58 protein-coding genes, 1 tRNA gene and 1 other RNA gene (2 of these 60 cut by a window edge) are annotated in these 55592 nt (G+C 72.3%); 34 read left to right on the top strand and 26 right to left on the bottom strand.

All coding sequences use genetic code 11. The annotated features are described in order from the left end of the window. A protein-coding gene (locus ACPXCB_RS08535) for an aldo/keto reductase (protein WP_425873755.1) crosses the window boundary here: on the bottom strand, positions 1 to 545 show its 5' portion. It extends 424 nt beyond the left edge of the window; only the first 545 of its 969 coding nucleotides appear in the window; its start codon is at positions 543 to 545; its stop codon lies off the left edge, out of view. 77 nt (positions 546 to 622) lie between these two features. Between ACPXCB_RS08535 and mgrA the strand changes: the two genes are divergently transcribed. Continuing rightward, on the top strand, positions 623 to 1618 hold the full coding sequence (gene mgrA / locus ACPXCB_RS08540; RefSeq protein ID WP_425873756.1) for an L-glyceraldehyde 3-phosphate reductase: 996 nt from the start codon (positions 623 to 625) through the stop codon (positions 1616 to 1618). Between the two features lie 13 nt (positions 1619 to 1631). On the opposite strand, the gene ACPXCB_RS08545 is transcribed toward mgrA, so the two are convergent. Beyond that, a complete protein-coding gene (locus ACPXCB_RS08545; RefSeq protein ID WP_425873758.1) occupies positions 1632 to 2573 on the bottom strand; it encodes a phytanoyl-CoA dioxygenase family protein in 942 nt (313 codons plus the stop codon). A gap of 191 nt (positions 2574 to 2764) precedes the next feature. On the opposite strand from ACPXCB_RS08545, the gene ACPXCB_RS08550 reads away from it, so the two are divergent. Next, a complete protein-coding gene (locus tag ACPXCB_RS08550; protein WP_425873760.1) occupies positions 2765 to 3805 on the top strand; it encodes a DUF4034 domain-containing protein in 1041 nt (346 codons plus the stop codon). Positions 3806 to 4163: 358 nt separating this feature from the next. Here the strand turns inward: ACPXCB_RS08550 and ACPXCB_RS08555 are convergent, their stop codons facing one another. Continuing rightward, the gene (locus tag ACPXCB_RS08555; RefSeq protein WP_425873762.1) at positions 4164 to 4667 is read right to left on the bottom strand and encodes a DUF892 family protein; all 504 of its coding nucleotides are present in this window, start codon (positions 4665 to 4667) and stop codon (positions 4164 to 4166) included. A gap of 488 nt (positions 4668 to 5155) precedes the next feature. Here ACPXCB_RS08555 and ACPXCB_RS08560 point away from each other — a divergent pair, with 488 nt between their 5' ends. Further along, complete coding sequence (locus ACPXCB_RS08560) at positions 5156 to 5680, top strand: hypothetical protein (RefSeq protein WP_425873764.1); 525 nt, start codon at positions 5156 to 5158, stop codon at positions 5678 to 5680. On the opposite strand, the gene ACPXCB_RS08565 is transcribed toward ACPXCB_RS08560, so the two are convergent. Together ACPXCB_RS08565 and ACPXCB_RS08570 are read right to left on the bottom strand one after the other, a co-directional pair. Further along, on the bottom strand, positions 5669 to 6208 hold the full coding sequence (locus ACPXCB_RS08565) for a kinase (RefSeq protein WP_425873766.1): 540 nt from the start codon (positions 6206 to 6208) through the stop codon (positions 5669 to 5671). The genes ACPXCB_RS08560 and ACPXCB_RS08565 overlap by 12 nt on opposite strands. Then, entirely contained in the window at positions 6205 to 7083 is an 879-nt protein-coding gene (locus ACPXCB_RS08570; RefSeq protein WP_425873768.1) for a GntR family transcriptional regulator, read from the bottom strand. The genes ACPXCB_RS08565 and ACPXCB_RS08570 overlap by 4 nt, the downstream gene beginning before the upstream one ends. Positions 7084 to 7440: 357 nt before the next feature. On the opposite strand from ACPXCB_RS08570, the gene ACPXCB_RS08575 reads away from it, so the two are divergent. From ACPXCB_RS08575 to ACPXCB_RS08645, 15 genes are all read left to right on the top strand, one after another. Continuing rightward, entirely contained in the window at positions 7441 to 7692 is a 252-nt protein-coding gene (locus ACPXCB_RS08575) for a DUF6284 family protein (RefSeq protein ID WP_425873770.1), read from the top strand. Further along, on the top strand, positions 7692 to 8066 hold the full coding sequence (locus ACPXCB_RS08580; protein WP_425873772.1) for an RRQRL motif-containing zinc-binding protein: 375 nt from the start codon (positions 7692 to 7694) through the stop codon (positions 8064 to 8066). Before ACPXCB_RS08575 ends, ACPXCB_RS08580 begins: the two co-directional genes overlap by 1 nt. Then, a complete protein-coding gene (locus tag ACPXCB_RS08585) occupies positions 8063 to 8737 on the top strand; it encodes an NUDIX domain-containing protein (RefSeq protein WP_425873773.1) in 675 nt (224 codons plus the stop codon). Before ACPXCB_RS08580 ends, ACPXCB_RS08585 begins: the two co-directional genes overlap by 4 nt. A gap of 251 nt (positions 8738 to 8988) precedes the next feature. After that, complete coding sequence (locus ACPXCB_RS08590; protein WP_425873985.1) at positions 8989 to 9861, top strand: ABC transporter permease; 873 nt, start codon at positions 8989 to 8991, stop codon at positions 9859 to 9861. An 89-nt stretch (positions 9862 to 9950) separates the two neighbouring features. Beyond that, positions 9951 to 10418 (top strand): DUF3307 domain-containing protein, encoded by a 468-nt coding sequence (locus ACPXCB_RS08595; protein WP_425873775.1) that lies wholly within the window; start codon positions 9951 to 9953, stop codon positions 10416 to 10418. 27 nt (positions 10419 to 10445) lie between these two features. Further along, positions 10446 to 10616 (top strand): hypothetical protein, encoded by a 171-nt coding sequence (locus ACPXCB_RS08600; RefSeq protein ID WP_425873777.1) that lies wholly within the window; start codon positions 10446 to 10448, stop codon positions 10614 to 10616. A gap of 87 nt (positions 10617 to 10703) precedes the next feature. Continuing rightward, the gene (locus ACPXCB_RS08605) at positions 10704 to 10910 is read left to right on the top strand and encodes a hypothetical protein (protein WP_425873778.1); all 207 of its coding nucleotides are present in this window, start codon (positions 10704 to 10706) and stop codon (positions 10908 to 10910) included. 91 nt (positions 10911 to 11001) lie between these two features. Then, positions 11002 to 11331, top strand: a complete 330-nt coding sequence (locus ACPXCB_RS08610; RefSeq protein WP_425873780.1) for a hypothetical protein — start codon at positions 11002 to 11004, stop codon at positions 11329 to 11331. Continuing rightward, the gene (locus ACPXCB_RS08615) at positions 11328 to 13517 is read left to right on the top strand and encodes a cell division protein FtsK (protein ID WP_425873782.1); all 2190 of its coding nucleotides are present in this window, start codon (positions 11328 to 11330) and stop codon (positions 13515 to 13517) included. The genes ACPXCB_RS08610 and ACPXCB_RS08615 overlap by 4 nt, the downstream gene beginning before the upstream one ends. 147 nt (positions 13518 to 13664) lie before the next feature. Continuing rightward, positions 13665 to 13904, top strand: coding sequence for a hypothetical protein (locus ACPXCB_RS08620; RefSeq protein WP_425873784.1), 240 nt, complete (start codon positions 13665 to 13667; stop codon positions 13902 to 13904). Then, complete coding sequence (locus ACPXCB_RS08625) at positions 13901 to 14203, top strand: hypothetical protein (protein ID WP_425873786.1); 303 nt, start codon at positions 13901 to 13903, stop codon at positions 14201 to 14203. Before ACPXCB_RS08620 ends, ACPXCB_RS08625 begins: the two co-directional genes overlap by 4 nt. A 179-nt stretch (positions 14204 to 14382) precedes the next feature. Then, entirely contained in the window at positions 14383 to 15342 is a 960-nt protein-coding gene (locus ACPXCB_RS08630; protein ID WP_425873788.1) for a bifunctional DNA primase/polymerase, read from the top strand. Beyond that, entirely contained in the window at positions 15339 to 16898 is a 1560-nt protein-coding gene (locus ACPXCB_RS08635) for a hypothetical protein (RefSeq protein WP_425873790.1), read from the top strand. The genes ACPXCB_RS08630 and ACPXCB_RS08635 overlap by 4 nt, the downstream gene beginning before the upstream one ends. A 508-nt stretch (positions 16899 to 17406) precedes the next feature. Then, a complete protein-coding gene (locus tag ACPXCB_RS08640; protein WP_357715285.1) occupies positions 17407 to 17616 on the top strand; it encodes an excisionase family DNA-binding protein in 210 nt (69 codons plus the stop codon). Next, on the top strand, positions 17616 to 18752 hold the full coding sequence (locus ACPXCB_RS08645; RefSeq protein WP_425873792.1) for a tyrosine-type recombinase/integrase: 1137 nt from the start codon (positions 17616 to 17618) through the stop codon (positions 18750 to 18752). Before ACPXCB_RS08640 ends, ACPXCB_RS08645 begins: the two co-directional genes overlap by 1 nt. Before the next feature lie 96 nt (positions 18753 to 18848). Here ACPXCB_RS08645 and ACPXCB_RS08650 read toward each other — a convergent pair. Beyond that, positions 18849 to 18921: transfer RNA gene (locus tag ACPXCB_RS08650), tRNA-Ala, on the bottom strand. Between the two features lie 88 nt (positions 18922 to 19009). Next, a complete protein-coding gene (locus tag ACPXCB_RS08655; protein ID WP_089001872.1) occupies positions 19010 to 19600 on the bottom strand; it encodes a YqgE/AlgH family protein in 591 nt (196 codons plus the stop codon). A 150-nt stretch (positions 19601 to 19750) separates the two neighbouring features. On the opposite strand from ACPXCB_RS08655, the gene ACPXCB_RS08660 reads away from it, so the two are divergent. After that, the gene (locus tag ACPXCB_RS08660; RefSeq protein ID WP_425873794.1) at positions 19751 to 20554 is read left to right on the top strand and encodes an S-methyl-5'-thioadenosine phosphorylase; all 804 of its coding nucleotides are present in this window, start codon (positions 19751 to 19753) and stop codon (positions 20552 to 20554) included. A gap of 56 nt (positions 20555 to 20610) precedes the next feature. Beyond that, positions 20611 to 22206, top strand: coding sequence for a benzoylformate decarboxylase (mdlC, locus tag ACPXCB_RS08665; protein WP_425873796.1), 1596 nt, complete (start codon positions 20611 to 20613; stop codon positions 22204 to 22206). 21 nt (positions 22207 to 22227) lie between these two features. Here mdlC and ACPXCB_RS08670 read toward each other — a convergent pair whose 3' ends face one another. The 10 genes from ACPXCB_RS08670 to pruA form a co-directional block, all read right to left on the bottom strand. Then, on the bottom strand, positions 22228 to 23190 hold the full coding sequence (locus ACPXCB_RS08670; RefSeq protein ID WP_425873798.1) for a hypothetical protein: 963 nt from the start codon (positions 23188 to 23190) through the stop codon (positions 22228 to 22230). Between the two features lie 40 nt (positions 23191 to 23230). Further along, a complete protein-coding gene (locus tag ACPXCB_RS08675; protein ID WP_425873800.1) occupies positions 23231 to 23701 on the bottom strand; it encodes a hypothetical protein in 471 nt (156 codons plus the stop codon). Positions 23702 to 23891: 190 nt separating this feature from the next. Beyond that, positions 23892 to 24267, bottom strand: a transfer-messenger RNA (tmRNA) gene (gene ssrA / locus ACPXCB_RS08680). 104 nt (positions 24268 to 24371) lie between these two features. Then, entirely contained in the window at positions 24372 to 24851 is a 480-nt protein-coding gene (gene smpB / locus ACPXCB_RS08685) for an SsrA-binding protein SmpB (RefSeq protein ID WP_088964850.1), read from the bottom strand. A gap of 135 nt (positions 24852 to 24986) precedes the next feature. Continuing rightward, entirely contained in the window at positions 24987 to 25862 is an 876-nt protein-coding gene (gene ftsX / locus ACPXCB_RS08690; protein ID WP_425873802.1) for a permease-like cell division protein FtsX, read from the bottom strand. A 65-nt stretch (positions 25863 to 25927) separates the two neighbouring features. Continuing rightward, on the bottom strand, positions 25928 to 26608 hold the full coding sequence (gene ftsE / locus ACPXCB_RS08695; RefSeq protein ID WP_091622236.1) for a cell division ATP-binding protein FtsE: 681 nt from the start codon (positions 26606 to 26608) through the stop codon (positions 25928 to 25930). Between the two features lie 118 nt (positions 26609 to 26726). Further along, positions 26727 to 27848, bottom strand: a complete 1122-nt coding sequence (prfB, locus tag ACPXCB_RS08700) for a peptide chain release factor 2 (RefSeq protein ID WP_425873804.1) — start codon at positions 27846 to 27848, stop codon at positions 26727 to 26729. Positions 27849 to 28039: 191 nt separating this feature from the next. Next, complete coding sequence (locus tag ACPXCB_RS08705) at positions 28040 to 28555, bottom strand: PadR family transcriptional regulator (protein ID WP_425873807.1); 516 nt, start codon at positions 28553 to 28555, stop codon at positions 28040 to 28042. Between the two features lie 117 nt (positions 28556 to 28672). Continuing rightward, positions 28673 to 29476, bottom strand: a complete 804-nt coding sequence (locus ACPXCB_RS08710) for a tryptophan 2,3-dioxygenase (RefSeq protein WP_425873810.1) — start codon at positions 29474 to 29476, stop codon at positions 28673 to 28675. A gap of 96 nt (positions 29477 to 29572) precedes the next feature. Then, positions 29573 to 31201, bottom strand: coding sequence for an L-glutamate gamma-semialdehyde dehydrogenase (pruA, locus tag ACPXCB_RS08715; RefSeq protein ID WP_425873812.1), 1629 nt, complete (start codon positions 31199 to 31201; stop codon positions 29573 to 29575). 250 nt (positions 31202 to 31451) lie between these two features. Between pruA and ACPXCB_RS08720 the strand changes: the two genes are divergently transcribed. Then, a complete protein-coding gene (locus ACPXCB_RS08720; RefSeq protein ID WP_425873815.1) occupies positions 31452 to 32636 on the top strand; it encodes a hypothetical protein in 1185 nt (394 codons plus the stop codon). Between the two features lie 55 nt (positions 32637 to 32691). On the opposite strand, the gene ACPXCB_RS08725 is transcribed toward ACPXCB_RS08720, so the two are convergent. Then, a complete protein-coding gene (locus tag ACPXCB_RS08725; RefSeq protein ID WP_425873817.1) occupies positions 32692 to 33201 on the bottom strand; it encodes a DUF6912 family protein in 510 nt (169 codons plus the stop codon). A 163-nt stretch (positions 33202 to 33364) separates the two neighbouring features. Between ACPXCB_RS08725 and ACPXCB_RS08730 the strand changes: the two genes are divergently transcribed. Together ACPXCB_RS08730 and ACPXCB_RS08735 are read left to right on the top strand one after the other, a co-directional pair. Continuing rightward, on the top strand, positions 33365 to 33646 hold the full coding sequence (locus ACPXCB_RS08730) for a helix-turn-helix domain-containing protein (RefSeq protein ID WP_425873819.1): 282 nt from the start codon (positions 33365 to 33367) through the stop codon (positions 33644 to 33646). A gap of 104 nt (positions 33647 to 33750) precedes the next feature. Continuing rightward, positions 33751 to 34344 carry an Rv3235 family protein gene (locus tag ACPXCB_RS08735; protein ID WP_425873821.1) on the top strand — a complete coding sequence of 198 codons (594 nt, stop codon included), beginning with the start codon at positions 33751 to 33753 and terminating at the stop codon, positions 34342 to 34344. A gap of 209 nt (positions 34345 to 34553) precedes the next feature. Here ACPXCB_RS08735 and secA read toward each other — a convergent pair whose 3' ends face one another. After that, entirely contained in the window at positions 34554 to 37475 is a 2922-nt protein-coding gene (secA, locus tag ACPXCB_RS08740; protein WP_425873823.1) for a preprotein translocase subunit SecA, read from the bottom strand. A 161-nt stretch (positions 37476 to 37636) separates the two neighbouring features. Here secA and ACPXCB_RS08745 point away from each other — a divergent pair, with 161 nt between their 5' ends. Both ACPXCB_RS08745 and ACPXCB_RS08750 read left to right on the top strand, forming a co-directional pair. Beyond that, positions 37637 to 38800 carry a GNAT family N-acetyltransferase gene (locus ACPXCB_RS08745; RefSeq protein ID WP_425873825.1) on the top strand — a complete coding sequence of 388 codons (1164 nt, stop codon included), beginning with the start codon at positions 37637 to 37639 and terminating at the stop codon, positions 38798 to 38800. Further along, a complete protein-coding gene (locus ACPXCB_RS08750) occupies positions 38797 to 39906 on the top strand; it encodes a GNAT family N-acetyltransferase (protein ID WP_425873827.1) in 1110 nt (369 codons plus the stop codon). The genes ACPXCB_RS08745 and ACPXCB_RS08750 overlap by 4 nt, the downstream gene beginning before the upstream one ends. A gap of 56 nt (positions 39907 to 39962) precedes the next feature. On the opposite strand, the gene hpf is transcribed toward ACPXCB_RS08750, so the two are convergent. From hpf to mtrA, 5 genes are all read right to left on the bottom strand, one after another. Further along, the gene (hpf, locus tag ACPXCB_RS08755) at positions 39963 to 40595 is read right to left on the bottom strand and encodes a ribosome hibernation-promoting factor, HPF/YfiA family (RefSeq protein WP_132233588.1); all 633 of its coding nucleotides are present in this window, start codon (positions 40593 to 40595) and stop codon (positions 39963 to 39965) included. Positions 40596 to 40844: 249 nt separating this feature from the next. Then, complete coding sequence (locus ACPXCB_RS08760; RefSeq protein WP_425873829.1) at positions 40845 to 41549, bottom strand: ComF family protein; 705 nt, start codon at positions 41547 to 41549, stop codon at positions 40845 to 40847. A 5-nt stretch (positions 41550 to 41554) separates the two neighbouring features. After that, a complete protein-coding gene (locus ACPXCB_RS08765; RefSeq protein ID WP_425873831.1) occupies positions 41555 to 43351 on the bottom strand; it encodes an LpqB family beta-propeller domain-containing protein in 1797 nt (598 codons plus the stop codon). Further along, positions 43348 to 45135, bottom strand: a complete 1788-nt coding sequence (gene mtrB, locus ACPXCB_RS08770; RefSeq protein ID WP_425873833.1) for an MtrAB system histidine kinase MtrB — start codon at positions 45133 to 45135, stop codon at positions 43348 to 43350. Before mtrB ends, ACPXCB_RS08765 begins: the two co-directional genes overlap by 4 nt. A 12-nt stretch (positions 45136 to 45147) precedes the next feature. Then, positions 45148 to 45837, bottom strand: coding sequence for an MtrAB system response regulator MtrA (gene mtrA / locus ACPXCB_RS08775; protein WP_120733217.1), 690 nt, complete (start codon positions 45835 to 45837; stop codon positions 45148 to 45150). Positions 45838 to 46035: 198 nt separating this feature from the next. Here mtrA and ACPXCB_RS08780 point away from each other — a divergent pair, with 198 nt between their 5' ends. Genes ACPXCB_RS08780 through ACPXCB_RS08800 form a run of 5 tightly spaced genes read left to right on the top strand, consistent with a single transcriptional unit; the run spans position 46036 to position 51263 of the window. Beyond that, entirely contained in the window at positions 46036 to 46878 is an 843-nt protein-coding gene (locus ACPXCB_RS08780) for a hypothetical protein (RefSeq protein WP_425873836.1), read from the top strand. Then, on the top strand, positions 46875 to 47441 hold the full coding sequence (locus ACPXCB_RS08785; RefSeq protein ID WP_425873838.1) for a DUF4129 domain-containing protein: 567 nt from the start codon (positions 46875 to 46877) through the stop codon (positions 47439 to 47441). Before ACPXCB_RS08780 ends, ACPXCB_RS08785 begins: the two co-directional genes overlap by 4 nt. Continuing rightward, positions 47438 to 48967 carry a DUF4350 domain-containing protein gene (locus ACPXCB_RS08790; RefSeq protein ID WP_425873840.1) on the top strand — a complete coding sequence of 510 codons (1530 nt, stop codon included), beginning with the start codon at positions 47438 to 47440 and terminating at the stop codon, positions 48965 to 48967. Before ACPXCB_RS08785 ends, ACPXCB_RS08790 begins: the two co-directional genes overlap by 4 nt. Further along, positions 48964 to 49956, top strand: coding sequence for an AAA family ATPase (locus ACPXCB_RS08795; RefSeq protein ID WP_425873842.1), 993 nt, complete (start codon positions 48964 to 48966; stop codon positions 49954 to 49956). Before ACPXCB_RS08790 ends, ACPXCB_RS08795 begins: the two co-directional genes overlap by 4 nt. Beyond that, a complete protein-coding gene (locus ACPXCB_RS08800; protein WP_425873844.1) occupies positions 49953 to 51263 on the top strand; it encodes a DUF58 domain-containing protein in 1311 nt (436 codons plus the stop codon). Before ACPXCB_RS08795 ends, ACPXCB_RS08800 begins: the two co-directional genes overlap by 4 nt. Positions 51264 to 51308: 45 nt before the next feature. Here the strand turns inward: ACPXCB_RS08800 and ACPXCB_RS08805 are convergent, their stop codons facing one another. After that, positions 51309 to 52307: a stage II sporulation protein M gene (locus tag ACPXCB_RS08805; RefSeq protein WP_425873846.1), complete on the bottom strand. Its 999-nt coding sequence runs from the start codon at positions 52305 to 52307 to the stop codon at positions 51309 to 51311. Between the two features lie 33 nt (positions 52308 to 52340). Here ACPXCB_RS08805 and ACPXCB_RS08810 point away from each other — a divergent pair, with 33 nt between their 5' ends. The 4 genes from ACPXCB_RS08810 to ACPXCB_RS08825 all read left to right on the top strand — a co-directional run bounded on the left by ACPXCB_RS08810 (position 52341) and on the right by ACPXCB_RS08825 (position 55090). Next, entirely contained in the window at positions 52341 to 53501 is a 1161-nt protein-coding gene (locus ACPXCB_RS08810; protein WP_425873848.1) for an RDD family protein, read from the top strand. A gap of 118 nt (positions 53502 to 53619) precedes the next feature. Beyond that, a complete protein-coding gene (locus tag ACPXCB_RS08815; RefSeq protein ID WP_425873850.1) occupies positions 53620 to 54066 on the top strand; it encodes a hypothetical protein in 447 nt (148 codons plus the stop codon). Next, positions 54063 to 54935, top strand: a complete 873-nt coding sequence (locus ACPXCB_RS08820) for a tetratricopeptide repeat protein (protein WP_425873852.1) — start codon at positions 54063 to 54065, stop codon at positions 54933 to 54935. Before ACPXCB_RS08815 ends, ACPXCB_RS08820 begins: the two co-directional genes overlap by 4 nt. Next, the gene (locus ACPXCB_RS08825; RefSeq protein ID WP_425873854.1) at positions 54923 to 55090 is read left to right on the top strand and encodes a hypothetical protein; all 168 of its coding nucleotides are present in this window, start codon (positions 54923 to 54925) and stop codon (positions 55088 to 55090) included. Before ACPXCB_RS08820 ends, ACPXCB_RS08825 begins: the two co-directional genes overlap by 13 nt. A 130-nt stretch (positions 55091 to 55220) precedes the next feature. Here ACPXCB_RS08825 and ahcY read toward each other — a convergent pair whose 3' ends face one another. Beyond that, a protein-coding gene (gene ahcY, locus ACPXCB_RS08830; protein WP_425873856.1) for an adenosylhomocysteinase crosses the window boundary here: on the bottom strand, positions 55221 to 55592 show its 3' end. The gene runs 1128 nt beyond the window's last position; only the last 372 of its 1500 coding nucleotides appear in the window; its start codon lies off the right edge, out of view; its stop codon occupies positions 55221 to 55223.

Genomic DNA, 55592 nt, shown 5'->3' on the forward strand with positions numbered 1-55592 from the left:
AGGTCGTGCTCGGGCCCGCGGTCGATCATGCTGTAGCGGACCTGGTTGCTCAGCACCCGCCGGCCGAGCGCCGCCTCGGCGACCTGCCAGCGGCGCAGGCCGTAGTTGCTGACGCCGACCTCGCCGACCAGCCCGACGTCCTGCAACGCGCGCATGCCGCGCATGGTGGTGTGGTCGGCGACCAGCGGGTTGGCCTGGTGCACCTGGTAGAGGTCGAGGTGGGTGACGCCGAGCCGCGCGGCCGAGGCGACCGCCCGCTGCTGCACCACCGGGGCGACCGGCAGGATCGGGAAGATCTTGGTGGCGAGTACGACCTTCGGCCGGTCGTCGCCGAGCGCCTCGCCGAGGATCCGCTCGCTGCGGCCGAAGCCGTACAGCTCGGCGGTGTCGAAGACGGTGATGCCGAGGTCGACGGCGCGCCGGACGATGTCGGCGGCCCGGCGCTCGTACTCGGGGCCGTAGCCCCACTCCCGGGACCCGAACTGCCAGGTGCCGAGGCCGATCTTGGACAGGGGCTTGGGGGTGTCGAGCGGAACGAAACGCATGGTCCCGAAACTACCCCGGAGTCCGTTGTCGCAGGCCCGTTCGCCGCGCACGCCCGCCACCGGCGGGGATAGGGTCGGTGACCGTGACCTACCTCGCCGCGGATGAGCGCTACGACCAGATGACCTACCGGCGCAGCGGACGCAGCGGACTGCGGCTGCCCGCCATCTCGCTCGGGCTGTGGCACAACTTCGGCCCGGACCGGCCGTACGAGCGGCAGCGCGACGTCGTCCGCCGCGCCTTTGACCTGGGCGTGACCCACTTCGACCTGGCCAACAACTACGGGCCGCCGCCGGGCAGTGCCGAGGAGAACTTCGGCCGGATACTCGCCACCGACCTGAGGCCGTACCGGGACGAACTCGTCGTCTCCACCAAGGCCGGCTATCTGATGTGGCCCGGCCCGTACGGCGAGTGGGGCTCCCGCAAGTACCTGGTCTCCTCGCTGGACCAGTCGCTGCGCCGCCTCGGGCTCGACCACGTCGACATCTTCTACTCGCACCGCTTCGACCCGGACACCCCGCTCGAGGAGACGATGGGCGCCCTCGACGCCGTCGTCCGGGCCGGCAAGGCGCTCTACGTCGGCGTCTCCAACTACGACTCCGCGCAGACCGAGCGGGCCGCCGCGATCCTGCGCGACCTGGGTACGCCGCTGCTGATCAACCAGCCGTCGTACTCGATGCTCAACCGCTGGACGGAGGACGACGGCCTGCTGGACACGCTGGAGCGCGTCGGCGCGGGCTGCATCGCCTACAGCCCGCTCGCCCAGGGCCTGCTCACCGACCGCTACCTGGGCGGCATCCCGGCGGACTCCCGGGTGCGCACCAGCGTCTTCCTCAGCGAGAGCGACCTCGGCGAGGAGAAGATGGCCACCATCCGGGCGCTCGGCGCGATCGCCGAGCGGCGCGGCCAGTCACTGGCCCAGCTCGCGCTCGCCTGGGCGCTGCGCGACCCGCGGATGACCAGCCTGATCATCGGGGCGAGCAGCGTGCCGCAGTTGGAGGCGAACGTCGCCGCCCTGGACGACCCGGACCTCAGCGCCGAGGAGCTGGCCGAGATCGAGCGCCACCTCGGCTGAGCCGCGGCGTCCCTCAGTAGATGTCGGCGTACGGCGACGCCCGGGAGAACGCCCTCAGCACGTCGAGGTCGTAGCCCTCCTCGAAGTTCGTCAGCTCCGTCAGCAGGTCCTCCGGCTCGTACCGGTACCGGCCGGCCCAGGTCTCGAACGACTCGACCTGTGCCGGGTCGGCGGCGCTGAAGCAGCGGTAGCCGCGCGGCGAGTTCCCGATCACCTCGTCGACGGCCGGGGCGAACCGGATGTCGATGTTCCACCGGATGCGGTCCGACACGTTGGGCGTCGAGCGGTGCAGCGTGGTGTCCGTGAAGATCACCACGTCGCCGGGCTCCATCCGGGCGGTGCTGACCGGGCCGTCCCCGACGGCCTCGTCCGACGTGCCGTACTCGCCGTTGGGCAGGCGGTCGCGGGAGATCCAGCCCCGGGTGTGCGAGCCGGTGACGAACTGGAGGCAGGCGGTGTCCTCGTCGACGGGCACCAGCGGGATCCACACCGACAGCAGCGGCCCGACCGAGGCGTCCCAGCCCTTGTAGTAGTAGGCGTCCTGGTGCCAGGCGACCTGCTGGGTGCGGCCGTGGGGGTCGCGCGGCCGGGCGTTCCACACGCCGTGCGCGTAGACCTCGTCGCCGAGCAGGCTGCGCACCGGGCCGAGCAACTCGGGGGTGCGCCACAGGTCGTACACCGGCCGTCCCACCAGGATCCGCCGCCAGGCGGCCGGTACGCGGACCTGGCTGGACTCGATCAGGCGCAGGTAGCGCTGGTCGTACGGCAGGTCGGCGAAGGTCTCGGTGATCATCCCGCGCTGCTGCCACTGCCGGGCGAGGTGGTCGACGACGCGGCTGAACGAGCCGTGCAGCGCGTCCAGCGTCCCGGTCGGGAGCACGCCCCGCAGGATCAGGTGCCCGTCGCGCCGGAACTGGTCCAGTTGCTCGGCTGTCAACGCGTGGGGGTGGTCCACCATCGGCTCCTTCGCTGGCCGCACGGGATCGAGCCCAACCACCCGGCGGGGGAAAGGCTTCCAGTGCGGCGATCGTGACAGAAGGCCCGGCGGGCGACAACGCCTCACTTGTGCGACAGGACCCCTATTCCCCGGAGGGGGCCAGGTCCAGGCCGGAGAAGGGCGCCAGCCGACGCCTACCATCCTTGGTTGTGATCTCGACCGTATGGCGGCTGCTCACCCGCCAGATCGATACGAACCTGGCGCAGGACGACGCCGTGCTGCGCGAGGCGTGCACGCAGGCGCGGTACGGCTCCGACGCCGAATCCGCCCGGAAGGCTCTGGCTGCCACCCGAGGTGACCACGACCGTCGGGCGCGGTACGTCCGCGTCATGGCCGAGTCGACCGCCGGTGGGCTGGGATCCCGGGTCGACCCTACGACCGGCCGGGTCGACACCACGGCCGCCTGGACCGACCGCTGGGCGGCGCGCACGCCCACCAGTCCCGATGCGCAACTCGTACGTGCCCGGTCCCTGATGGCGCGAGCCTGGGAGGTGCGCGGCGGGGACTGGGCCGCCAGCGTCCGTCCGGAGCAGTGGACCGAGTTCAACCGCCTGCTGCAGTTGGCCCGGCAGGTGAACGATCTGGCGATGCGGCTCGCACCCGATGACCCCACGCCGTACGTGAGCCTGTTGGACCTGATGATCGGCCAGAGCACGCCACGGGAGGACGTCGAGGAGACGTGGCGTGAGCTGACCCGGCGCGACCCCTGGCATCGGGAGGGGCACCTGCTCAAGCTGACCTACCACTGCCGGAAGTGGAGCGGCTCGCACGAGGCGATGTTCGGCTTCGCCCGGTCGGTCGCCGCCGCGGCGCCTGCGGGCTCGCCGCTGCACGTGCTGCCGGTGCAGGCCGCCGCCGAGTGGGCGCTGTGGGAGCAGGAGCGCGCATCCCAGGCCGGCAGCGCCGATGAGGTCAGCCAGCGGTGGCGGCAGGACCCGGTCATGCAGTCGGATCTCGACAACGCGCTGTCCCGGTGGTTCCACCAGCCGGCCACCCGGCACGCCGACTGGCTGAACGACGCGAACATCCTGGCGTACGGGCTGGCGCGCACCGGCCGCGACGCCGACGCCGCGCCGGTCTTCGCCTCGATCGGCCGGTACGTGACCAGCGTTCCGTGGGCCTGGTGGCACGGCCTACGCGGAGACGCAGCCTTCATCCAAGCCCGCCGCCGCGCCCGCCGCGCCGCCTGACCGGCCGGAGAACGAATCAGCGGCCTGGTCGAATCGCTCTCGACCAGGCCGCTGACCTGTAAAACAAGGGTGGAGCCGAGGGGACTCGAACCCCTGACCCCCACACTGCCAGGGGGGCCCTCTCGAAGCGCCCTGGCCTGCGGTAGTCGTGACCTGCGGCCAGGCGGTCACTCTTCCCGCCAGGCCCCGTGAATCACCCGCCGTGGCCTACTGACCTGGCATGGATCTGGCACGCACCCTCGTGAGCGTGAGCGGCATGTGCGCAGGATGAGCACAGGCAAGAGTTAGAGGATGACCTCCTCATCGGACGGCTGCAGACGCGGAGGCTGATAGCCCCTGTGGCGCGCCCGACGTAGGCTCACGCGGGTCGAGCGACGGGGGCTAGGAGTCGAACGCCCAAATCGTGGCCGTATCGTTCAATTTCGGCCACAGTCTCCTGCTTCTGGACGAGGTTGGCGTGTAGACACTGCACACACTGGCTTTCACCCATAAGAACCGCCCAGTCAAAAAGGGTCTTGTGCGCCGCAATGGTGAGATATAGGAACCGAATCAGGGTATCGACTGCGAATTGATCAATCATGTCCGATGAGGGGTTTGTGCGTACGAAGGTTGCAAACCTTTCGTATATGCCCTCAACAGTGTCGGACCGGTTTGTTGTCAGCGAGGTGCCGATTGCCTTCGCACAGGAGATGATGTTGTCGTTCCATTGCGCGGATTCCTGCTGCTTGCTCCGTACGACTTGCCTGAGATCGCCACTAACCCGATGGGCCAAGAAGTCGAATATGCGCCGCCCGGATGTCTCCATTTCACCTAGTATGCCCAGCTCATAGATGAATAGGTCACGCGTCGTATTAATCGGCATGCACTCCTCCTGATCTCGCTGGCGAGCCGCTACGACCTACCCGTTTAGATGCCACCAAAACTCCCCGGGCCATCCATTCGGGCGGCTGTTCCTCAGCGCTCGGGGTGGCATCCCGCGTCGGCGCAACTTCAACCGCGTGTGACGCAAGACGCTGGCCGCCGCAGGCATCCCACTGGCTCAACCCGCCGTTGTTCCCGCCTTCGCCTCGGTCCACTGGCCGCCATCGACACGGATCAGCCGTTGAACCATCCGGCAAGCCTCCTCCTCGGTCGCAAACTCCCATCGGAGCACGCGCCCAGCCTCGGAGTCGCCCACCCTTGCCACGACATGCCACCGCACCTCACGGGACAAGCAGACGTCACGACGGGTCAGCCGCCCCCCACGACCCGTTCCACCACCGCGCCACCCACTCTCGCACGCCCTGATCGTACAATCGTACGAACAATCCGTCCCGTGGCGGCTCAAGATCCGGTCGCTAATCTCAGCCCATGATCGCGCCACCCCTCACCACGCAATCATGGCGACTTCCCGCCGCTGTAGCCGCCGCAGCCATCCTCGCGGCCTGCCTTGCTGCGCCCGTCGGATGGGCCGCCGTCAAGACCGTCGCAGCGGACCGGGGAGAGGCAACACCGGTTGCCGCCGCACACGCCTACCTCCTGGCCGTATTCAACGGCTCTGGCGAAGAGCTGGGCATCCGACGCTGCCTGTGCGACAGCCGCCAGTCCGAACTTCTCACGGAGGCACGCGCTTTACGCGCCGAATTTGCCAGAGTGAACACGGACGCCAAAGTTGAATCTGCCGATTGGAAGTCGCTCGACTCAGACGGAAATGTGTCTGCGCTCATTTCCTTCCGATTCACGTTGATTGACCCGACAACAGGTAGCGTGACTTTCATGAAGGGCAGCCAGCACGAATGGCGCTTTCAGGCAACGAAAGAGCGGGGCATCGATGGCGGCTGGAAAGTCTGCCGCCTCAATGCCCCGCCCCTCTGCGGAACGCATCTACGCTGCTAACAGTCGACGGTTGATTTCGGCAGCGATAAGCAATGCCGATTTCTGCGGATCGAAATAATCCGTGTCTATTGCAATGTCCGCACTGTGGAGTTCTTTCGTCTCGTCCCATGCCCGAATACGGGCTTCGTCGTCGCCTGTTCCGCGTTCTCGGATTCTCTGGATTGCAGTTTGCCGTGAACAGGAGAGAGATACGACCAGCCAACGCGCTTGCGCGAGCGCGGACTTCACCGCCATTATCGCTGCCAACTGCCCGAGGTGAACGACGGGCACTCCGCTTTCAAGCGCTTGAAGTAGCCCCGGCCGATCAACAACATACAGGGAGCCGTACCTAGCGTTCTCCCATACGATTTCGTCACGAACGCGAAGACCTGCAATGTGTTCGGCGTCGATTACTCGGTATCCGGCAGTCCGCCCACTTCCAGCTTTCAGCCGACGGAAGAGGGCAAACCGAGGGTCAAGGCCAGTGAGCGCGGACGTCACGGTGTCCTTTCCCGCTGCTGGCGGCCCGTAGAGGATAACCCCGATCACCTGCGCTCCTTTCCCTCCAAAATCTCATCCAATAGGCCCCTAGCCTGTTCTTGCAACGGGCGACCAGAGGCGCAGTTGTCCACTAGATGATGCGGCCGCGGCGGCCGGAAGTCGACATCGATTCCCGAGATGTACTGCGGCCAGTTGGCTAGCTTTGCAGCGTCTCGTGCGGCTCCGCGCCGCCGAACATACGTATGCATAACCTCCTTGTCGCAGTACAGCCAAACCAACACTGTCTTCGCGCCCATATCTTGATAGACGGCCTCAGTTCGACTGATCCAAGCCTCGTCGCCGAACTCACGTATGAAAGGGGCCGTTGCGATGACGCTATTGCCACACAACAAGTTTTCGTGGATGGCTGCTGCCAGCGCTTCATACTCGCGCGGCCTAACTTGATTAAGGTACTCGTCTGACTCCCGATCGTTGGGTGAATGACCTATAAATTCTAGGGCAGCTTCTACGACCGGCCGAGTAAGAGTGTCCTTATCCAGCATTGGCCAGCCGGTTTCCCTTGCCAGGATTCGCCCTAACTCAGTCTTACCGCTTCCCGGGTATCCCCCAACAAGAACTACGTTTGGCCTTTTTAGTCTCACCTCATCGGCGACTCGCTGACTTGCCGACCGAACGGTTCTTTTCGATCTCGACTTGCTTTCGATAAGACCCTCACTTGCAAGAATCTTCATTGCCTCCGAAATCGTGAACACGCTAACGCCCCACTGCTCCGCCAATTCTCGCGTAGATGGCAGAACTGCCCCGTCACGCAGGGCACCCGATTCAATGTCGTTTCGGATATTACGGGCAACTTGCACGTGTAGTGAGTCGGATCGGTTCAGGGGGACTGGGTTGACCATCGATCCCTCTCTCTGGCCGGTCATGCGGCGAACTGGGCCAGCCTATCAGCCACCTAACAAGTGATAGAGGCATCACTCCTGGTCAGGACCCGTTTCGGCGCGGCTTCCTACCTAACAGTTGACTGGATCACATACCAGTTGTTAGGTTCCCTCTACCCCCAGCCGGTAGCCACCGGGGAAGGCAGCGATCTATCGCTGCACGCCTACGAGCTGCCGTGTCTGGTCGTTCCCTGACAACTGAATCGGGCTGCACCTCCCTCCGAAAAGGTCGCCACGCACGGCTGAGGTCCGTGCAGCTCATCCCCCTGATTCGCGCGGTGGTGCGGGCTTCGGTTCGCACCACCGCGCTCCCCCCGTCACATCGACTAACGGAGGTTTCCCGTGAGGAAACGTCTCGCCCTCGTCACCGCCGAGCCGACCGCCGCCGACCTGGCCGCGATCGACACGGAGTGGCCGCTGATCGCGGCCGAACTGGACGTACTCGACGCCGAAATCACCCTGATCTACGCCGAGGACCACGGCGGCCCCACGCCGCTGGACTGGCGGCGGCTGCGCCGGGCCGAGGCCCGCGTCACCCGCGCCGCCGCCGAGCTGGCCGCCGGCACCCTCGCCGGCCCGCACCGCGCGGCCTGATGTCGCGCATCCGCGCCGCCTACCACGACCCGGACGGGTCGCGGTACGGCATCCCCACCTACTGGTGGCGCGGCGCACCGCCCGGCTACGCCACCCGCCGCCAACTGACCGCCGCCGGCCTACGCCCCGGCGGTCAACCGATCGCCGCCCAGGTGCTCTGGCAAGGGGTCGGCGGCACCCGCGCCGCCTACCTCTACCGGGTCGACCTGGCCCGCCCCAAGCGCACCGCCACCCCCGCCCAGCTCCGGGCGGTCCGCGCCGCGCTGACCGCCCGCCGCACCTGCCGCATCTGCCGCCAGGTCCGCAGCTACTACATCTCGCGCTCGCTCGGCGAGTGCCTTGAATGCGCCCACCCAATGGAGGCCACCGCATGATTCCCCGCACCTGCACCCACCCGAGCGTTCTGGACGGCATCGCCGCCGGAGCCGCGTGGGCCGACCCGACCATGGACCCCACCGACATCGACTGGACCGCCCGCCGGGCCGCCGCCGCGATCCCCTTCCCGCTGGTCGACGGACGGCCGGTCAACCCGTACGCCCCGACCGGCATCCGCTACGGCCGCAACCAGCTCGGCCACTGGGGCGAGGCCCTGGCCGCCGACGCCCTGGTGTCCCTCTGGGACGAGAACCGGCACCGCTGGATCCTGATGGTGGAGCGCGGCGACGGCCACGGCTGGGCGCTGCCCGGCGGCCACGTCGACCCCGGCGAGACGCCGGCCGACGCCGCCGTGCGGGAGCTGGCCGAGGAAACCGGCCTGATCCTTCCCGATGCCCGGTGGGAGCTGTCGGCCCCGCGCTACGTGCCCGACCCCCGCGCCAGCGATGAGGCATGGATGGTCACCGTCCTGGCCCGCACCTGGATTGGCCACTACCGCCGCGACGACTTCCCGCCGGTGACCGGTGCCGACGATGCCCGGCGGGCGTTGTGGCTGCCCGCCGACGACTACGACGTGCTCGCCGACCACCTGGCCGACGCCTACGACGGCCAGGTGTTCCCCGCCCACCGTGACCTGCTCGCCGACAACCTGGACGAGGTGACCCGATGACCGCCCCCACCATCAACGGCACCCGCTACCCGCAGCCCATCGACGAGTTGGTGCCCCGCGCGCTGGCATGGGCCGAGCAGGAGCGCAAGATTCCGTCGCGTAACGCCCTGATGCGGCAGTACCGCATCGGTGCGCCGAAGGCCGACGCGGTGCGGGCCGAGGTGGTCCGGCTGCTCGCCGGCACCGACCTGGCCGAGAAGCCGGACGCCACCCCCGCACCGCCGAACCTGACCGGCCTCAGCGACGCCGACATGCTCCGCACGGCCGTCGACATCGCCGACGAACGCGGCGAGGTTCCCACCGCCGCCGAATACGCGGCCGTGTTCGGACTCGCGATGGACCGGGCGAGCGCGCTGGCCGAACTGGTGTCCATGACTCCCAGGTTCCGCGCGAACACCCCGCCGGTCGACACCGACGAGCCGACCCGAAACCCGTGGGACTACGCCGAGCCGATCGGCCCGGACCCGGCACCGGAGCCGGCCGAGACGACAGAGCGGGCCGAGACGCTGCGCGCGGCGATGATCGCCCGGGGCGCGCTGCTGCCGCCCGCCGGCACGTCGTGGACGGACCCGGTCGCACCCGAGTACGCCCCGCCGGCTGACCCGATTCCGGCGGCCCCGGTGGAGATCACGCCGCCCGCACCGGATGGGCAGGTCACGGCGGTCGGTCACCCGGACACGCCCACCCCGCGCAAGCCGGCCAAGTCGGCGGTGGTATGGCCGGTGGTGCTGCTGGCCCTGCCGGCGTTCGTGGCGATCTGGTCCGGGTGGGTCGGGCTCGGCGGACTCACCGGGTTCGGGGTGGTGCACCCGCTGCCGGGCATCTGGGACAGCTTCTCCATCAACTCCGCGATCACCCTGCCGATCGGCGTGGAGACGTACGGCGCGTACGCCCTCTACGTGTGGCTGTCCGGCAGGGTGCCCGCCCCGGCCCGCCGATTCGCCAAGTGGTCCGCCCTCGGCTCCCTCGCCGTCGGCGCGCTCGGCCAGATCGCCTACCACCTCCTGGAGGCAGCCGGGGTCACCTCGGCCCCGTGGTGGATCACCACCGCCGTCGCGTGTCTCCCGGTCGCGGTGCTCGGCATGGGCGCCGCCCTCGCGCACCTCGTCCGCACCCACGACTAGCTATGCCCGGCGGCACGGCCCCTCGGCCTGGAAACCGTGCCGTGCCGCCGGCCCTCACCCCTCAGCCAACGACCTCAGGAGAGGTACCCATGTTCGCAGACCCCACAGGCCGCCACGCCGCCGCGTTCGCGGCCGTGTACGTCGCCCTCTACGTCGCCCACCAAGTCGGCGACCACTGGATCCAGACCCAGCACCAGGCCGACTGCAAGGGCCAGCCCGGCTGGCCCGGCCGCATCGCCTGCGCCGCGCACGTCGCCACCTACACCCTGACCGCCCTGGTCGCGCTGCTGCTTCTGGTCGCCGGTACCGGCCTGCGGCTGGACCCGTGGGGCGTAGCGGTCGGGCTGACGATCTCGGCGGTCAGCCACTACGTCGCCGACCGGCGCACCCCACTCAAGCGCATCGCCGCCGCCCTCGGATCGGCCCGCTTCTACGCCCTCGGCACCCCTCGCCCCGGCCGCGACGACAACCCGTCGCTTGGCACCGGGGCCTACGCCCTCGACCAGTCGTGGCACATCGGCTGGCTGTTCATCGCCGCCCTGTTCTGCGCCGCCTAACCCACCCCACACGAAGGAGAACCCCTGATGGCAAGCATCTCGATCGGCTCCGCTGGCGGGCGCATAACCACCGGCACCTCGCAGTTGTGGTGCCCGGCCTGCGGCAACGAAAGCAACTGGCGCGACATCACCGCCGACAGCCAGCGCACGCACGCCACCTGCGGCGACTGCGGCAACCGCGTCTCCGTCAAGAGCTGACCGCTCCCGTCGTCACCGGCTCATCACCCGGTGACGTGCGGAAGCCGCCAGACCCGCTGACGGCCCAACCGAAGGAGCACCACCGCTATGGGTAAGCGCAACGTCGCCTCCGGCACCGACCGCGTCGATGTCCAGGTCGGTCACGTCACCGGCCGCCGCGACACCGGCAAGACCCCGAAGGACACCAGCACCGCCGGCACCACGGCGGGCCGGACCGAGAACGTCCGCACCGGCAACGCCCGCGTTGGCCGGCAGGTCGACGAGATCACCGGCTCCCTGCACATCCGGTTCTGAGCCGGCCCGGCGGCACGGCCTCTGGCCTCGACAACCCGTGCCGTGCCGCCGGCCCCCCCCATCCGGCTTCAACCGTCAGGAGAGACCTCTGATGTTGTCACCCTTGCGAGCACTGCGCCGCGCAGTGATCCGTTCGCGGCCCCGCCGCCGGCTTTGGCTCGGGACGCCGCTGCGAGCCACGATCGCCGCCGCCGCGTGCGGCGGCTACATCCTGCTCCTCCACTACACGCAGGGCGTCGAGCGAGTTGACCTGCCGCTCCGCATGGAGGAATACGACCGGCCCGATGAGCGCGAGTTCACCGCCGTCGCCGCCGCCCTCGCGTCGCGTGGCCTGACCCGCACCACGTCGTGGCAGATCGACGCCTACGGCCGCCTCTGCGCCCCCATCGCTGTCATCCGCCCTGGGAAGGAGTCCCGATGAGCGAGCCGAACACCGACCCCGGCGACCGTTTCGACTGGCGGGCCGCAGAGGCCGACATCACCGCCGGCCCGGATGCGGAGGTGGTCGACCTGGACGCCGCCCGCGCCGCCCGCACCACCGACCCCGACTCCGACGGCGACGACGGCGGGCCGGTGCTGGTCGACTCGCCCGCCGCGCAGAAGTCACCGCGGTTCACCCTGTCGGGTGCGCGTGCCGGGCAGCGTCGGCCGATCCTGCCTGCCTGGTTGCGGTCGCTCGATGAGTTGCGTGAGGTAATGCGGTGGACGGTGGGGCACCTGCTGCACAGCACCGCCTACCACGCCACCCGCCTGCCGAAGTACGGCGGCAAGCTGCTGCTGCGCGCCCCCGCCGGAGCCGCCCGGATCGCCACTGGCGCTACCCGGTGGCTGTTCGACTGGGAAGGCGAGCAGTTGCGGCAGTCGACCTCCCAAACCAAGGACGGGGAGCTGTACCTGAAGCTGTCGCGGCAGCGTGACCGGCGGGTGCGGTGGCGCGGCATCGTCGCCACCTTCGCCCTGGCCGTGACTCTGGCCGGTGGCGTGGCGATGGCGTTCGCGCCGCCGTGGTCGCGGTGGGCAGTGCTCGCGATGCTGGTGACGTTGTGCGGGATGTTCGGTCAGCCGGCCGACAAGCCGCTGCTCGACACCGCCGTGGTCATCCCCCGCGTCGCCCGGCTCACCTCGGATGTCGTGGTGCGCGCCCTGGCCGTGCTCGGCATCTCCGGCATCACCCAAGCCATCGCCAAACAGGGACAGCGCGCTATCGCCTTCACCGCCCCTATCGTCCGCGACGGCCCCGGCTGGCGGGCCGACATCGACCTGCCGCCCGGCGTGACGGCCGGGGACGTGATCGAGCGCCGGGACCGGCTCGCCGCCGGCCTTACCCGCCCCCTCGGGTGTGTGTGGCCGGAGGGGCAGCCGGAGGTGCACCCGGGCCGGCTGCTGCTGTGGGTGGGCGATCAGGACATGGCCGCCACGGCGCCGAAGCCGTGGCCGCTACTCAAGAGCACGGGCGGGTTCGACCTGGGGCGTCCGGTGCCGTTCGGCACCGACCCGCGCGGACGGGTCATCTCCATCGAACTGCCCTATACGAACGTGCTCATCGGGTCGATTCCCGGCTACGGCAAGACGGCCGCCACGCAGGTGCCGATGCTGGCCGCCGCGCTCGACCCGTACGCGGAGTTGTGGTGCTTCGACTTCAAGGGCACCGGCGGCCTCGACCCCCTGGAGAAGGTGTCTGCCCGGTACGCGTCGGGGCAGGATGACGACACCGCCGAAGAGGGCCTGTTGGCGTTGCGGGAGTTGCGCAAGGAGTGCCAGCGCCGCGCCGCCGTCATCAAGGGCCTGCCCAAGGCGGTGTGCCCGGACAACAAGGTCACCCCGGAACTGGCCCGCCGCAAGAAGTTGGGCCTGCACTGGCTCGTCGTGGCCCTCGACGAGGTGCAGGAACTGTTCTCGCACCCGGAGTTCGGCAAGGAAGCCGGCGAGCTGGCCGAGAAGGTCATCAAGCTTGGTCGCGCCCTGGGCGTCATCCTCGTCGTGGCGACGCAGCGGCCGGATGCCAAGAGCCTGCCGACGGGCGTGAGCGCGAACGCCGGTACCCGGTTCTGCCTGCGGGTCATGGGTCAGATCGAGAACGACATGATCCTCGGCACCTCGGCCTACAAGAACGGCATCCGGGCGACCATGTTCGCCAAGAAGGACAAGGGCGTCGGCTACCTCGTCGGCGCGGCCGACGACGCGCAGATCGTGCGGACCTTCTACGTGGACGGCCCCACCGCCGAGAAGATCACCGACCGGGCACGGGCACTGCGCGAGGCTGCCGGCACCCTCACCGGGCACGCCATCGGGCAGGCCCCAACCACCCCGGCGGCCCGCCGAGACACCCTGCTCGACGACATCCTCACCGTCGTCCCCGCCACCGAGGCGAAGGTGTGGGCGGAGACGCTCACCGAGCGGCTCGCCGACCTGAACGCCGACGCGTACGGGGACCTGACCCGCGATCAGCTCACGGCCGCGCTCAAGCCGTACGGGGTCACCACGGGGCAGGTGTGGGGCACCGACCCCACGACCGGCAAGGGCGCCAACCGGCGCGGCATCGAACGGCAGCACATCGCCGATGCGGTCGCGGAGCGTAACAAGCGGCGCGGCGACAAAGCCGCCTAAGCCGGACAGCCGTGGGTTGCTAGGTCTAGCGGCACCCCCCGCTAGACCTAGCACCCCCGCTAGCAACCCATCCCAACCCTGGCCAGCGCCCTAGTTCCTAGCGGCGTCAGCCTTCCGCACCCTCAAACCGGCTCGTGGAGGCGTTTCGTGACCACCATTGCCCTGCTCGCTAGCCTCGCAGCCCTCGGTTACGCACTGTGCTACCTGGCCGTGTGCTTCACCTCGCCCTGGGGACGCTGCCGCCGCTGCCACGGCCGCCGCTCCCACCGCACTGCCATCGGCACCCGCCGCGACTGCCGCCGCTGCGACGGCACCGGCATCCGCGTCCGCTACGGCCGCCGCCTCATCGACTACATCCGCACCGAGTACCGGGCGGGCCACCAATGACCGCCCGCCGCGCCGGCCGCGCCGGTCACACCGACTGGTGCGGCCGAGACCACCGATGCAGCCTCGGCGAGCACCGCTCCGACGAAATCGTGGTCGACGCCGGCCACGCCCGCGCCGTGCTCGTCAGGGTGCGTACCGCCGCCGGCCGCGAACACGCCGAGGTGCGCGTCAGGGTCGCCCTCGCCCCCGGCGAGATCGCGGCCCGCCGTCAGTTGGTGGGGCTGCTCGGCGACGTGCGCCAGGCCGTGACCCGCGCTGCCATCGCGGCCCGGCCTCGACCCGGGCGGGCCGGGCGGTGACCGGCGGGCGGTGCGGCCATTGGATCGGCACCGCCGCCCGCTACTGCCACACCCCGGACAACCTCCGGCCCTACCTGCAAGGGCTGCGCTGCCCCGCTCACACGCCTTCAGCGCTCGCGGGGCGGCCGGAGCCGCCCTCTACCCCCATCTGTCCGCCATCGACCGAAGGAAGGGATCTCATGCCCGACCCTGGCCTGTTGGCCGCTGCCCTTGCCCACGCCGCGCGCGAATGGCACGTCTTCCCGCTGCGCCCCGACGACAAGCGGCCCGCGTTCCCCGACCACACCGCCGAGAACTGCACCCAGGCCGACCCGCGTTGCCGCGCCGCCGGCCGCCATCTCGGCTGGGAGCCCCGCGCCACCTGCGACCCGGATCGCATCCGGCGCGCGTGGTCGACGCGCCCCTACGGCGTCGGCATCGCCTGCGGCCCGTCCGGGCTGGCGGTGGTCGACCTCGACGTGCCCAAGACCGTCGACGACACTCCGCCCGCCGATTGGGCGGGTGCGCGTGACGGCTTGGACGTGCTCAGCGCCCTTGCCGCCCGCCACGGCGGCAGCATCGACACCACGTACACCGTGACCACCGGCCGGGGCGGAAGCCACCTGTACTACCGCCACCCCGCCGCCGGACCGCAGTTGCGCAACACGACCGGCGAGCGGAGCGGTCTCGGGTGGAAGGTCGACACCCGCGCGCACGGCGGCTACGTCGTCGCCGCCGGCAGCACCGTCGCCGGCCGCCCCTACGCCGTGGCGCTCGACTGCGACCCGGCGCCGCTGCCTACATGGCTGGCGGGGCTGCTCACCCCCGCCCCGCGACCGGCCTGCCGGCCCGCTGCGGTGGCGCTGCCGGCTGACCGGCGCGGCCCGTACGTGGCGGCGGCGATCCGCCGGCAGGTCGCCCACCTCACGGCCGCCCCGGACGGGCAGCGCAACCACGCCCTGTTCACCTCAGCGGTTGCCCTCGGCCAGCTCGCCGCCGGGGGTGCGCTCACCGACGACGACGTGACGGCCGTTCTAGAACCGGCCGCGCTGTCGATCGGCCTGCGGCCCGGAGAGGTCGCCCGCACGATCGCGTCCGGCCTGCGCACCGGGGCGAACAACCCGCGTCACCTCACCAACCTGGGAAGGACGGCGGCATGACCACCCGCCTACAGATCGGCTCCGGTCCGGAAACCATCCGCGTGCTCAAGGCCGCGCTCAGCGACGGGCTCCTGCCCGACACCTACGTGTCGGCCGGCTCCCTCGTGCACATGGAAGCCGTCTCCGGCGGCCTCACCGACGCCGTTGACGAAGACTCGCCGCTGCCGGTGTCGGCCAGCACCATCAACCCTGCCGGCCTCGCCGGGCTGCTCGCCCAACACGCCTACGTCTACCGGATCAAGACCCGCAAGGACGACAAGGGCAACCCGGACACCTACGAAGACGAGGTGACCCCACCCCGCGACGCCCTGTCGTCGGTGCTGGCCGGTAAGACGTGGCCGGGAGTGGCACCGCTGCGCGGGATCATCGGCGCGCCCGTGCTGCGCCGAGACGGCACCCTGCTCCAGGCCCCCGGCTACGACCCGGCCACCGGCTTCTACCTCGCGTCGAAGGTGGCGCTGCCGCCGGTGCCGGACGCGCCCACCCGAGAGCAGGTCGCCGAAGCGCGCCGCTTCCTGCTCGGCGCGTTCCTGCGCGACTTCCCGTGGTCGTCGCCAGCGGACCGGGCCAACTACATAGCGCTGTTGGCAACGCCGGTACTGCGGCACTACACCCGCAGCCTGACGCCGTTCGGGCTGATCGACGCGACCATGCCCGCGTCCGGTAAGAGCATCCTCACCGCCGGCCCCGGGATGCTCTACGGGCAGCGCATGATGCCCTGGGTCGACAGCGACGAAGAACTCCGCAAGAGCATCACCGCGGTTCTCGCCGATCAGGTCGGCGTGGTCATCTGGGACAACGTCCCCGAAGGTGGCGTCATCGACTCCGCGATCCTCGCCCAGCTCGTCACCAACACCGTGTGGTCCGACCGGCAGCTAGGCGCGTCGCGCAACATCGCCACCATTAACGACCGGCTATGGATGGCCACCGGCAACAACCTCCAGGTTGGCGGCGACATGGCCTCCCGCACGGTGCGGGTGCACCTCGACCCGAACATGCCGCACCCCGAACTACGCGACCAAGAGGCGTTCGGCATTCCCTACCTCGACCAGTGGATCACCGAACCCGCCAACCAAATGACCGTCCTGTGGCACGTCCTGATTCTCGTGCTCGACTGGACCCGCAACGGCGCACCCCGCGCCCCCGGCCTGACCATGCGGCAGTTCACCCCATGGGCGCAGGCCCTCGGCGGGTTCCTCGCCTGGCACGAAATCCACGGGTTCCTCACCAACGCCGCCGAGGTACGCGGGATCGATGAAGACGAAACGCGCTGGCGCGCGTTCCTCACCACCTGGCATGAGCGCCACGGCGGTAAAGCCATGACGGCCGCTGACCTGCGCAGAGACGCAGAGCCCATGCACCTCGGCAGCGACGTCAACGATCCGTGGGACGGGCAATTCATCACCACCACCGCCGGACGCCTACCCAACCCGCTGCAACTCGGCCGGCTGCTGACCGGGCAGGCCGGACGCTGGCGCGGTGACCACGTCATCCGTGCCGGCAAACACGAACGCGGCAACCGGGCCGTGTTCTGGGTCGAACGCCACGAGGGCTAGGGGGTCAAACCCCGCTGAACCATCTCGGCATCTCGGCATCTCGGCGGAAACGGCACCCTACCTGGGAAAACAGCCTGCCGAGATCAAGGCAATCGGTAAACCTCCATCTCGGCATCTCGGCACCCCTCCTGCCGAGATGGAAGCCGGTTGCCGAGATCGACCCTCAACCCCGGTCAAGATCTCGGCAGACGTTTGCCCAGCTCAACGGCACCTTTGCCGAGATGCCGAGATGCCGAGATGGTTCAGCCCTCTCCCACAGAAACCACCGACCACCCGCCACTACCCTCCACCCAGCCGGCCCGCTGAGAGCCACACAGCCGCTCAGGCGCATTCCTTTACACCAGGGCTCCGCAGATCTTGGCTCTGCGGCGCTCTCAGCGGGCCGCTCTGCGCCCTTCTGCGCAGCACCCTTCCCGATTCTCCGCCAGTGACCCGCGACGACCGAAAGGCGCTCAGCGTGCCACTCAACACCCCCTACACCACTCCCCCACGGCAAAGGAGGTCGACCGTGCCGGAGAAGTTCCTATCCATCCCGGAAGTCGCTGAACGCCTCGGTACGACCGAGCGGTTTCCGCGCCGGCTGATTGAAGAACGGCGAATCGAGTTCAAGCGGTTTGGTCGACACGTTCGCATCGCTGAGAGCACCCTCAGCGCCTACATCGACTCGTGCACCGTTGCCCCAATGCGCCGCGTCGGGCGGGAAAGGCGGGCCGCCTAGTGGGAGGCAACACCAGCGGGCGTAAGCGCAGATTCGGCAGCGTTCGCAAGCTGCCGTCCGGCGCGTGGCAAGCGCGCTACACCGGACCGGACGGGTTACCTCGCAAGGCACCAGCCACGTTCGACACCAAGCGGGCGGCCGAACAATGGCTAGTCGAAACCGAGGCCGAGATGCTGCGCGGGGACTGGCTCGACCCCAACGCCGGAAACATCAGTCTTGCTGAGTACGCCGATCAGTGGATGCGGGAACGAGATCTCAAGGCACGGACGCGCGAGGAATACGAGCGACACATCCGGCTACACGTCCGGCCGCATCTCGGCGACCACGCGCTTAACGAGGTCACCGCGCCTCACATCCGCAAATGGCGGGCGGACCGACTAGCCGATGGCGTAGGGAAACCCACCGCAGCGAAGACGTACCGAATCCTGCACGCCATCTTCGCTACCGCTGTAGACGACGACTTGATCCGCCGCAACCCCTGCCGCATCAAGGGAGCCGGCCAGGACAAGGCGGAGGAGCGACCTACCGCGACGCTTCAACAGGTGTTTGCCATCGCCGAAGCCATCCAGCCGCGCTACCGCCTGTTCGTCCTCCTGGCCGCGTTCGCGCAACTACGGTTCGGCGAACTGGTGGCGCTACGCCGCCGAGATATCGACCTGCGCACGATGGAATTGCGGGTGCGTCGGGCCACGGCGGAAATGGAAGACGGCACGCAAGTTGATGATGACCCGAAATCCGAGGCGGGAAAGCGGCCGATTAGCCTGCCGGCTGGGCTACGGGCTGACGTGGAATGGCACCTAGCTCAGTTCGCCGAGGGTGGCCCGAACGGGCGTCTGTTTCTCGGCCCTCAGAGCGGCATCCCGCGTCGGCGCAACTTCAACCGCGTATGGCGCAACGCGCTGACCGCCGCCGGTATCCCTAACAGCCTCGGATTGCACCTGCACGACCTGCGGCATACCGGCAGTACGTGGTCGGCGCAGAGCGGCGCGACGCTCAAAGAGCTGATGGCACGGATCGGGCATTCCAGCACGCGCGCGGCGATGATCTATCAGCACGCGACTCGTGACCGGGATCACACCATCGCCGCCGCCCTGGACGCGCTGATCGAAGAGGCGCGAGGCAAGCTCAGCGCCTGATCTGGCATGGTTCTGGCACAAAGCAGATTGCGAGCGGAAGAAACGAGAAACGCCCTGGTGGGAGATTTGGTCTCTCACCAGGGCGTTTCGCAAGGGTGGAGCCGAGGGGACTCGAACCCCTGACCCCCACACTGCCAGTGTGGTGCGCTACCAGCTGCGCCACGGCCCCTTGCCTTGTCCCCGTCACCCGGGCACGAGAGAACTATACACAGCGACCGCCGCATGGTCATCTCGCGGGGGCCCACCCCCGGCGCGGCTCAGTTGAGCGCCACGTCCGGCGGGAAGTGTGCGACCGCCGCCATCATGCCGCCCTGGCGGCGCAGCACCATCGGCCACAGGTCGTCCGGCCGGTCCACGAAGGCGTCGCCGGGCAGCGCGTCCAGCACGAACCAGGAGCCGTCCTCGATCTCCTGCTCCAACTGCCCCGTGCCCCAGCCGGAGTAGCCGGCGAAGACCCGGATGCCGGTGATGCCCTCCCGCAGCGGCCCTGGGTCGACGGAGAGGTCGAGGGTCCCGACCGCCCCGGAGACCTGGTGGAACCCCCTGAGCCGCTGCACCGGGTGACGCATCCGGGCCAGGCAGATCGCCGAATCGGGCTGCACGGGGCCGCCCTCGAAGAGCACCGCCGGGTCGCGGGCCAGGTCGCTCCAGTCGCCGAGCACGTCGGCGACCGGCACCTCGGTGGCCCGGTTGAGCACCACGCCGAGGGCGCCGCCGGGCTCGTGCGCCACCAGCAGCACCACCGTACGGTCGAAGTTCGGGTCCTTCAGCGCCGGCGTCGCGACCAGCAGCCGCCCGGTCATCGACCCCGTCGCCCGCCCGCCGATCGCCTGCCCCTCTCCCTGCATGCCGGACACCCGTCAGACCGACCGGACCGGGACGCCCGGGGGCACCGGTGTCATCCGCGCTGTGAACGCCATGCCTGGCACCATAGCTTGCCCCCGGGGCGGTGGCTAAGGTCTGACGTGCGGTAGATCGGCGGACACGAGGGAGGGCCGATGGGTCCCACGGCGGAACTCGCGGTGATCGGCGGTTCGGGGCTCTACGCGTTGCTCGACAACGCGACCGAGCACGTGGTGGAGACGCCCTACGGGCCGCCGTCCGACGCCGTCACGATCGCCGAGGTCAGCGGCCGGCGGGTGGCGTTCCTGCCCCGCCACGGCCGGGACCACCGCCACCCGCCGCACCTGATCCCCTACCGGGCCAACCTCTGGGCGCTGCGCTCCCTCGGCGTACGCCAGGTGCTCGCCCCCTGCGCCGTGGGCGGCCTGCGGCCGGAGCTCGGGCCGGGCACGTTCGTGGTGCCCGACCAGCTGATCGACCGCACCAGCGGACGGACGCAGACCTACTACGACCGGGGCGCGGTGCACGTCTCCTTCGCCGACCCGTACTGCCCCGCCGGCCGGCGTACGCTGCTGGCCGCCGCGGCCGGCCGGGACGTGCCCGCGGTGGACGGCGGGACGGTGGTGGTGGTCGAGGGCCCGCGCTTCTCCACCCGTGCCGAGTCGCGGTGGTACGCCTCGATCGGCGGCACGGTGGTCAACATGACCGGCCACCCGGAGGCGGTGCTGGCCCGCGAGCTGGCCCTCTGCTATTCCTCGATCGCCCTGGTCACCGACCTCGACGCGGGCGTGGAGGGCGGCGGCGCGGTGACGCAGGAGGAGGTGTTCCGGGTCTTCGGGGAGAACACCGACCGGCTGCGGGGCCTGCTGCTGGCGGCCGTCGCCGCGCTGCCGGCCGAACGGGACTGCGCCTGCGGGCACGCGCTGGACGGCATCACCCTGCCCTTCCCCCTCCCCTGAGGTGAGGAGCGGCGAAAGGCCCGGATAGCCCGAGTCGCCCCGATAGCCTGAGGGCGATGGCTACGGTCCGCGACACCACGTACGACCTGCTCCGTGCCCTCGGCCTGACCACCGTCTTCGGCAACCCGGGCTCCACCGAGGAGCCGTTCCTGCGGGACTTCCCGGACGACTTCCACTACGTGCTCGCCCTGCACGAGGCGTCGGCCGTCGGCATGGCGGACGGCTACGGGCAGGCCACCGGCGGGGCGGCGCACGTCAACCTGCACACCGCCCCCGGCACGGGCAACGGCATGGGCAACCTGGTCACCGCGTGGCACAACCGCACCCCGCTGATCGTCACCGCCGGCCAGCAGACCCGGGAGATGCTGCTGATCGAGCCCCGGCTGACCAGTCGGCGGGCGACCGAGCTGCCCCAGCCGTACGTGAAGTGGAGCCACGAACCGGTCCGCGCGCAGGACGTCCCGGCGGCGTTGATGCGGGCGTACGCGACGGCGGTGCAGCCGCCCGCCGGGCCGGTCTTTCTCTCGCTGCCCCTCGACGACTGGGCGCAGCCGGCCGACCCGCCACCGCCGGTGCGGACGGTGGCGACCCGGTTCGCGCCCGACCCGCGCCGGCTGCGCGAGTTCGCCGCCGTGCTGGCCGCCAGCCGCGCGCCCGCGCTGGTGCTCGGCGCGGCCGTGGACCGGGCCGACGGCTGGCCCGCCGCCGTGGCGCTGGCGGAGCGGCTCGCCGCGCCGGTCTGGTCGGCGCCCGCGCCGGAGCGGGCCGCCTTCCCCGAGGACCACCCGCACTTCCGGGGGGTGCTCCCGTTCGCGATGGGGCCGCTCTCGGAGGCGCTGGACGGGCACGACACCGTGCTGGTGGTCGGGGCGCCGGTGTTCCGCTACTACCCGCACGTGCCGGGCGACCACCTGCCCACCGGGGCCCGCCTGCTGCACGTCACCGACGACCCGGACGAGGCGGCCCGCGCGCCGGTGGGCGACAGCCTGCTCGCCGACGCCGGGCTGGCCCTGACCGCCCTGGTCGACCTGCTCCCGACGGCGGACCGGCCGGCGCCACCCGCGCGCCCCGATCCGCCCCCGCCGGCGAACGGGCTGCCGTTGGCCCCGGACGCCCTCTTCGCGGCCCTGGCCCGGCACTGGCCGGCCGACGGGATCCTGGTCCAGGAGTCGCCGTCCAGCCTGCCGGCGTTGCGCCGCCGGCTGCGCGCCACCCGCCCCGGGTCGTACTTCACGATGGCCAGCGGCGGCCTCGGGTACGGCCTGCCGGCGGCGGTGGGCATCGCGCTCGCGCAGCGCGACACCGGCCGGGGACGGCCGGTGGTCGCGGTGATCGGGGACGGCTCGTTCCACTACTCGGTGCAGGCGCTCTGGACCGCCGCGCGGCTGCGCCTGCCGCTGGTCGTGGTGGTGCCGGTCAACCAGCAGTACGCCATCCTGAAGGCCTTCGCCGACTTCAAGGACACCCCGGGGGTGCCCGGGCTGGACCTGCCGGGGCTGGACATCACCGCGATCGCCCGGGGCTACGGCTGCACGGCCACCGTCGTGGAGACCCCGGAGCAGCTCGGCGACGCCCTGGCCGCCGGCCTGCGCGCCGACGGCCCGACGGTGCTGCCGGTGCCGGTCAGCACGGAGGTGCCCCGGCTCCTGTGAGCCGCCACCCGGTCGCTCCCGTCAGCGCGTCGCGAGGCGCAGCGGCGCGCCGGTCAGCACGTCGAGGATCGGCCGGTCGCCCAGCGGCGCCTTCAGCGTGGCGGTGACCGGTTCCATCTTCAGCATCGCGTTGCACACGCCGGTGGAGCGGATCACGCTGCCGCCCACCACCACGACGTCGTCGCGCTCCTGCACCAGCGGGGTGATCCCGGTGTCGCAGCTGCCCACGCCGAGCCGCCAGGTCAGCTCGGCGCCATTCACGGACTGGACGTCCTGTGCGCCGACCAGGCCCTCCGGGGCCGGCCGGGCGGGCGGGGCGGGCTCGGGCGGGGCGGTGACGGCCTGCGGCGCCACAGCGAGCCGGGCCACTGGCGCGGTGAGTTCCTCGACGGTGAACAGCCACGCCGGCACCTGCGCCTCGCCCCGGCTGGTACGCACCGGCGCGGCGCCCAGCTTCACGGCCGTGACCGTCAGCGGGACGCAGGCGGTCTGCGAGTTGCTGCTCACCGGGCCGTCGGGCCCCGGCTCGATGGTGGGGCCGCCACCGGGGAGCTTGGACCCGGGATCCTTGGGGCGGCCGTCGCACGGCGGCGGGTCGCCCTGGTCGAGCTGCCCGTACGCGGTGGCGGCGCTGACCAGCGGGACGGTCAGCGTGCCGTCCGGAAACGTGATGGTGCCGTCGGCGGGCTGCGCGACGGGCAGGTCGACCTGGTCCCGGTACCAGCCGTTGAGGAAGGCGACCTTGGTCTCCCCGGTGAAGCCCGGGTCGCCGACGAGCACCGTCGGGTCCTGCATCGGTACGTAACCGGACTTCCACGCCGGAAGCGGTCGCCACGAGTCGGCCACCTCGGTGGCCCGCTGGGCGAAGGCGTCGCGACGCGGGTCGGAGTCGACCGGGTCGACGGCCGGGTCAGAGCCGGCCGGCGCGCACCCGGCGACGATCATCAACAGCGGAAGGCCCAGCAGGGCGGCGGTACGGCGCATGTGGGTTGGACGCCGGTACGCCCACACCGGTTCCCCCTGGTCAGGTCTCTCCGCCGAGATCCGTCTCGTACGCCTCCCAGAGCAGGTCCGCGCCGCGCTGCCGATGCCGGGCAAGGGCCCGTAGCAGGTGCGCGGCACGATCGAGGAGGTCGTCGAGCGAGGCGTCCGGCAGCTCCGCCGCCTGCTGGAGGGCGCTCAGCGCGGCGGTGATGGCGACGTGCTCCCGGGCCAGCAGCCGCACCCCGCGTTCCAGCCGGGGCGAATGGCCGAGCACCTCGGCGTAGAGGCCGGCGGGCCCCTCGGTGACCCGGACGTGCTCCGTGAAGCCCCGACGCACGGGGCCGAGCCCCACGAGGAAGCGTTCCCGCCAGCGCGGTCCGGCCGGCGCGACGGCCAGCGCCCGGGCGAGCGGGTGCAGGTCCCCGGGCGGGGCGCCGGAAAGCCGGCGCGCGGCGGGCGGCCGGAGCCCTCCGGGCGGGGTGGGCGGCTGCTGGATCGGACCGGTGACCATGGGCACCTCCCGCGTCGCGTCTGACCGCGTACAGCGATGGTGGACCCGCGCGTGCGCCCTGTCCAGAGGCGGGACGGACCTCATCGGTCCCATCCGTACCACCTGTCCCAGGCGACCCGCCCGCCCCAGGGCCGACCGGTCCGGACACGACGATGCGCCCCGGTCCGGTGGACCGGGGCGCATCGTCTGGTGGTGGAGGTGCCGGGAATCGAACCCGGGTCCTTCGCCGGTTTGTCAGGGCTTCTCCGAGCGCAGCTCGCTGTGCCTCTACTCGGCCCCACCGCTCACGCGAGCAAGTTGGTGTGACGGGCCCAGTCGCTGATTAATCTCGCCGCACGGACCCCGCGACCGGGTCCGATTGGCCAGCCTTCTAGCTGATGCCGGCTAACTGGGTCGAAGGCGCTCCCAGGCCGACAGACTCACTACTCGCCTCAGGCGGCGAGAGCGAAGTCAGCGCGATTGTTCTTGGCGCTTATTGGTTTCCGACGACCGATTCTCGAGACGACGTCGGCTTCCTCGGCTCGCTTCCCCTGTCGCTGCGTACGAAGTCGAAACCAGTCACCCCCTCGACAGGCCGCCGATGTGGCGGCACTGACAAGCGTAACGCCTACCGCAACGGGTTTCATCCCGAGCCCCCGGCGGGCGCGCCGAACCGGACAGGACGGACACCTCAGTCATCCATGCCCTTGCCACGCCGGCCGGCGACCCGGGCGATCTCCCGGTCCGCGTCCCGCTTGGCGAGGTCCTGCCGCTTGTCGTACGACTTCTTGCCCTTCGCCAGGGCGATCTCCACCTTGGCCCAGCCGTCGGAGAAGTAGACCTGCAACGGCACCATGGTCAGGCCGCCCTCGCGGGTCTTGCCGATCAGCCGGTCGATCTCCAGCCGGTTGAGCAGCAGCTTGCGGGTCCGCCGGGGCTCGTGGTTGGTCCAGGTGCCCTGCGTGTACTCGGGAATGTGCATCCCGTGCAGGTAGAGCTCGCCGTTGCGCTCCTGCGCGAACGCGTCGACCAGCGACGCGCGCCCGGCCCGCAGCGACTTGACCTCCGTGCCGGTCAACGCCATGCCCGCCTCGTAGGTGTCGAGGATCGCGTAGTCGTGCCGGGCCTTCTTGTTGGAGGCGACGACCTTGCGTCCCTTTTCCCGTGGCATCGGCGCCACCCCCTTCCGGTGATCCGCGCCGGACGTGACCGGCCGCGGGGCGGAGATCATGCTACCCGAACGGCAACGGCCCTCCCGCGCCGTTTGTTCCTGGCGCGGAAGGGCCGTCGTCGAGCCGTACGGGCGTCAGACCCGCAGGTAGAAGCGGAGCGTGACCCAGGCGGTGACCGCGCTGACCAGGCCACCGACGCCGGCCATCAGCGGGAACATGAACAGGATGTCGCCCCAGCCGATCGGGGAGAGCAGGCCCTGCAACGCCTGGAGCGATCCGTCGAACAACAGATACTTCGCCGCGATGAGGGCCACCAGGCCGAGTAGCGAGCCGATCAGGCCGGCGACCACGGCCTCCAGTACGAACGGCGCCTGGATGAACCAGTTCGACGCGCCGACCAGTTTCATGACCGCGACCTCACGCCGCTTGCTGTACGCGGCCACCTGGATCGTGTTGGCGACCAGGAGCAGCGCGGCGACGGCCATCACGATCGCGGCGGCCAGGGCGATGTTCTGGATCGCGGTGAGGATGTCGAAGATCTTGTCCAGCAGGCGACTCTGGTCGACGATCTCGTCGACGCCTTCGGTGTCCTTGTACTGGTCGTAGATGTTCTTGTACTGCTCGGGATTGTTCAGCGTGAGCCGGTACGACTCGGGCAGGCTGTCCGCCTTGACCGCGCTGAGCAGGTCGGGAGCGTCCTGGAACATCTCCTGGAAGCGCTTGTACGCCTCCTCCTTGTTGACGTAGATGACCTCCTTGACCAGCGAGTCGGCCTTCAGCTTCGCGTCCAGGGACTCACGCTGCTCGGGGGTCACCTCCTGTGTCAGGAAGATCGAGACCTGGATGTTCTTGTAGTAGAGGTCCTTCATGTCGTCGACCTGGCGGTACATGAGACCGCTGGCGCCGAGCATGGTCAGCGAGACCGCCATCGTGATGATCATCGCGATGGTCATGGTCACGTTGCGCCACAGTCCGACCAGTACCTCGGACAGGACGTATTTCACGCGCATCGGGATTTCCTCCGGGTCTCCGGCATGAGGTGTTCGTCGTCAGGCTGCGCAGGGGTGGCGTCGGCTCAGCCGTAGACGCCGCGGGCCTGGTCGCGCACGATGCGGCCACTCTCGATCTCGATGACCCGGCGGCGCATCTGGTTCACGATGTTGGAGTCGTGCGTGACCATCACGACGGTCGTGCCGGTGCGGTTGATCCGGTCCAGCAGGCGCATGATCTCGATCGAGGTGTCCGGGTCCAGGTTTCCGGTCGGCTCGTCCGCGAGCAGGATCAGCGGACGGTTCACGAACGCCCGGGCGACGGCGACCCGCTGCTGCTCACCACCGGAGAGCTCGTGCGGGTAGCGGTGCTCCTTGCCACCGAGTCCGACCAGCTCCAGAACCTCGGGCACGACCCGGCGGGCGACCGCCTTGGTCTTGCCGATCACCTCGAGGGCGAACGCCACGTTCTCGTACGCGGTGCGGTTCGGCAGCAGCCGGAAGTCCTGGAACACGCAGCCGATGGAACGCCGGAAGTGGGGTCGCTTCCAGGAACGCATCGACGTGACGTCCTTGCTGTTGACGACGACCCGGCCCTTGTTGGGCGCGACCTCGTGCAGCAGCAGCTTGATGATGGTGGACTTGCCGGAGCCGGATGGACCGATGAAGAAGACGAACTCGCCCTTCTCGATCGAGACGGACACGTTGTCGAGCGAAGGCCGGGACGCCTTCGGGTACGTCTTCGTCACTTGCTCAAGCTGAATCACGGGTCGTGAGTCTACGCGGTGTAACCGGGGAGCCAAGCCCCACGCCCCGCCGTTGCGAGTCGCGTCATCCAATTCGGGCGTACCGGGAAGATCGATGACGCGCTCCGCCCACGGTTGATCACGCAGCGTCGCCGGCGAGCTGCTGCTGCTTGCGCCACCGGATGCCCGCCTCGAGGAACTTGTCCAGGTCGCCGTCGAAGACCGCCGTCGGGTTGCCCGTCTCCTGCTCCGTCCGCAGGTCCTTCACCATCTGGTACGGGTGCAGGACGTACGAGCGCATCTGGTCGCCCCACGCGCCGGTGGTGTCCTTCTTCAGGCCCTGGAGCTTCGCCTGCTCCTCCTGGCGCTTGACCTCCAGCAGCCGGGCCTGGAGCACCCGCAGCGCGGACGCCTTGTTCTGCAACTGGGACTTCTCGTTCTGACAGGTGACCACGATGCCGGTCGGGATGTGCGTGAGCCGCACGGCGGAGTCGGTGGTGTTGACGCTCTGCCCGCCCGGCCCGGAGGAGCGGTAGACGTCGACCCGCATCTCGTTCTCGGGGATCTCGATGCTGTCGGTCTGCTCGACCACCGGCAGCACCTCGACGCCGGCGAAGCTGGTCTGCCGGCGCCCCTGGTTGTCGAAGGGGCTGATCCGCACCAGCCGGTGGGTGCCCGACTCGACGCTGAGCGTGCCGTACGCGTAGGGCACCTTGACCGTGAAGGTGGCCGACTTGAGGCCCGCCTCCTCGGCGTAGGAGGTCTCGTAGACCTCCGTCGGGTAGCCGTGGCGCTCCGCCCAGCGCAGGTACATCCGCAGCAGCATCTCGGCGAAGTCCGCCGCGTCCACGCCGCCGGCGCCGGCCCGGATGGCGACCAGCGCCTCCCGGGAGTCGTACTCGCCGGAGAGCAGGGTGCGGACCTCCATCTCCTCGATGGCCTTGCCCAGCGTGGCGATCTCCGCCTGGACCTCGGTGAGCACCCCCGGGTCGGACTCCGCCTCGGCCAGCTCCAGCAGCACCTTGGCGTCGTCGAGCCCGGAACGGAGGCTGCCGAGCTTGCTGATCTCGCCGTTGACGTACGACAACTGGGAGGTCACTTCCTGGGCCTTCGCCTGGTCGTCCCACAGGTCGGGCGCGGAGGCCTCCTGCTCCAGGCGGTCCTTGTCCGCGCGCAGCCGGTCGATGTCGAGCACCGCCTCGATGTTGCGCAGGGTGGCGTCGAGGTCCTTGAGCTGTTCGGCGTAATCGGCAGCGGTCACGACAGACAAGGGTACTGCTCTTGCGAGGAGTGAGCTTGCGAGCCCCGCAGCACGAGCCAAAAAGACCCAGTTCGTGCGAGGAGTGAGCCTGCAAACCCCGCAGCACGAGCCAAAAAGACCCAGTTCGTGCGAGGAGTGAGCCTGCAAACCCCGCAGCACGGGCCAAAAAGATCCCGGTGGGGCGCCTTTGATCAGGCGACCGGGGCGCTCTTCAGCCAGGACAGGGCGGCCTTGTGGTAGGCGACGGCGAACTCCAGCGCGCTGGCGTCGTACGCGTCGCCCTCCTTCTTGGCGTTCTTGACCTGCTCCCGGACCTTGGCCAGGGCCTCGGTGTGGTACTCGTTGGCCGCGGTTTGGAGGTTCTTGAGCTGGCTGGCCGAGTGCAGCTCACCGAAGGCGATCCGCAGGGCGATCGGGTTGCGGATGGTGTCCCGCCCCGGCTCCTCGGCCAGCCAGCGGGAGAATGTCCGTTTTCCCGCTGCGGTGATCGCGTACGGCTGGCTGGAGCGCGGGCCGGGCTTGCCCATCCGGACCAGGCCCCGCTCGGCCAGCACCGGCAGCTCCCGGTAGACCTGGCTACGCGTCATCGACCAGTACGGCGCCAGTCGGCGCTCGGCGGCGGCCATCAACTGGCCACCTGTCATGGGGCCCTCGTGGAGCAGCCCGAGCAGGGCCGCCGCCGTGGGGTTGACTCCGGAATCCGCCATGCCCCTCACGCTGCCACTTTGCCGACGCGGCGTCCAGGATTTGGCATTTTCGCCACCCGGTCGGGTTCCTATGTGCACTGTCGGCGCGAGACAGTCCGCCGGGGAGGCGCGGGACGGTCACAGTCGGCTACGCAGCTCCCACAGCTCCGGGTAGAACCGGGTCTCCACGCGGGAGCGCAGGTACGCCCCACCGGCCGAGCCCCCGGTGCCGGGCTTCGTGCCGATCTGCCGCTCGGCCATCAGCACGTGCCGGGCCCGCCACAGTGAGAACGCCTGGTCGTGGGCGACCAGCGCCTCCGCGAGGTCCCACAGCGGCCCGAACCGCTCCCGGTCCCCGGCGATCGTGGCGTACGCCGCGAAGCGCGCCTCCTCCTCGGCGACGTCGAAGCCGGCCCGGCCGAGCACGGCCAGGAAGCCGTCCCAGAGGCTCGGCTCGGCCAGCCGCCGCTCCAGGCGCTCCCGCTCGACGTCGGGCAGCCCCCGGAAGCGGCGCAGGTAGTCCGGATCCTTCAGGCCGGAGAGGAACTCGATCTCCCGGAACTGGGCGGACTGGAAGCCCGAGGCCGGGGCGAGCTTGGTGCGGAAGGCCAGGAAGTCCTGCGGGGTCATCGTGTCGATCACGTCGACCTGACCGATCAGGACCCGTTCCACCACGTGGCAGCGCTCCAGCCGCACCCGGGGCAGGTAGGTCTCGCCGTCCAGCAGCCGGTCCCGGGCGTCGGTCAGCTCGGAGAGCAGCAGCTTGAACCACAGCTCGTAGACCTGGTGGATGGTGATGAAGAGCAGCTCGTCGTGGGAGGCCGGGTCGGACTCCGGCACCTGGGCGGCCAGCAGGTCGGCCAGCCGCAGGTAGTCGGTGTAGGTGAGCAGGCCACCCTGCTCGCCGAAGTGGGGATCCTGCGCGGGGGTGGGGTGGGTCACAGCGGCCACCGTACCGCCGTCGCCCCACCCCCGCCCGCTGGCGAGGAAGGGCCCCTTCCTGCGCACGAGGCGTTGAGAAGGGGCCCTCCTGACACCTCAGCCCATGTGGGGGTAGGTGTGGTCGGTCGGCGCGACGAAGGTCTCCTTGATGGTCCGGGGCGACATCCACCGGACGAGGTTGTGCCAGGAGCCGGCCTTGTCGTTGGTGCCGCTGGCCCGGGCGCCGCCGAAGGGCTGCTGCCCGACCACCGCGCCGGTCGGCTTGTCGTTGATGTAGAAGTTGCCGGCGGCGTACCGCATCTTCTCGGCGACCGCGTCGACCACCCGGCGGTCCGTCGCGAAGATCGACCCGGTCAGGGCGTACGGCGCGATCGACTCGGCCTGGCCGACCACGTCGTCGAAGCGGCCGTCGTCGAAGACGTGCACGCCGAGGATCGGCCCGAAGTACTCGGTGGTGAACGTCTCGTGCGCCGCGTCGGTGCACTCGAACAGCGTGGGCCGGACGAACCAGCCGACGGAGTCGTCGGCGGTGCCGCCGGCGAGGACCCGGCAGGCGTCGTCGCCGGAGATCAGCTCCAGCGCGGCGCGGTGCCGGTCGAACGCCTTGGCGTCGATCACGGCGCCGCCGAAGTTGCCGAAGTCGGTGACGTCGCCGTAGGTCAGGGACTCCGCGGTGGCGGCCAGCCGGTCGCGCAGCCCGCCCTCCCACAGCGACCGCGGGACGTACGCCCGGGACGCCGCCGAGCACTTCTGGCCCTGGTACTCGAAGGCGCCGCGGATCAGGGCGGTGTGCAGGGCGTCGACGTCGGCGCTGGTGTGCGCGACGACGAAGTCCTTGCCGCCGGTCTCGCCGACCAGCCGGGGGTAGCCCCGGTAGCGGGAGATGTTCTCGCCGACGGTCCGCCACAGGTGCTGGAAGACCTTCGTGGAGCCGGTGAAGTGGATGCCGGCCAGGTCCGGGTCGGCGAGCACCACGTCGGAGACCTCCTCGCCGCGCCCGGTGACCATGTTGATCACGCCGGGGGGCAGGCCGGCCGCCTCGAACAGCCGCATGGTGAAGTGCGCGGAGAACTGCTGGGTCGGGCCCGGCTTCCAGACCACGGTGTTGCCCAGCAGGGCCGGCGCCGAGGGCAGGTTGCCGGCGATGGCCGTGAAGTTGAACGGGGTGACCGCGTAGACGAAGCCCTCCAGCGGGCGGTGGTCGAAGCGGTTCCACACCCCCGGCGACGACATCGGCTGCGCCTCGAGCAGCTCCCGGGCGAAGTGCACGTTGAACCGGAGGAAGTCGATGAACTCGCAGGCCGCGTCGATCTCGGCCTGGATGACGGTCTTCGACTGGCCGAGCATGGTGGCCGCGTTCAGCGTGTCACGCCACGGGCCGGCGAGCAGCTCGGCGGCGCGCAGGAAGATCGCGGCCCGCTCCTCGAACGGCAGGGCCCGCCACATTCCGGCGGCGTCCTTGGCGGCCTTCACGGCGGCGCGGGCGTCGTCGTGGGTGGCGTGTGCGGTGACGCCGAGCACGTGCGCGTGCCTGTGCGGCTGCACGACGTCGATCGACTCGCCGCCGGCCATCCGCTGCTCACCGGCGATGGTCATCGGCAGGTCGATCCGCTCGGCGGCCAGCTCGGTCAGCCGCCGCTGGAGCCGTTCCCGGTCGGCACTGCCCGGCTCGTAGTTGCGGACCGGCTCGTTGCGCGGCTCGGGTACGGAGAACACAGCGTCCATCAAGGCTCCTGGCGATCTCGACAGCGGTGGCGAAACCGGACCCGCGGGCACCGGCCGGGTGACCGGCGCCGACGCCGTGCCGGGTTGACCGGTCACGGCAGCGGGACCTCTCCCGATTCTTCCACGCCCCACCCGCAGCCCTCCCACCCCGCGCGGGGCGGGCGACGGGGGCGGGCGTGGCGGACGCGTACGCTGGGTGGCCGGTGAACTGCCGGCCCACCGGGGCCGGGCGTCCGTCGGAGGGAAGACGATGACCAAGCAGCCCGGCAGCTCCGCAGCCGCGGAGTCCGACCGGTCGGCGCCGGCCGCCGACGCGGTTCCCGCCACGACGGACGCCATCGGGGCCACCGCCGCCGCCACGACGGACGCCGTCGGGGAAACCGCCACCGGCACGACGGACGCCGCCGGGGACACCGCCGCCGAAGCGCGGGACGCCACCGGCGCCGCACCGGTGGACGAGACCGACGCGACCGGGGCCGGACCCTCCGTCGACCTGCGGGGCGGGACGGCGCTGCCGCTCGCGCCCGGTGCGCCGGTGCTGGCGCTCCTGGCGCTCGGGTGGCTGGCCGCGATGCTCTGGTCGACCCGCGAGGTGATCAGCTCCGCGGCGGCCGGGCTCACCGCCATCAGCCTCTCCGCGTTCGCCCTGCCGGGGGTGATCTCGGCGGCGCTGGTCGCCGGCGCCGGCTTCGCCCTCTTCGGCGTCGACCTGCTCGCCCGCCGGGGCAGCGACCGGGTCACCCTGCGCTTCGTGGCGGCGATCGGCACCGGCCTGCTCGTCGGGCTCGCCGCCGCGTTCGCGATCAACCTGACGTACGCCGACAACGCGACCACCAACGTGATCGCCGCCACCACCGCCGCCGCCGCGACCGTCGGCGGGGCCGTCGCCGGCGCGCGTAGCGGGTCCGTGGTCGGGGCCGTGGTGGCCGCCGCCCTCGGCACGCTGATCTTCGTGGTGGCCTTCAGCCGGGCCCGCGACCCGCTCTTCGACCTGTTCGGCGGCGGCGACGGCCAGGAGTCGCTGCTGAGCGCGGCCAAGTGGGTGTCCCGCACCGAGTCCCTGCTCGCCGGCCTGGTGGCCGGGCTGCTGGCCTTCGGGTACCTGACCCTGGCCCGCCGCCGGGCCGCCCGGCTCGACGCGGCGGCGCCCGCGCCCCGCTGGCCCGCCTACCTGCTGGCCGGCGCCGGCCCGGGCCTGCTCCTGATCGTCGCCGAGGTGATCATCCGGGTCGGCGGGCGGTCCCTGCTCGACCTGGCCGGGGCGCTGAGCGAGGCGGACGCGGTGGCCCAGACCTCGCTGGGCACCTCCCGGATCGACAACGCCATCTGGGTGCTCTTCGTCGGCGCCCTGACCGCGATGATCGCCTTCGGCCGCACCCTGGGGCCGGCCCACGCCGACGACGACGAGCCGGTCGAGGCCGCTCCCACCCGCTGACCTCGCGGTACCCGTCCCGCCGCGCCGGCACCGGCCGTCAGGCGGCGGGCGGGGGTCAGGAGGTGGCGCGGAGCAGCAGGTCCAGCTCGGTGACGTCGTACCACTCCAGCTCGTGGTCCTCGGCGCCGTCGACCGTGAACTGCGCGTCCGGGTCGCCGGCCAGGGCCTCGGTGACCACCTCCGCCGCGGCGGAGACGTCCTCGACCGCGTCGGCGCCGTCCACGTGGACGGCCGCGACGGCGCCCACCGGCACAGGGGCGCTCAGCTCGACCGCGCTGGAGCCCAGCTCCCCGTCGCCCCGGCCCACGGCCGAGGCGGGCAGGTCGACCGAGACGACGATCCGGCGGCGGGGCGCGTCGGGGTCGGCCCGGAGCAGCTGCAACGCGTCCTGGGCGGCCCGGGTGAAGGCGACGTACTCCAGCTCCTCCTCGTCGCCCTCGGCGTACCACTCCCGCAGGGTGGGGGTCACCGCGTGCGCGGCGGCCACCGGCAGCCCGGCGCCGCGCAGAAGGGTCAGCATCGGGACGGTCGCCGGCACGTACACCCGGACAAGCTCCTCGGTCACCGGTCGTCTCCCCCGCTCAGGTCCCTGCGCCGGCTTCCGCCGGCCCCGGCCGATCATGCCCTATCGCCGTGACCGTCATACACCGCGCACCTTCTCCGGTGGAAGCGTCCCACCGGTGTGTCCCGGAGCGGGTCGGCGCAGGTCGCGTCCGGGCGGCTGGGCCATGTCGGCCGTCGGTGGCAAACTGAACCAAACGACGCCAACCCCGGGGGTTTTCGTGGAGCCGAGGTTCCTGCTGCTCTCCGACGTGGCCACCGAGCTGAACGTGTCGGACTCGCAGGTCTACCACATGGTGCGCAGCGGCGAACTGCCCGCGATCAAGATCGGCGGGCGTGGCCAGTGGCGGGTGGAACGCGCCCGGCTGGAGGAGTACATCGACCGCAAGTACGCCGAGACGGCCGACTGGGTGCGGAGCAACCCGCTGGCCGACCGCGACCCGGAGTAACCGGACCGATCCGCAGAGGCATTGACCGTGAGCTCTGCCGTGCCTGAGAATGGAGCCTGTCGAAGGCAAACGAAGGCAAACGCAAGATCATGGGAGGTTTCCGGATGACCGATCACCGCCGACCCGGGCCGGCGCGGCCTCCCGTCCGGCTACGCCCCGCCCCCTCGTTCGAGCCGTCGTTCACCGACGACGACGCCCACTGGCCGGCCCCGGGTCACGCCCAGCTCGTCCTCGACCTGTTCGAGCCGTCCCGACGCGAGGCCGACCGGCCGCCCGGCCGACGACAGCGGCCGGTGCCGACCGGCCCCGGCCGTCGGCCCGCCGCCCCGCTGCCACTGGACGCGCTGGTGACCGCCACCCCCGAGGCGACCGGGGCCGCGCACCGGTTCGTCCGCACCTGCCTGGAGGTGCTCAACGGCTACCGCTCGCCCGGGCAGCTCCGGCCGCTGCTCGACCCGGCGCGGGCGGCCGGGCTGCTGCCCGAGCTGGCCCGCGCCACCGCCCGTTCCGGTCCGCTCCGCCGCCGGTCGACCCGCCCGGCCGTACGCCTGCTCCGGCTGCGGGTCTGCGAGCCGCGCACCGCCGCCGTCGAGGTGGCCGCGGTGCTCGCCAGCACGGGCGGGCGCACCTGGGCGATGGCGCTGCGCCTGGAGCACCGCCGGGGCAGCTGGCTCTGCACGGCCCTCCAGGTGCTCTGAGCTGCCGGGCTCCGGCCACGCGCGCATGGTGCTCACCCACGAGCCCGGGGCGGACCTGGTGCGCGCCGACCCGACGGTCGCCGAGGTGCGCACCAGGTCCGCCCCGGGTGGCCAGCCGCCCGGACGGTGGCCGAGACGGAAGCGAGCCGTGGTCCACGAGGACCACGGCTCGACTTGCTCCGGCGGGCGCGGGCCCGCTCAGCTGCCGGTCACGCGCCGCCGTTGGGGGCGCCGTGGCAGCGCTTGTACTTCCGGCCGGACCCGCACGGGCACGGCGCGTTGCGGGACGGGCCGTTGCCGGCCTCCGCCTGCCCCGACGCCGCCCGCCGGTTGTTGCCGGCCGGGACGCCCGGGCCGCGCAGACCCGACGCCGGACGCTGCGGCGCCGCCGGGGCGGTCGTCCCCGGCGCGGCCGGGGCGGCCGGTGCCGGACGACCGACGCCCAGCGCGGGCGCCTGCTGCTCGGCGTGCTCGACGGCCACCGCACCGGCGCCGGCCTCGCCGTCGATGGTCGGCGCGGAGTACTGCAGGCCCTGCTGCTGCGGGGCCCGGCCCAGGCCCTTGGCCCGGATCTCGACCGGCTTGTCGAGCAGCTGGACCTCCTCGGCCTCGGGCTCCGGCTCGTTGACCTGGACCTCGAGGTTGTAGAGGAAGCCGACCGTCTCCTCCTTGATGCCGTCCATCATCGTCGCGAACATGTCGAAGCCCTCGCGCTGGTATTCCACCACCGGGTCGCGCTGGGCGTACGCCCGCAGGCTGATGCCCTCCTGGAGGTAGTCCATCTCGTAGAGGTGCTCGCGCCACTTGCGGTCGATGACCTGGAGCAGGACCATCCGCTCCAGCTGGCGGGTGCCCTCCTCGCCGAGCTGCTCCTCACGCCGGTCGTACGCGGCGTGCGCGTCCTCCTTGAGGCGGGAGAGCAGGAAGTCCGCGTCGATGCCGGCCCGCGAGCCGCCGGCCTCCTCCTCCAGCTCCTCGATCGTGATGCCCACCGGGTAGAGCTGCTTCAGGCTGGCCCAGAGCTGCTCCAGGTCCCAGTCCTCGCCGTAGCCGTCGGCGGTGGCCCCCCGCACGTACGCGTCAACGACATCGTCGATCATGTTGCGGACCTGGTCGGAGAGGTCCTCGCCGTTGAGCACCCGCAGCCGCTCGGCGTAGATCACCTGGCGCTGCTTGTTCATGACCTCGTCGTACTTGAGGACGTTCTTGCGGATCTCGGCGTTCTGGCCCTCGATCTGGGCCTGCGCGCTCTTGATCTGCTTGGTGACCATCTTCGACTCGATGGGCACGTCCTCCGGGATGTTGAAGCGCTCCATGACCGCCTCGACGGCGCCGGAGCGGAAGCGCTTCATCAGCTCGTCCTGGAGGGAGAGGTAGAAGCGGGACTCGCCCGGGTCACCCTGCCGGCCCGACCGACCGCGCAGCTGGTTGTCGATGCGCCGGGACTCGTGCCGCTCGGTGCCCAGCACGTAGAGCCCACCGGCGGCGGCGACCTCATCCGCCTCGGCGTCGCAGGCCTGCTTCCACTGGGGCAGGACCTCCTCCATCGCCTTGGCGTACTCCTCCTCCTGCTCGACCGGGTCGAGGCCGCGCTGGCGCAGCTCGTTGGCGGCGAGGAACTCGGCGTTGCCGCCGAGCAGGATGTCGGTGCCACGACCGGCCATGTTGGTGGCGACGGTGACGGCGCCCTTGCGGCCGGCCTGGGCGACGATCTCGGCCTCGCGGGCGTGGAACTTGGCGTTCAGCACGGAGTGCGGGATGCCGCGCCGGCGCAGCAACTGCGAGATGATCTCGGAATTCTCCACCGAGACGGTGCCGACGAGCACCGGCTGACCCAGCGCGTGCCGCTCGGCGATGTCCTCCACCACGGCGTTGAACTTGGCCTTCTCGGTCTTGTAGATCACGTCCGGCCGGTCCTGGCGGACCATCGGCCGGTGGGTCGGGATCGTCACCACACCGACCTTGTAGACCTTGTTGAACTCGCCCGCCTCGGTCTGGGCGGTGCCGGTCATGCCGGAGAGCTTCTCGTAGAGGCGGAAGTAGTTCTGGAGGGTGATCGTGGCCAGGGTCTGGTTCTCCTGCTTGATCTCCACCCCCTCCTTGGCCTCGATCGCCTGGTGCATGCCCTCGTTGTAGCGGCGGCCGTGCAGGATGCGCCCGGTGAACTCGTCGACGATCAGGACCTCGCCGTCGCTGACGATGTAGTCCTTGTCGCGCTTGTAGAGCTCCTTGGCCTTGATGGCGTTGTTGAGGTAGCCCACCAGCGGGGTGTTGACCGACTCGTAGAGGTTGTCGATGCCCAGCCGGTCCTCGACCTTGGCCACGCCGCGCTCGGTGACGGCGATGGTGCGCTTGGAGTGGTCGACCTCGTAGTCGCCCTCGCCGTCCTTGCCGGCCTGGAGCCGGGCCACGACGCCCGCGAACTCGCCGTACCAACGGGCGGAGTGCTCGGCCGGGCCGGAGATGATCAGCGGGGTGCGGGCCTCGTCGATGAGGATCGAGTCGACCTCGTCGACCACCGCGAAGTTGTGGCCGCGCTGGACCAGCTCCTCCTTCGACCACGCCATGTTGTCGCGCAGGTAGTCGAAGCCGAACTCGTTGTTGGTGCCGTAGGTGATGTCGCACTCGTAGGCGGCCCGGTGCTCGGTGGCCGGCCGGTTGGGCAGCACCACCCCGACGGTGAGGCCGAGGAACTCGTGCACCTGGCCCATCCAGGCGGCGTCCCGCTGGGCCAGGTAGTCGTTGACCGTGATGACGTGCACGCCGTTGCCGGAGAGCGCGTTGAGGTAGACCGGCATGACCGAGGTCAGGGTCTTGCCCTCACCGGTCTTCATCTCGGCGATGTTGCCGAAGTGCAGCGCCGCGCCGCCCATGACCTGGACGTCGTAGGGCCGCTGGCCGAGCACCCGGGCGGCCGCCTCGCGGCAGACCGCGAACGCCTCCGGCAGCAGGTCGTCGAGGGTCTCGCCGTCGGCGAGCCGCTCCTTGAACTGGTCGGTCATGCCGCGCAACTCTTCGTCGGTGAGGTTGACGTAGTCGTCCTCGATCGAGTTGACGGCGGCGGCGATGGCCTTGAGCCGGCGCACCATACGGCCCTCGCCCGCGCGGAGGACCTTTTCCAGAATCGACACGGATCAACGCTCCCCTAGACAGTCTCGAACCATCGTAGGCGCTCCATCGGCGCGATGGTCACTGGTGGCGGCCCTCCGAGCCGGCGAAACCGACATAACACGCCCCGACTCGCGCCGCCCCGCCGAAATCCGGTTACGCCGTCCGCGAACGGTCCGGCACGATGGCTCGGGTGGAACCTGTCGAGATCACCGAGGACGGCCTGTTGCTGCGACCCTGGCGGGCGACCGACGCCGACGCGGTGCACCGGGCGTGCCAGGACCCGGACATTCAGCGCTGGACCACCGTACCGCGCCCGTACCTGCCCGAACACGCGCACCGGTTCGTGACCGAGGTGACCCCGACGGACTGGGCGACGGGCGCCGGGGCGCCGTTCGCGGTCTGCGACGCCGCCACCGGCGAGCTGCTCGCCTCCTGCGGGCTCGTCTCGATCGACACCGGCCTGCGCTCCGGCGAGATCGGCTACTGGACCGCGCCCTGGGCCCGGGGCGCGGGCGTGGCCGTCCGGGCCAGCCGGGCCGTCGCCCGCTGGGCGTTCGACGCGCTGGAGCTGCGCCGGCTGATCTGGCAGGCCGAGGTGGGCAACCACGCCTCCCGCCTGGTCGCGCTCCGGGCGGGTTTCCGCGTCGAGGGCCGGCTGCGGCTCGCCGACCCCGCCCCCGGCGGCAGCGCGGAGGGCTGGATCGGCTCCCTGCTCCCCGGCGAGGTGCCCGCCCCCGGGGAGACCGGTCCGGCCGGGCCGGGCACCCTGGAGGCCCGCCGCGCCGCCGTCTTCGGCGGGCCCCAGCCCGTCCTCTTCGCCACCGCCGGCGCCACCGAGTTGCGGCTGCGCCCGATGGAGGAGCGCGACCTGCCCGCGATCGTCGACACCTGCCGGGACCCGGAGAGCATCCGGTGGACCACCGTGCCCGACCCGTACGAGCGGGCGGACGCCGAGTCGTACCTGAACTTCGGCCGGGGCACCTGGGCCGGCGGCACCAGCGCCTGCTTCGTGGTCGCCGACGCCGAGGACCGGTACGTCGGCACGATCGACCTGCGGCTCTCCCCCGCCGACCCGCTGCTGGCCGACGTCGGCTTCATGGCCGCCCCCGCGGCCCGGGGCCGGGGCTACCTGTCGGCCGCGCTGACCGCGCTCAGCGCCTGGGGCTTCACCATGCTGGGCCTGGCCCGGATCGAGTGGCGGGCCCACGTCGGCAACACCGCCTCCCGTCGGGTCGCCGAGAAGGCCGGCTTCACGGTCGAGGGCGTCGCCCGGGGCGGGCTGACCCACCGCGACAAGCGGGTGGACGTCTGGGTCGGCGCGCTGCTCGCCGGGGACCTGATGTGACGCCCGAGGTGATCGAGGCCGACGGGGTGCGGCTGCGGCAGCACCGCCCCGCCGACGCCGCCGACCTGGCCGCCGGCTGCGGCGACCCGGTCAACCTGCGGTTCAACCCCGGCATGCCGCAGCCGTACACCGAGGCCGACGCCCGCTGGTGGATCACCGAGGGCGCCCCGGCGGCCTGGGCCGCGGGCGGGGCCGCGTACGCCATCGCCGACCGGACCACCGACCGGCTGGTCGGCGGCGCGGGCATCGGCCAGGTCGTGCCGCCGCGCCGGCAGGCGGAGGTGGGCTACTGGGTCGCGCCGTGGGCGCGGCGGCGCGGGATCGCCACCGCGGCGACCCGGGCCCTGGCCGACGCCGCGCTGCGCCACGGCGTCGACCGGCTGGAGCTGATGACCCACGCCGAGAATCCGGCCAGCCAGCGGGTGGCGCTCGCCGCCGGCTTCACCCACGAGGGGGTACGCCGGGCGGCCGGCCAGCTGCGCGGCGGCGGCCGGACGGACCTGCTCGCGTGGGTACGCCTCGCCGACGACCCGCCCGGTCCCGCCCCCCGGCTCCTGCCGGACCTGCCCGACGGCCGGCTCACCGACGGCGTGGTGACCCTGCGCCGGCTCGGCCCGGACGACGTCGACGTGATGTACCGCCTGCACACGCGGCCGGAGGTGGTGGCGAACCAGGCCCCGCCGGTGCCGCCGACCCGGGCGGCCGTCGAGCGGCGTTGCCTGCTGGCCGAGAGCGCGTGGCTCACCGGCACCATCGCCCGCCTGCTGATCGTCGACGCGGTCACCGGCGAGCCGGCGGGCAGTTGCGGGCTCAGCCTCTCCGACCCGGCGGCCGGTGAGGGCTCGGTCGGCTACGCGCTGCTGCCCGACCAGCGGGGACGCGGGCTGGCCACCAGGGCGGTGCGGCTCCTGGCCGGCTGGGCGTTCGGGCCGGCCGGGATCGCCCGGCTGGTCGCCGGCACCGTGCCCGCCAACACCGCCTCGCACGGGGTGCTGGAGCGGGTGGGATTCCGCCGGGAGGGCCTGCTGCTCGGGCGGCTGCCGGGACTGGCCGGCAGCCGCGTCGACGACCTGGTCTTCGGGCTGCTCCCCGACGAACTCCGCTGACCGCCCGCCTCGGGCGGCCGTGGTGGCGGGTGGGCCGCCACCACGGCGCCGGAGGGTCAGACGGCGAGGGAGATGATTCCGTAGTCGTAGGCGTGCCGCCGGTAGACGACGCTCGGGCGGCCGGACTCCTTGTCCTGGAACAGGTAGAAGTCGTGGCCGACGAGTTCCATCTGGAACAGGGCGTCGTCGACGGTCATCGGCTCGGCGGGGTGCACCTTCTCCCGCGCGATGTGCCAGGGCTGGTCGTGTTCCTCCTCCTCGACCCGTTCGGCGACGGCGGTGGCCGTCCCGACGCCGTCGGGGGACGCGCCCAGCGGCGCGTCGAGGCCGGCCACCGGCAGGCCGGCGGTGGCGGCGGCGACGGAGAGCGGCGCGTGCCGGCCCCGGTGGACGCGGCGGCGGTCGGCCGCCCGGCGCAACCGGGTGTCCAGCTTGGCGATGGCCGCGTCGAGCGCGCTGTAGAAGTCGTTCGTGCAGGCCTCCGCCCGGATCACCGGGCCACGGGAAACGCAGGTGATTTCGACGCGCTGGCAGTGGTCCGCCTGGCGCGGATTGCGCTCGTGGAACAGCTCCACATCGACGCGAATGAGTTTATGGTCGTAGCGTTCGATCTTTGCGAGTTTCTCCGCCACGTGCACCCGGTAATGATCCGGCACTTCGACGTTACGGCCCTTGACCACGATGTCCATGTGACCTCCCTAGTTCGGACGGTCGTTCGTTCCGGCATCCGGTCGCGCACCCCTGGGGGAGGCCCCACTCGGCGTCGACCGGTCAGTGCGGCTACGCCTCCTTTCACCACCGGGGGTGGATGGAAACACCTCCTACCCCCGACACGAAAACGCTAACTCGTGTTCGCCCGACAGTCACCCCCGGTCGCCGGGACAGCCAACAATTTTTCACAGCTCATACACCAACGGGTGAAACGGAAACACGCACCGTCACAAAATGCGCCGTCGCTCGGTCGCGGCGAGCACCGCGGCGACCGTCGGTGACAACCCGCTCGCGGTCAGCGCCCGCCCCACCGCCGCGAGGGTGGCCCCGGTGGTCAGGATGTCGTCGAGCACCACCACCGCCGCCCCGTCGGGCGCGGACGGGACCCGCGGGCGGACCCGGAAGGCCGCGTCGGCCGCCGCCGCCCGGCCGGCGCTGTCCAGCGTCACCGAGTCGGGGCGGGGCAGGGCCCGCAGAGGCCGCCGCACCCGCACCGGCCAGCCCGCCCGGCGCAGCCGGTCCGCGCAGTGCCGGGTCAGCCGGCCGAGGTGGTCGCCGTACCGGGCGCGGGCCGCCGCCGCGGTGTCCGGCACCGGCACCAGCGTCACCGGGCGGACCCCGCCCACCGCCGCCGCCACGACCTCGGCGAGCAGCGCCCCCAGCGGCCGGGCCAGCCCGTGCCGGCCGTGGTCCTTGTACGCCAGCAGCGCCTCCCGCAGCGGGCCCGCGTACGGGCCGAGGGCGACGCAGGGCGGCAGGTCGGGCGGGGCGGGAGTGGGTCGTACGGCCCGGGGGCGCAGCGCGCCGAGCGCCGCCACGCACTCCGGGCAGACGCCGTGCCGAAGCCCCGGCCCACGCTCGCGGCAACCGGCGCACTCCACGGGCAGCACCAGGTCGGTGAGGTCCGCCCAGAGCCCGCCGAGATCCCGCACGGAGATCAGTAGAGGAAGAAGGGGGCGGTCGGGTTGCCGGCACGCGCCCCGGCCGAGGGCGGCGCGACCTCCTGCACCTGCTCGGGCTGGATCCGCTCGAACGGGCCGCTGCGGTACGCCACCCCGTTCGCCTCGTACATCGCGGCGCCGACGCGCCCCACGGCGTTCGCCGGGTACGCGGCCAGGTGCGTCACCCGGGCGCCGATCTTGTCCTCCAGCCGGCTCTCCCGGGCGCCGTCCACGCTGACCTCGTAGACCGCGGGGCGGCCGACCGCGCCCGCGAGGACCAGGGTGTTCTCGCCGTACCAGTCGACGGCCGACAGGCTGGTCAGCCGGGTGTGCAGCCGACGGGCCGGGCCGGGGGTGACCCCCGCGCCGTCGGGGCTGAGTGCGGCGACGTAGAGCGCACCCCCGGCGATGACGGCGATCCGGTGGCCGTCCAGCGAGGCCGCCACCGCGGTCACCGGGCCGGGTACGCCCAGCGACACGGCGGTGAGCTGCGCCTGGGCGTCGAAGCGGTACAGGCTTCCGTCGGCGACCACGAGCCCGGCCGGCTGCCCCCGGTACGTGGAACGCAGCCAGACGGGCCGGCTCATGGCGGCGTAGCCCTTGGCGCTGCGGGTGAACACGGCCACCGGATCGGTGCCGGTGCCGACGGAGAGCCACTGGCGGTCGGCGTCGGTGACCACCAGCGCCGCCAGGATCTGGTGGCCGGCGCGGCTGATCCCGGCGGACACGACGTTCCGGTTCGCCTTGGCGTCCACGGGCACCGGGCCGCTCGGCTCGCCGGCGTAGGCCAGCGGGTGGACGGCACCCTCGTAGACGCAGAACCGCTGGAAGCTCTCCGTGAGCTGGTGCACCGGACGATCCCGGCGGCGCCGCTCCAGGTCCGGGATGAACTCCTGGGACTGGTTGCGGATCTTGATGTCGAGCGGCCCGTCGAGGTCGGACAGCGACCAGGCGAGCTGCGTGCCGAGCTGCTCCAGCCGGGCCTTGTCCTCCGGCATCTCCAGGTCGACCTCCCAGCGGCCGTCCGTCCGGGTAGCGTTGTTGATCAGGCGGGTGCCGTCCGGCAGCTTGCTCACCCCCGTGCCGAGCCAGGCCGACGGGCCGGCCGTCAGCCACTTGACCACCTCGCTCACCCGCCGCTCGTCCGGCACCGCGAGCGGCAGGTAGCGCTGGTCGGGGACGAGGCGACTGCGGTCGTTGTTCCAGAAGTAGATCGTCCTGCTCTGGTAGTACGTCTCCAGCGCATCGACGCTGAGCAGCAGCGCGGTCGGCGGGTTCGCCACGTACAGGCCCCCGTCGGCCAGGCCCTCCTGCCCGGCCTGGCTGCGCAGCTCGAACGTGTACGTCGTGGTGCTCGTCTCCGGCGGGCCCAGCGTGCCGTCGGTACGCAGCTGCCCGACCTGCTGCACCTTGAGGGTGACCTCGGTCCGGTCCGGCGCGTACACGATCACCGGATCCTCGGTGAGCCGGACGACGGCCAGCGCGACCTCGCTGCCCTGCTTGGTCTGGAGGCGTTCGCGGTCGGCCGGGGCGATGAACTGCCGGACCCGCTGGTAGGCCCGGTCCGGCTCGCCGGCCGCGGCGGAGAGGAAGTTCTCGACGAACTGCTCGGCGTCGGTGCCGCCGGCGCTCCGGCTCGGGGGCTCGCCCCGGCTGCCGCTGGTCGAGGCGCCCTCCGCCGCCGGCCCCGGCCCGTCCACCCGGACCTCGGTGTTCTCCGGGATGCCGCAGCCGGCCACGCCGCCCAGCAGCAGCGCGCCGCCGAGCAGGCCGGCGAGCAGCCGACGCCTCACGACCCCACCTCCGCGTGCCCCCCGTTGCCCGGCCGTCGCGGACCGACCGCCAGCGCGCCGTCGGTGCCCGGGCCGATCGTGAGCGCGCCCCCGGTGCCGGGGCCGATGGCCAGCAGCCCGCCCGCCCGGGGCCCGCCGAAGGGCAGCGTGGCGTCGGCCGGGACCAGCCGCAGCGGCGAGGTGGTCAGCCGGTCGCCGGCCCGCGACGGCAGGGTGAGCCGGAACTGGGCGCCCTGCCCGGGCGCGCCCCACGCCTCCAGCCAGCCGCCGTGCAGCCGGGCGTCCTCCAGGCTGATCGACAGGCCGAGCCCGGTGCCGCCGGTCTGCCGGGCCCGGGACGGGTCGGCCCGCCAGAAGCGATTGAACACCAGCTTCTCCTCGCCCGGCTTGAGCCCCACCCCGTGGTCGCGGACGGTGATCGCCACCGCCGTGTCGTCCACCCCGAGCGTGATCAGCACGGGCTTGGCCTCGCCGTGCTCGACGGCGTTGCCGACCAGGTTGCGCAGCACCCGCTCCACCCGCCGGGGGTCCACCTCGGCGATCACCGGGGTGCCGGGGACGTCCAGCTCGATGGCCACCCCGACGCGATCGGCGAGGCCCGACAGCCGGTCGGCCACCCGGTGCACGACCGGCACCAGGTCGGTCGGCTCCGAGTCGAGCATGGCGAAGCCGGCGTCGAAGCGGCTGATCTCCAGCAGGTCGGTGAGCAGCTCCTCGAACCGGTCCAGCTCGGCCTGGAGCAGCTCGGCGCTGCGGGCCACCGCCGGGTCGAACTCGTCCCGCTCGGCGAAGATCAGGTCGGCGGCCATCCGGACCGTGGTCAGCGGCGTGCGCAGCTCGTGCGAGACGTCGGAGGTGAAGCGGCGTTGCAGCCGGGACATCTCCTCCAGCCGCAGGATCTGCCGTTGCAGGTTGGTCGCCATCTGGTTGAACGACGCCGCGAGCAGGGCGAGGTCGTCCTCGCCGTTGACCACCATCCGCTGGTCGAGCAGGCCGGCGGAGAGCCGCTGGGCGGTGCGGGCGGCCACCCGTACCGGGGTCACCACCAGCCGGGTGACCAGGCCGGCGAGCAGCGCGAGCAGGAGCACCAGGGCCGCTCCGGTGGCGGCCACGGTGCCCCGTACGTCGGCGGCCGTCTTGTCTTGCCGGGCCAGCGGCACGAGGTAGTAGAGCTCCACCTGGCCGAACCGGGTGGGCACCGGCGAGCCGTAGACCAGGTATTTCGTGCGCTCCTCGCCGAGGCGCCCGGTGCGGATCTGGCTGGCGACCTTGCCCCCGGCGACGGTCTCGCGCAGCTCCCGGCTGATCAGCGGGCGGACGTTGACCGCGGGCGAGGACCGGGGCTGGATGGCCCCGGTGTGGTTGTCGGCGGTGAGCGCCACGATGACGCCGGTGGTCTGCTGCGGGTCACCGCCGGCCAGGTAGTTGACCGTGCCGTCGATGGTCTCCTGGAGCTGCCCCTCCTGCGGCTGGTTGTAGAGGCCGAACTGCTTCGCCGCGTAGTCCGCGCCGTTGCCCAGCCGGATCCGCACGTCGGTCTCGACGTTCTCCACGAGGATGCCGGTGATCTTGTCGGCGATCAGGTAGGCGAAACCGCCCACCAGCAGGCTCGACGCGACCAGTGTGATGGTCACCACCCGCAGCTGGAGCGACCGGCGCCAGCTCTGGTGCAACCCGGAGAGCAGGCGCGCGGCCCGGCCGCTCACGCCACGCCACAGCTCCCGCGCGGCGACACGCCGGCGCGGAGCTGTCGTCGGGGGGTCCGGAATCGGGGAGGTGGCCACAGTGTGACCAGGCTATCCGGTGCCCGCCTTGTAGCCCACGCCCCGCACGGTGAGGATGATTTCCGGCCGCTCCGGATCCGGTTCGATCTTGGCCCGCAGCCGCTGCACGTGCACGTTGACCAGCCGCGTGTCCGCCGCGTGCCGGTAGCCCCAGACCTGCTCCAGCAGCACCTCGCGGGTGAAGACCTGGCGCGGCTTGCGGGCGAGCGCGACCAGCAGGTCGAACTCCAGCGGCGTCAGCTTCACCTCCTCGCCGTTGCGGCTGACGGTGTGCGCCGGCACGTCGATGGTGATCTGGTTGTCGGGTGGCCCGATGGTCAGCATCTCCGGGGCGACGTCCTCGCCCCGGCGCAGCCGCGCCCGCATCCGGGCGACCAGCTCCTTGGGCTTGAACGGCTTGACCACGTAGTCGTCGGCCCCGGACTCGAGGCCGAGCACCACGTCGACGGTGTCGCTCTTGGCGGTCAGCATGACGATCGGCACGCCCGACTCGGTCCGGATCGACCGCGCCACGTCGATGCCGCTCATGCCGGGGAGCATGAGGTCGAGCAGGACGATGTCGGGGCGGTTCTCGCGGAACGCGGCCAGCGCCCGCTCCCCGTCGGCGACGAAGGAGGGCAGGAAGCCCTCGCTGCGCAGGACGATGCCGAGCATCTCGGCGAGCGCGGGGTCGTCGTCGACCACCAGTACCCGGGCTCTCATGGGGTTAATGTTTCCATCCCCTTCAGTAGGTGGGATCCCCGTCACCCGGCACGGTACTGCCGTGGGACGTCGCCGCGCAGCAACGGGTGCCCGGCGTCGCCGCCCCGACGTGCGGGTCCACCCGATCGGAACGGGCGTGTCACCATGATCCCCGCGTGCGCCGTCACGCGCCACCGCCGCCCGTCCCCAGGAGTACGCGTGCCCGACGCCGGCCCGACCGCCGTGCTCCCGCGCCGCCCCCTCACGGTCGGCGAACTGCTGGACTCCGCGGTCCTGCTGCTGCGCGGTCAGGCCCGGGTGCTGGTGCCGGTCGCCCTCGTACTGGCCGTGGCCGAACAGCTCCTGCTGCACCCGTTGCGGCTCGCCGCCGGCACGGCGCCACCCGCCTGGCTGCCGGAGTTCGGGCGGTTCGGCGCGTACTGGCTGCTGCTGGCGGTGGGGGCGGCGACCGAGGCGGTGATCGTCCTGCTGCTCGGAAATCCGGCCGCCCGGGCCGCCGGGGCCGCCCTGTTCGGCCGCGCGCCGGGCCCCCGGGAACTGCTCCGCCCGGCCGGCGCGCGCTGGGGCGCCACCGCGCTGCTCGCCGTGCTCGTCGGCGTGGTGATGTGCGGGGTGGCGCTGTTCGGGCCGGTGTGGATCGTCGGGTTCGCCCTGCTCGGCGCCGTGGCGCCAGCGCTGGTCGTCGACCGGGTGCATCCGCTGCGGGCCCCGCTGCGCGCCGCCGCCCTGGCCGTCCGCGGCGCCGGCCGGGCCGGCTGGATCCGGCTGCTCGGCTACCTCGTGTGGTGGATCGTGCGAGTCGGTCTCGGCGTCGGCGTCTACGTCGGGTTGGACTCGTTCGACCTCGTCGACCGCGCCTGGGCCGGGTGGCTGTCGCTGGCCGTCTGGGCGGGCGTGAACAGCGTCGCCTACCCGGCCCTGGCCTGCCTGGACGCGGTGCTGCACCTGGAGACCCGGATGCGTACCGAGGGGCTGGACATCCGGCTCTCCCGGGCCCGGCCGGGCACGCCGGAGACCGTCCTGCTGGCGGCCGGGCGATGAGCTTCAGCCGGTGGTGGACCGAGACGACGGCGGCGCTCGGCGACCGGGTGCCGCTGCCCCTGGTCGCCCTGCTGCTGGTGCTCGCCGCGGTGCTGGTCGCGGTCGGCTGGTACACGTTCCCGGCCTGGGTCCCCCGGCGGCTGCCCCGGCTGCGTCGACGCCGCCGGAAGACCGCGCCACCGGACGCCCCGCCGCCGGTCGTCCCCGCCCCCCGCGAGCCCGAACTGCCGGCCGCCGCGTACGTCTCCCTCGCGGACCGGTTCGCCGCCGAGGGCCGGTACGCCGAAGCCGTCCGGGAGCGGCTGCGCGCGATGGTCCGGGAGCTGGCCGCCCGGCGCGTGGTGCAGCCGCAGCCCGGCATGACCGTCGCCGAGCTGGTGCGGGCCGCGACGGACACCCGGCCCCAGGTGGGCCCGCCGCTGGGCGCCGCCGGCGCGATCTTCTCCGAGCTCTGGTACGGCCAGCGCCCCGCCTCCGTCGAGCACGACCACCGGATGCGGGAGCACGCCGCCGACCTGGACCGGCTGCTGACCGGGCGACCCGAGGACGGGCCACGACCATGAGCGCACAGGCCACCGACGTACCACCGGCGCCACGCGCGGACGTCGCCCCCCGGCGACGGCGCCGCCGGCACCGGCTGCTGATCCCACTGGGCCTGGCCGCGGCGCTGCTGGCCACCACCCTGATCACCCACGCGGTCGACCAGCCCGACCCCGGCGACCAGGGATTCCTCTCGCCGGTCGCGACCGGGGACGACGGCGGCAGTCGGCTCGCCGACGCGCTGCGCGGGCAGGGCGTCACCGTGCAGCGGGAGACGGACACGCTGCGCGCCCTGCTGGCCGCCCGCGGCGGGGCGGCCACGCTCTTCGTACCCGCGCCGGCGCTGCTGCACCCGGACACGGTCGGCGCGTTGGACGCGCTGCCCTCGACCACCAGGCTGGTGCTGGTGGACCCGTCGCGACGGGTGCTGGAGGCGGTCAGGCTGCTGCCGGTGGAACCGGCCGACCGCCGGTGGGCCGCGCAGGCGGTGGGGCCGGACGCGCGGGGCCTGCCCTGCCCCCTGCCCGAGTTGCGCCAGCTCGGGCGGGTGGCGGTCGGGCTGCAACGCTACGCGCTCGCCCCGGGCGCGTCGGCGCCCGTCGGGTTCTGCTTCGCCGACGGGCTCGCCCTGCTGCCCCGGGTCCCCGAGAGCACCGTGGCGGTGGGCGCCAGCGATCCGTTCCGCAACGACCGGATCAACGAGTGGGACAACCGGGCGTTCGCCACCGCGCTGCTCGGCGAGCCAGGCCGGGTGGTGTGGCTCGACCTGGACGGCCCCGAGCCTCCGCCGGTCTTCGGCGACGGCAGCAGCGGCAGCCCGGCCTGGTCGCCGACGCCGGGCGGCTCCACCGGGTACGGCGGCCCGGGCACCGGCACCGGCGACGGCACCGGCGACGGACGGCCCGGCGGCCCGGCGGACCCGGGCGGGGAGACTGACGACGACAGCGAGGGCCGGGCCGAGGACCGGGCCGACAGGCCCGACCCGCCGAACCCGCTCTGGTCCGCCTTCCCCGCCTGGCTGTGGGCGTTGCTGGCCCAGCTCGCCGTCGCCGCCCTGCTGGCCGCGCTCTGGCGGGCCCGCCGGCTCGGCCCGCCGGCGGTGGAGCCGCTGCCGGTCACGGTCCGCTCGGCGGAGACGGTGCTCGGCCGGGCGCGGCTCTACGAGAAGGCGGGTGCCCGGGATGCGGCCGCGCGGACGCTGCGGAGCGCCGCCCTGGACCGTCTGACGCCCCGGCTGCACCTGCCGCCGACCGCGCCGCCGGCCGACGTGGCCGCCGCGGTCGCCGCCCGCACCGGCGACGACCCCCGGTGGACCGACGAGGTGCTGCACGGCGCCGCGCCCGAGACCGACCAGGACCTGCTGGACCTGGCCCGCGCGCTGGACCGGCTGACCCGCGCCGCCGCCGAAGCGCCGCCACCGGCCGCCGACGGGCCGCCGCCCACACCCGCCGCACCGCCCGCAGTCGGGCCGCCCACACCCGCCGCGCCGCCCGCGGCGGGGCCGCCCCCGCCCGCCGCACCGCACCGAGCCGAAGGAGACCCCCGGTGACCCGACCCGCCGGTACCGCCGAGCCGCCGACCATCGACCCCGTCGACCCCCGCGCCGCCCTGCACCGGCTGCGCGCCGAGGTCGCCAAGGCGGTCGTCGGGCAGGACGCGGTCGTCACCGGCCTGGTCATCGCCCTGCTCTGCCGCGGGCACGTGCTGCTGGAGGGCGTGCCGGGCGTGGCCAAGACCCTGCTGATCCGCACCGTGGCCGCCGCCCTCGACCTGGGGTCCAAGCGGGTGCAGTTCACCCCGGACCTGATGCCGGGCGACGTCACCGGCTCGCTGATCTTCGACCCGCGCTCCGCCGCCTTCACCTTCCGCGAGGGGCCGGTCTTCACCAACCTGCTGCTCGCCGACGAGATCAACCGGACGCCGCCGAAGACCCAGTCGGCGCTGCTGGAGGTGATGGAGGAGCGGCAGGTCTCGGTGGAGGGCGAACGGCGGCCGCTGCCCGACCCGTTCATCGTCGCCGCCACCCAGAACCCGATCGAGTACGAGGGCACCTACCCGCTGCCGGAGGCGCAGCTCGACCGGTTCCTGCTCAAGCTCACCGTGCCGCTGCCCAACCGGGACGAGGAGCTGGGCGTGCTCCGCGCGCACCACGCCGGCTTCGACCCGCGCGACCTGACCGCTGCCGGCGTACGACCGGTGGCCGACGCGGCCGACCTGGCGGCGGCCCGGGCGGCGGTCGGCCGGGTGCACGTGGCCGAGCCGCTCTTCGGCTACGTCGTCGACCTCTGCCGGGCCACCCGCAACACCCCCGCGCTGGAGCTGGGCGCCTCGCCCCGGGGCGCCACCGCGCTGCTCAACACGGCCAAGGCGTGGGCCTGGCTGGCCGGCCGCGACCACGTCGTACCGGACGACGTGAAGGCGGTCGCCCGGCCGACGCTGCGGCACCGGCTGCGGCTGCGCCCCGAGGTGGAGCTGGAGGGCGTCGGCGTGGACCAGGTGCTGGACACGGTGCTCGCCACCGTGCCGACGCCGCGATGACCTGGCGGGCGGCGCTCCTGCTGGCGGTCGGCGCGCTGACCCTGCCGGCCTGGCCGTCGCCGTTCGCCGGGCTGCTGGTGATGACCGGGGCGGTGCTGCTGCTGGTGCTGCTCGACCGGGCGCTGGCCGCGCCGCCGGGCGCGCTCACGGCCGCCCGGCAGGGGGACCGCGCGGTCCGACTCGGCGGCACCGCCACCGTCGCGCTGCTGCTGCACAACCCCTCCGGCCGTACGCTGCGGGCCAGGGTCCGCGACGCCTGGGTGCCCTCCGCCGGCGCCCGCCCCGACGTGCCCCCGGCGACGCTGGTGCGCGTCGACCCGGGCGGAACGGTGGCGCTGCCCAGCCGGCTGACCCCGCTGCGGCGGGGCGACCGGCCGGCGGTGGCGCTGACCGTGCGCTCGTTCGGGCCGCTGGGGCTCGGGTTCCGGCAGCGCTCCGGGCGGCCGGCCACCCCACCGTGGACGCTGCGCGTGCTGCCCCGTTTCGACTCCCGCCGGCACCTGCCGGAGAAGCTGTCCCGGCTGCGGGTCATCGACGGCACCCAGGTGAGCCGGGGGCGGGGCCAGGGCACCGAGTTCGACACCCTCCGCGAGTACGTGGTCGGCGACGACGTGCGCTCGATCGACTGGCGGGCGAGCGCGCGCCGCGCCGACGTGCTGGTGCGCACGTGGCGGCCGGAGCGGGACCGCCGGCTGCTGTGTGTGCTGGACACCGGGCGTACGTCGGCGGTGCGGGTCGGCGACGAACCCCGGCTGGACACCGCGATCGACGCCGCGCTGCTGCTCACCGCCCTCGCCGCCCGCGCTGGCGACCGGGTCGACCTGCTCGCGGCCGACGCGGCGGTGCGGGCCACGGTGACCGGCACCGGCGGGCCGGCCCTGCTTCCCCGGGTGGTGCACGCCCTCGCCCCGCTCCAGCCGACGCTGGTGGAGACGGACTTCGACCTGATCGCGGGCGAGCTGCTGCGCCGGCAGCGCCAGCGCAGCCTGGTGGTGCTCTTCACCGCGTTGGAGGCCGGCGCCCTCGGCGAGGGGCTGCTGCCGGTGCTCCCCCGGCTGGCCGCCCGGCACAAGGTGGTGATCGCGGCGACGCACGACCCGGTGCTGACCGCCCTCACCACCACCGTCCCGCAGCGCCCGGCGGACGCCTACGCCGCAGCAGCGGCCTGGCGCGCCCTGACCGAACGCGACCGGGTGCGGGTGGCTCTGGCCCGCCAAGGCGTGACGGTGGTGGACGCCCCGGCCGGCCGCCTGGCCCCCACCCTGGCCGACACCTACCTCCGCCTCAAGGCCCTCGGCCACCTCTGACCGGCTGGGCCGGCACCCCACCGCCAGCCCTCGTTGATCATGAAGTTATTGCCCGTCCGCCCGGCGTGTCACGGCAACAACTTCATGATCAACGGGATCTGGGTGGGTGGCGCGGCGACCGAGGAGCACCACGTACGCCAGGAAGGCGAGCCAGACGGCGGCGCCCACGGCCACGCGGAGCGGAATGGGCACGGGCGCGGGGGTCACGAACGCCTCGATGACGGCGGAGACCGCGAAGAGCCCCACCAGCCCGACGGCGACCAGCACGCCCTCGCGTCCCGCCCGGGCCACCGACTGCCCCCGGGTGAGCTGCGTGGGCGGCGCGATCCACGCCCACCCGATGCGCAGGCCCACCCCGGCGGCCACGAAGACGCCGGTGAGTTCCAGCAGCCCGTGCGGGGTGATCAGGCCGAAGAAGACGTCCGCGCGGCCGTAGGCGACCATCACCCCGCCGACCACGCCGATGTTGAGCGCGTTCTGCCAGAGCAGGTAGAGCACCGGGACGATGAGGACCCCGGCGGCGAGGCACTGGGCGGCGAGCCAGGCGTTGTGCGTCCACAGGTGGAACGCGAACGTCGGCGCGGAGAACTCGGTGTAGTAGCCGGCGAAGCCGGACTCGACCAGGTCCGCGGCCGCCGCCTCGCCGATGAAGGCCGCCGCCGTCTGCGGGTTGCCCGCGACGAACCAGATGAGGAAGAGGCTGAGCAGGCTGAACCCGGTCGCCACCCCGCACCACCAGGGCCAGGCGCGGTAGACCGCGGCGGGGAAGCCGGCCACGAAGAACCGCCCGACCGCCGCCCACGACGGGCGCGGGCGCCCGGTGAGCCGGGCCCGGGCGCGCAGCACCACCTGGGAGAGCTGGCTGACCAGCGCCGGATCGGGTGAGCGGCTGCGCAGCACCGACAGCTGGGTGGTCGCCCGCTGGTAGAGGGCGACCAGCTCGTCGACCTCGGCGGCGTCGAGCCGGCCGCGCTTGGAGAGTTCCTCCAGCCGTCGCCACTGCCCGCCGTGTTCCGCGACGTACGCGTCGAGATCCACCGTCACCCCCGTCCGGCGATCATAGTGTTCACTGTCGGGGTGAGAGCACAACCTCGACCCGCCCCGTGGGGTGACGCCGGGCTGGTCAGCGGGGAGGCCGTGGAGCTGGACGTCCGGGCCGCCCGGATCGGTTCCCGGGTGCTCGCGCTGCTGCTCGACGTCCTGGCGCAGGCGGCCCTCATGCTCGTGCTGTCCATGAGCGTCGGCGTCGCGCTGCTCAACCTGCCGGAGGGGCTGGTCGACGGCGCCCTGGCCGGCGGGATCGCCACGGTGGGCCTGATCCTGGTGCTGGTCGGCTACCCGGTGCTGTGCGAGCGGTTCAACCACGGCCGCACGCTGGGCAAGATGGCGGTCGGGCTGCGCGTGGTCAGCGCCGACGGCGCTCCGGTCGCGGCGCGGCAGTCGCTGATCCGGGCGCTGGTCGGTGTGGCCGTGGAGTGGCCCGGCCTGGTGCTGCCGCTGTTGAGCTGGGTGGCCGGGGTGACGGTGATGGTGACCGACCGGCGCGGGCGTCGACTGGGCGACCTGGTGGCGGGCACGCTGGTCGTGCACACCCGCACGGCGACCGCCTGGCGGCCCGTCCCCACGGCGGTCCCCGCGCTGGCCGGCTGGGCGGGCGCGGTGGACCTGAGCCGGCTCGACGACGGCCTGGCGTTGGCCGCCCGCCAGTACCTGGCCCGGGTGCACCAGCTGGCGGAGCCGGCGCGGGCACGGTTGGGGCACGGGTTGTGGACCGAGGTCTCGGCGGTGATCACGCCGCCCCCGCCTCCGGGCATGCCCGAGTCGGTCTACCTGGCCGCGGTCCTCGGCGAGCGGCACCGGCGGGCGAGGTACCGGCTGAGGCTCGGCCGGTCGGCCGCCGCGACGCTCTGGCCGGAGCTGACGCTCCACCCGCCCGCGCCATCCCGCGCGACCCCGTCCACCGCCGGGCCCGCAGGCGTCGCCACGTCTGAAGGCACCGCCGGGCCGGACCTGACCGCCGGGCCCGCAGGCGCCGCCGGACCCGCAGGCACCGCCGGGCCAACGGGCACCGTCGGGCCAACGGGCGCCGCCGGGCCAGCGGGCGCCGTGCCGCCCGGCACGGTCCGTCCGGCGGTGCCCGTCGGGGCGCCGGCCGCCGTGCCGATCCAGCCCGTTCCCGGGGTACGGCCGGCGGTCGCCCCGGCGGGCGGCGTGCCCGTGCCCGACGCCGGCACCTGACCGGCGGGCGGGGGCCGCGCACACGTCGCGACCTGGAATCCACTCCGTCCAGGAGCGCCGTCGGTCACCCGGCTGTGGCAGTATCCGGCTCGCTCGCCCCTACCGAGACGGGAACATCGTGGCCGACGATCTGTTCACCCCCACCATCGCGCCGGCGGCGTACGAGACGCGACGCCGGCCGTGGCGACCGCAGTCGCTGATCTTCCCCGCCGTCTTCGCCGGTCCGCTGGCCGCCACCGTGCTCGCCCTGGTCAACGGGCACCGGCTGGGCCTGCCCCGGCGGACGAACCTGATGGTGCTCGGCGTCGGGCTGGCCGCGCTGACGGCCCGGCTGGCGCTCACGCTCGCATTCCTCGACGACTGGGGGGACCGTCCCGTCCGGCTGATCGCGGCGCTGGCCGGCGCCGGGGTCTGGCTCGCCGCCTCCACCACGCAGAAACGTCCGTTCCGGGCCTACGAGCTGCGTGGCGACGAGCCGGCGTCGCTGTGGCTGCCCGGCCTCGGGGCGGTGCTCCTGTTCGGCGTCGTCGAGGCGCTGCTGTTCCTGCTGGTGGCCGCCGTATGACCGCCCCTGAAGCCCAGCTCGCCCGGGTGGCACACCTGCTCGAGCTGAACCGCGCGGAGCAGGCCCTCGACGAGGTCGACCGGCTCCCGGCCGCCCTGGCCCTCAGCCCGGCGGCGTTCCGGCTGCGGGCGTACGCGCTGACCGCGCTGAGCCGCTGGGACGATTTGGCCGCCGTCGCCCGTCGAGGGCTCGCCGAGGCCGGCCCGGACCCCGAACTGCTCGGCCGGCTCGGCGTCGCGCTGCGCCACCGCCGCGAGTACCCCGCCGCCGAGCGGGCACTGCTCGACGCGCTCGCCCTCGAGCCGGAGGACCCGTGGCTGCTGTGCCAGTACGCGCACCTCTGCTCGGCCGTGGGGCAGCTCGACAAGGCGGAACGCCTGGTCGCCCGGGCCGCCGCGATCAGCCCGCAGGAGCCGGCCGTCTTCGCGTGCCGCGTACAGCTCGCGTACGCCCGGGGGGACGACCGGGAGGCCGACCGGATCGCCGGGGAGTTCCTCGGGGCGTGGCCGGACAATCCGGCGGCGCTCGCCCTGCACGGCGCCACCTCGGCCCGGCGTGGCCGGCTGGGCACCGCGCGCCGCGCGTTCGGCCAGGCGGTGGCGCACGACCCGACCGACGCCGACTACGCCGAGGCGGCTTGGGAGGCGCAGGTGCACGCGCACCCGCTGCTGCTGCCGCTGCGCCCGCTGCACCGGCTGGGGACCTTCCGCACCTGGCTGCTCGCGGTCGGCGTCATCGTGCTGCTGAACGTCGCCGGCCTGGACGTGCTCGCCGGCCTGTTCGCCGTGACCTGGATGCTCTTCTGCGTCTGGTCGTGGATCGCTCCGCCGCTGGTCCGCCGGATGGTGCTCGGCCGGTGGCGGTCGTGAGGGCGTTCGGGCCGTGGCTGGCCGTCCTCGCCCTGGTGCTGCTGCTCGACGCGCTGCGGCTGCACGCGCTGGCCGCCGTGGTCTCGGTGGCGTGGCTCGTCTGGTGCGTGTGGAGCTGGGTCCGCCCCGCCCGTCGCCGCTCCCGTCGGGACTGACCGCCCGGCGGCAGGCGACCGCCCGCGCTGACGCCGGCCGGCTCGACCCGTGGCGGCGCGCCCGCCCCGGAAACGCCGACCGGGCCGGCCGCTCGGGAGGGAGCGGTCGGCCCGGTCGGCGCGGTCGGTGTCAGTACCGGTAGTGCTCCGGCTTGAACGGGCCCTCCACGGAGATGCCGAGGTAGGACGCCTGCTCCTTGGTCAGGGTGCTCAGCTTGGCGCCGAGCGCCTCCAGGTGCAGCCGGGCGACCTTCTCGTCGAGGTGCTTGGGCAGCACGTAGACGCCGATCGGGTATTCCTCGGTCTTGGTGAACAGCTCGATCTGGGCGATCGTCTGGTTGGCGAACGAGTTCGACATCACGAAGCTCGGGTGGCCGGTGGCGTTGCCCAGGTTGAGCAGGCGGCCCTCCGACAGCACGATGATGGCGTGCCCGTCGGCGAACTTCCAGAGGTCGACCTGCGGCTTGATGTTGACCCGCTCGACGTCGGAACGCTTCGCCAG

The sequence above is a fragment of the Micromonospora sp. DT62 genome (genome assembly GCF_049847285.1).
GTDB lineage: Bacteria > Actinomycetota > Actinomycetes > Mycobacteriales > Micromonosporaceae > Micromonospora > Micromonospora reichwaldensis.

Coding starts and splice junctions, on each gene's coding strand:
- smpB (WP_088964850.1), bottom strand. CDS start 24,851: ATGCCACGGGAAAAGGGACGCAAGGTCGTCGCCTCCAACAAGAAGGCC.
- ACPXCB_RS08670 (WP_425873798.1), bottom strand. CDS start 23,190: ATGCGCCGTACCGCCGCCCTGCTGGGCCTTCCGCTGTTGATGATCGTC.
- ACPXCB_RS08595 (WP_425873775.1), top strand. CDS start 9,951: ATGTTCGCAGACCCCACAGGCCGCCACGCCGCCGCGTTCGCGGCCGTG.
- ACPXCB_RS08720 (WP_425873815.1), top strand. CDS start 31,452: ATGACCAAGCAGCCCGGCAGCTCCGCAGCCGCGGAGTCCGACCGGTCG.
- ACPXCB_RS08605 (WP_425873778.1), top strand. CDS start 10,704: ATGGGTAAGCGCAACGTCGCCTCCGGCACCGACCGCGTCGATGTCCAG.
- ACPXCB_RS08635 (WP_425873790.1), top strand. CDS start 15,339: ATGACCACCCGCCTACAGATCGGCTCCGGTCCGGAAACCATCCGCGTG.
- ACPXCB_RS08820 (WP_425873852.1), top strand. CDS start 54,063: ATGACCGCCCCTGAAGCCCAGCTCGCCCGGGTGGCACACCTGCTCGAG.
- ACPXCB_RS08730 (WP_425873819.1), top strand. CDS start 33,365: ATGTCGGCCGTCGGTGGCAAACTGAACCAAACGACGCCAACCCCGGGG.
- ACPXCB_RS08655 (WP_089001872.1), bottom strand. CDS start 19,600: ATGCAGGGAGAGGGGCAGGCGATCGGCGGGCGGGCGACGGGGTCGATG.
- ACPXCB_RS08585 (WP_425873773.1), top strand. CDS start 8,063: ATGATTCCCCGCACCTGCACCCACCCGAGCGTTCTGGACGGCATCGCC.
- ACPXCB_RS08735 (WP_425873821.1), top strand. CDS start 33,751: ATGACCGATCACCGCCGACCCGGGCCGGCGCGGCCTCCCGTCCGGCTA.
- mtrA (WP_120733217.1), bottom strand. CDS start 45,837: ATGAGAGCCCGGGTACTGGTGGTCGACGACGACCCCGCGCTCGCCGAG.
- ACPXCB_RS08570 (WP_425873768.1), bottom strand. CDS start 7,083: ATGACCGGCCAGAGAGAGGGATCGATGGTCAACCCAGTCCCCCTGAAC.
- ACPXCB_RS08560 (WP_425873764.1), top strand. CDS start 5,156: ATGATCGCGCCACCCCTCACCACGCAATCATGGCGACTTCCCGCCGCT.
- ACPXCB_RS08800 (WP_425873844.1), top strand. CDS start 49,953: ATGACCTGGCGGGCGGCGCTCCTGCTGGCGGTCGGCGCGCTGACCCTG.
- ACPXCB_RS08610 (WP_425873780.1), top strand. CDS start 11,002: ATGTTGTCACCCTTGCGAGCACTGCGCCGCGCAGTGATCCGTTCGCGG.
- ACPXCB_RS08555 (WP_425873762.1), bottom strand. CDS start 4,667: ATGCCGATTAATACGACGCGTGACCTATTCATCTATGAGCTGGGCATA.
- ACPXCB_RS08590 (WP_425873985.1), top strand. CDS start 8,989: ATGCTCCGCACGGCCGTCGACATCGCCGACGAACGCGGCGAGGTTCCC.
- ACPXCB_RS08790 (WP_425873840.1), top strand. CDS start 47,438: ATGAGCGCACAGGCCACCGACGTACCACCGGCGCCACGCGCGGACGTC.
- pruA (WP_425873812.1), bottom strand. CDS start 31,201: ATGGACGCTGTGTTCTCCGTACCCGAGCCGCGCAACGAGCCGGTCCGC.
- ACPXCB_RS08625 (WP_425873786.1), top strand. CDS start 13,901: ATGACCGCCCGCCGCGCCGGCCGCGCCGGTCACACCGACTGGTGCGGC.
- ACPXCB_RS08615 (WP_425873782.1), top strand. CDS start 11,328: ATGAGCGAGCCGAACACCGACCCCGGCGACCGTTTCGACTGGCGGGCC.
- ACPXCB_RS08745 (WP_425873825.1), top strand. CDS start 37,637: ATGGCTCGGGTGGAACCTGTCGAGATCACCGAGGACGGCCTGTTGCTG.
- ACPXCB_RS08630 (WP_425873788.1), top strand. CDS start 14,383: ATGCCCGACCCTGGCCTGTTGGCCGCTGCCCTTGCCCACGCCGCGCGC.
- hpf (WP_132233588.1), bottom strand. CDS start 40,595: ATGGACATCGTGGTCAAGGGCCGTAACGTCGAAGTGCCGGATCATTAC.
- ftsX (WP_425873802.1), bottom strand. CDS start 25,862: ATGCGCGTGAAATACGTCCTGTCCGAGGTACTGGTCGGACTGTGGCGC.
- ACPXCB_RS08785 (WP_425873838.1), top strand. CDS start 46,875: ATGAGCTTCAGCCGGTGGTGGACCGAGACGACGGCGGCGCTCGGCGAC.
- ACPXCB_RS08705 (WP_425873807.1), bottom strand. CDS start 28,555: ATGGCGGATTCCGGAGTCAACCCCACGGCGGCGGCCCTGCTCGGGCTG.
- ACPXCB_RS08675 (WP_425873800.1), bottom strand. CDS start 23,701: ATGGTCACCGGTCCGATCCAGCAGCCGCCCACCCCGCCCGGAGGGCTC.
- ACPXCB_RS08580 (WP_425873772.1), top strand. CDS start 7,692: ATGTCGCGCATCCGCGCCGCCTACCACGACCCGGACGGGTCGCGGTAC.
- mdlC (WP_425873796.1), top strand. CDS start 20,611: ATGGCTACGGTCCGCGACACCACGTACGACCTGCTCCGTGCCCTCGGC.
- ACPXCB_RS08600 (WP_425873777.1), top strand. CDS start 10,446: ATGGCAAGCATCTCGATCGGCTCCGCTGGCGGGCGCATAACCACCGGC.
- ACPXCB_RS08660 (WP_425873794.1), top strand. CDS start 19,751: ATGGGTCCCACGGCGGAACTCGCGGTGATCGGCGGTTCGGGGCTCTAC.